We start from the raw sequence: 45,608 nt of genomic DNA on the forward strand, positions 1-45,608 counted from the left end.
GCCAGAGTGATTATTGCCAACCGCATGAAAGCAGTGCTTACCTAAATCGATACCTAAAATGTGGATAGTAGACATATGGTTCACCTCGTTCTGATAGCCTACTCTAAGCGTAGGGCTTGAGAGTGAGGCGGACCATATAATTAGCCCCGGAAAAAACCGAGGCTTGGTAATCAAACTAGTACAAGATTAACGAGGGCAAATCTCTGACTCTGGGAAGAAAAACTCGATTTCACGAGCCGCTGATTCAGGACTGTCTGAACCATGAACAGAGTTATGACGCATGCTCAGTGCGTAATCAGCACGGATTGTACCGCATGCCGCTTCTTCTGGGTTTGTTTTGCCCATTAGCTCACGATAACGAGCGATTGCATCTTCACCTTCAAGAACCTGAACCATGATAGGGCCAGATGTCATGAACTCTTTCAGTGCAGGGAAAAAAGGTTTGCCTTCATGTTCTGCGTAAAAACCGCTCGCCTGTTCTTCTGTCAGATGAACCATTTTTGCAGCAACAATACGCAGACCCGCCTTTTCGATACGGTGGTAGATTTCACCAATCAGATTGCGTTCTACAGCGTCAGGCTTAACAATTGAAAACGTTCTTTCTAGAGCCATAAGGTTTCCTTTTTGTACTTGTAATAATAGTTTTATATGAGTGACTTGCGTCTCTCTAAGTTATACCAGTACAGACAGGGGGTCTGCACTGGTAAAAGTGTTATTTTGCGGCTTGTTCGTTCAGGAAACGAGCAAGTGTGCGTACACCCATGCCTGTCGCGCCAGCAGCCCATTTATCAGACGCTGACTTACGGTACGTGCCTGCGCAATCGAAGTGCAGCCAACCTTTCTTGTAATCTTCAACGAAGTAAGACAAGAATGCCGCAGCTGTACTTGCGCCAGGTGAGTAATCACCAGAGCTGATGTTAGATAGGTCAGCAAAGTTTGATGGCAGCATGCCACGGTGGAAATCAGCAAGAGGTAGTGGCCATAGACCTTCTTTCTCTTGGTTCGCCGCCGTTAGCGCTTGATGTGAAAGCTCATCATCAAAGCTCATTAGTGCATGGTAGTCGTTACCTAGTGCATTCTTCGCTGCGCCCGTTAAGGTTGCACAGTCAATGATAAGCTCAGGTTTTTGCTCACTTGCGTAAATAAGACCATCAGCAAGAACCAAACGACCTTCTGCGTCGGTGTTCATGATCTCAACGGTCTTACCGTTTTTGTAAGTGATGATGTCGCCAAGTTTAAGTGCACGACCAGAAACCATGTTCTCCGCACAACAAAGGATCAGCTTCACGCGCTTATTAAGACCGCGAAGGATAGCCAGACCAAGGCCGCCAGTAATCGTACCTGAACCGCCCATGTCCGCTTTCATTGCCGTCATGAAGTTTGATGGTTTAAGGCTGTAACCGCCTGAATCAAAGGTAATACCTTTACCAACAAGACACGCAAATACTGGCGCGTTTTCATCACCTGTTGGGTTGTAATCAAGTTGCAGCATCGCCGATGTGCGCTCAGAGCCACGACCTACTGCGTAAATACCTTCCCAACCTTCTGAAAGCAGATCTTTATCTTTAACGATACGAGCCGTTACTGTGCCTTGTGGTGCGATTGATTTGATGAATTCAGCCGCCATGGTTGCCAATTGACGTGGTGCCACTTCTTCGGCTGTTTTGTTGATGATATCGCGAGTAAAGTCCGTAGAGGTGATACGAGCATGAAGCTCTGTTTGGTCTTGCTCAGAAAGCGCAACCCACTCTAGCGTGCCGTGTTTTTTCGGGTTGCGGTAACCCTGGTGGAATGCCCAAACGCTCTCCAAATCCCAGTTATCACCAGCAAGTAAAATTGAACGGATTCCTTGACCATCGAGTTGACGCGCTGCACGTTGAATCGCACCAAGATCGTGACCTTCACCTAGGTGAATGGTTGTGCCATTCTCAGCGAAAGAAAGCAGTGCTTTGTCGCCCCAATGTGGTGCCGCTGGTTCTTGGCTAAGAAATACAGACATCTGTGTAGACATGGTTTCTCCTTGTCTTATAACGGCGTTGCCTACGCCTCTTCTTTTTTGATAACTAACGGATGTTAGCATTATGTAGGGTGAAAATGTCAACTTGATAAAAAAACGGACCTTAAGGTCCGCTTTTTTTAGTGAGAATTGTTAACTCTGCTGCGTTTTACCGCCGAATCGAGCATTAATCCGCTTCGTCCATCCAGCATAAGATAACCGCTTCTAGAATCTTTTCGTTACAATGGTTTGGCTCATCGTCAAACTCATCTAACTCCATGATCCATTGATGAAGATCGGTAAAACGTACTGTTTTAGGATCCAAGTCGGGAAACTTGTCACAAAGCTCAATCGCGATATCGCGAGAATCTGTCCATTTCATTGCTCGTCTTCCTTTTGCTTCACCCCTTATATTGGGGAGATAGTATTAGTGATCTTCCGACGCGTGGTTTAGCGTGTATTTTGGAATCTCAACAACCAAATCTTCATCCGCTACTTTCGCTTGGCAACCAAGACGAGACTCAGGCTCAAGACCCCATGCTTTATCTAACATGTCATCTTCTAGCTCTTCACTCTCTTCTAGCGAATCAAAACCTTCACGAATGATCACGTGGCAGGTAGTACATGCACATGACTTCTCACATGCGTGTTCAATACCAATGCCATTTTTTAGCGCTACGTCTAGAACGGTGTCACCAGTGTTTGCTTCCAACACTGCACCCTCTGGGCACAAATCTTCGTGTGGTAATACAATAATCTTAGGCATAACTACTTATCTCTTATATATCATTAACTGACTGACCTGACAGTGCAGCTCGAATCGATTTATCCATACGGCGCGACGCAAAATCTTGGCTTGCTTTGTCGGTGTCTTTGATGCCTCGCTCGATAGCGTCAGCATCTTCGCCATTGCGCAGTTCAATCAGCGCTTCAATCACTTTTAATAGTTCTTGTTTCTCTTGGTCTGATAGTAGCTCATCACCATCAGCTTGCAGTGCTGCAATCAAACCTTCAATGACACGATCCGCTTCTACGCGCTGCTCTGCCAATGCACGAGCCTGCATGTCTTCTTTCGCGTAAGTCATCGAGTCACGTAGCATATTTGCTACTTCATCATCGCTTAGACCATAAGAAGGTTTCACTTGGATTTCAGCCTGAACACCCGTGCTCTTTTCCATTGCTGTAACAGACAATAGACCGTCCGCATCCACTTGGTAAGTCACGCGAATATGCGCAGCACCTGCTGCCATTGGTGGAATGCCTTTCAATGAGAAACGAGCCAATGAGCGACAGTCGTCCACCATTTCACGCTCACCTTGTACGGTGTGTACGCTCATGGCTGTTTGGCCATCTTTGAACGTCGTAAATTCTTGTGCGCGAGCCACTGGGATCGTGGTGTTACGTGGAATGATTTTCTCAACCAAGCCGCCCATGGTTTCAATACCAAGGGACAAAGGAATTACGTCCAGAAGCAGCATTTCAGAGTCAGGCTTATTACCTGCCAAGATGTCTGCTTGGATACCCGCACCGATTGCAACTACTTCATCTGGGTTAATGCTTGTCAGTGGTGTACGGCCGAAGAATTCGCCAACCATTTCACGTACAAGCAATGTGCGTGTTGAACCGCCGACCATGACCGCTTCAAGTACATCTTCCGCATCCACATCAGCATCTTTCAGCGCACGACGGCAAGACATTAGGGTTTTCTTCACTAGCGGACGAATCAGATCTTCGAACTGTTCGCGAGTCACGGAGCCTTTCCAGCCAAATACATCCACATCAACACTGTCTTGCTCAGAGAAAGCAATCTTCGTCGCCGTTGCAATGTTCAATAATGCGCGGTTTTTCTCAGCAGAAAGCGGCGCTTCTAGTCCGGCTTGCTCCATTAGGTAATCTGCTAGTAGGTGGTCAAAATCATCACCGCCTAGTGCAGAGTCGCCACCGGTTGCTAATACTTCAAATACGCCTTTCGACAAACGTAGGATAGAGATATCGAATGTACCACCACCTAGATCGTAAACCGCAATCACGCCCTCTTGGCCAGAGTCTAGCCCGTAGGCGATCGCTGCAGCTGTCGGCTCGTTAAGCAGACGCAGCACATGAAGACCTGCCAATTTCGCTGCATCTTTTGTTCCAGCACGTTGAGCGTCATCAAAGTAAGCAGGAACAGTAATAACCACGCCAGCTAACTCACCACCTAGCGTATCTTCAGCACGTTTACCTAACGCTTTAAGAATGTCGGCAGACACTTCAATCGGGTTTTTGTCACCTTGAGCGGTTTGCAGAATTGGCAGACCGTTGTCGCTTTCTTTAAATTGGTAAGGCAAAGATGGGTAGCGAGCTTGAATGTCTTTCAATGAACGGCCGATCAGACGTTTTACCGAGATGATGGTGTTTGCTGGTTCTAGCTCTGCTTTTGCTTTGGCATCGTAACCGACTGACGCTGAATCTTGCGTGTAGTTCACTACTGACGGCAAAATGCTACGGCCTTGCTCGTCTTTCAGCGTGGTCGCGTCGCCACTGCGTACAGAAGCAACCAAAGAGTTGGTGGTACCTAAGTCGATACCCGCTGCTAACTTGTGCTCATGAGGTGCCGAGCTTTGGCCCGGTTCTGCGATTTGAAGTAGTGCCATGATGGGTCCTTGTCGCGCTAACTAGCCGAGGAGCTTGTCTTCAACCAGTTCAATTTCATTTTTTAGCTTGGCAATGAATTTGAGTTTACGAACTCGGTCAGCGGCTTCAGCCCAAAGACCTTGGTCAAGTTCTTGCTCTACACTCGCCAAATGCTGTTTGTACATTTTGCTGACCTTAGAATCGAAGTCAAAAAGCGCTGATTCAGGATCAGAGCTGTCAGCAATGTCTTCCAGTTCTTCACGCAGTTCCATTTGCTCCATTAGGAACATCGGGTCTTGCATGGTTTGTTGCTCACCACGAATTTCTGTGCCGTTTTCTGCCAGAATGTATTCAGCGCGAGAGATAGGATGCTTAAGTACTTGATACGCATCGTTGATTTGCGCTGCTTTTTGGACAGCCATCAAGCGGTCGCGCTCAGAGGCGGTCGCAAAATTGTCTGGGTGGAAGCGTTTTTGTAGTTCTCGGAACTGAGAAGAAAGAAGGCTACCATCCAGCTGAAACTGACTTGGTAGCCCAAATAATTCAAAGTGATTCATTAAGATCGGGTCCTAGTAAAGCCTTCTGGACTCGTTTGCCCAGAAGGACAGTCAATTAGACGTTGAAGCTTTCACCACAACCACATTCACTTTTTGCGTTAGGGTTGTTGAATTCAAAACCTTCATTCAACCCTTCCTTAACGTAATCCAACTCAGTACCGTCTAGGTATACCAAGCTTTTCTTATCGATGATGATTTTCACTTCAGACAGTTCAAAGACTTCGTCTTCTTCGTTTAGATCATCCACAAACTCAAGAACGTAAGCCATGCCGGAACAGCCTGTCGTCTTCACTCCAAGACGCAAACCGATACCTTTGCCTCGGTTATCTAGGAATGCTTTTACGCGACTCGCCGCTGATTCTGTCATTGTGATGGCCATACTGCACCTTAGTCTGTCTAAATTACGTTTTGGAATGGGAGCGTTTAAGGGCTCCCATTATATACGGAATAATTATTCCTGGTGTTTTTTCTTGTAGTCAGCAACCGCTGCTTTGATTGCGTCTTCCGCTAGGATTGAGCAGTGTACTTTCACTGGTGGAAGCTCTAGCTCTTCTGCAATCTCAGAGTTTTTGATAGATGCCGCTTCGTCAATAGACTTGCCTTTTACCCACTCAGTTACGAGTGAGCTTGAAGCGATTGCACTACCACAACCGTATGTTTTGAATTTCGCGTCTTCAATGATGCCTTCTGGCGTCACTTTGATTTGAAGCTTCATTACGTCACCACAAGCTGGCGCGCCAACCATGCCGCTGCCTACTGATGGGTCTTCTTTATCGAACGAACCAACGTTACGTGGGTTCTCGTAGTGATCAATTACTTTTTCGCTGTATGCCATGATAAATTACCTCGAATCCTCTATTTAGTCCGTGAGATTAATGGTGAGCCCATTCAACAGTGCTCAGATCAACCCCTTCCTTGTACATATCCCATAGAGGAGACATGTCGCGTAGCTTAGTCACTGCAACGCGGATTTGTTCAATTGCGTAATCAATTTCTGCTTCAGTCGTGAAACGACCAAATGAGAAACGTACTGAGCTGTGTGCTAATTCGTCGTCTAGGCCAAGTGCACGAAGAACGTAAGATGGCTCTAGGCTCGCTGATGTACAAGCACTACCAGAAGATACTGCTAGGTCTTTTAGTGACATCAGTAGAGATTCGCCTTCTACGAATGCAAAGCTCACGTTTAGGTTGTGAGGAACACGCTGTTCTAGGTCACCGTTTACCGTTACTGCTTCAAGATCTTTAACGCCATCTAGAAGACGGTTACGAAGTGCTAGTGCGTGATCGTAATCTTTTTGCATGTCTTCTTTTGCTACACGGAACGCTTCACCCATGCCCACGATTTGGTGAGTTGGAAGTGTACCAGAGCGGAAGCCACGCTCATGACCGCCACCGTGCATTTGTGCTTCAAGACGGATACGAGGTTTACGACGAACGTAAAGTGCGCCGATACCTTTAGGGCCGTAAGCTTTGTGCGCAGACAGTGAAATAAGGTCAACTTTCATTTCTTGAACGTCGATTGGCAGTTTACCTGCAGACTGTGCAGCATCCACATGGAACACAATCTTACGTTCGCGACATAGTTCGCCGATTGCGGTGATGTCTTGGATCACACCAATCTCGTTGTTAACGTGCATGATTGAAACTAGAACAGTGTCTTCACGCATTGCTGCTTGAAGTTTGTTTAGGTCAATCAGACCGTTTGATTCTGGCTCTAGGTAAGTCACTTCAAAGCCTTCGCGCTCTAGTTGACGACATGGGTCAAGAACGGCTTTGTGCTCTGTTTTACAAGTGATTACGTGTTTACCCTTCTTAGAGTAAAAATGAGCAGCACCTTTAATTGCAAGGTTGTCAGACTCAGTCGCACCTGATGTAAATACGATTTCGCGTGGATCTGCATTTAGAAGGTCAGCAATTTGCTCACGAGCAGTATCTACAGCTTCTTCTGCCTGCCAGCCGTAACGGTGCGAACGCGAAGCTGGGTTGCCAAATGTGCCATCCATTGTCATGTACTGAACCATTTTTTCAGCAACACGTGGATCTACTGGACATGTAGCGGAATAATCAAGATAAATCGGCAGTTTCATTCTCTACTCCAATGTAAAATGCAGACCGCTAAGAGCGGACGTTTACACCGATGGGCGCGGCGGTTGTATTTTTGTTTGATAACCCATGAGTTACCGCCAGATCAATGTCCTGACGATCAGAAATTTGTAAGACTTCGTTGTCTGTCATTAGCTCACCGAGCGTAATATTATTCAAGAAGTCACTAATGCGAGAGCTTAGGTCACGCCATAGGGTGTGAGTTAGGCAACGTGTACCGCCTTGGCAATCTCCTTTACCTTGGCATTTAGTTGCATCAACTGACTCATCAACCGCTGCGATTACTGTGCCGATCGCAATACTATGCGCCTCTGCTCCTAGGCGGTAACCACCACCTGGACCACGAACGCTGGCTACAAGACCTGCTTTACGCAGTTTTGAAAAGAGCTGCTCTAAGTAAGAGAGCGAGATACCCTGACGCTCTGAAATATCAGCTAGAGGGACTGGGTTTTGTTGCGAGTGCAGTGCCACGTCCAGCATGGCTGTCACCGCATATCTTCCTTTAGATGTAAGTTTCATTCCACACCGTATCCACATGGTTTGTAATGATTAGGATTTTTCCATACCCGACTAAAACGGTCAAGTATTTATTTGACTATTTTAGTCAGGTATTCATCCTTACACCTAAAATGGTTATTATTTGTTCAGAGTTTCTTTTCGATCGCTGTCAAAACACCACGCAGAATATTCAATTCTTGCGCCTCTGGTCGTGCACGTGAGTACAAACGACGTAGTTTGTTCATCACCTGACCTGGCTGCTCTTTGTTGATAAATTGGGTATCAATCATCACCTTTTCAAGGTGCTCAAAGAACATTTCTAGCTCTTTATGGCGTGGGTACTCTTCAGATTCACTTGGCGCGTATTGGCTTTGCTCTAGGTTAAGGTGTGCAACACGAACTTCATAGCTCAGCGTTTGTACCGCCATCGCTAAGTTGAGTGAACTGTATTCAGGATTAGCTGGAATGCAAACGTGGTAATGACACTTCTGCAGTTCGTCATTAGTCAGGCCTGTTCTCTCACGGCCGAAGACTAGTGCAACAGGGTGTTTTTGGCCTTCAACAGCAAATTTCTCACCACATTCGCGTGGCTCAAGCATTGGCCATTCAAGTGTGCGTGAACGAGCACTAGAACCGACGACAAGACCACAGTCTTCAATGGCTTCCTCTAGCGTACTTACGACTGTTGCGTTTTGAGCAATATCACCAGCACCAGCGGCAAGAGCAAGAGTTTGGTCATCCACTTCACATTGCGGATCCACCAATACAAGTTGGCTTAAACCCATGACTTTCATTGCTCGTGCAGCCGAGCCAATGTTGCCTGAATGAGAAGTCCCGACGAGTACGATTTTTACTTGATCCAACATCTGTGTTTGCTACCTGAATTAAAACCGAGGGATATTATCATAATTTTCTAATACACCCTAGAGCGAAGCAGGTTTCTATTCGCATTCTCATCAATTGTTTTCCTCTCTATAGAGAGAGCTATCACACCCCCCTTTCTCTAACGAGCAAAAAATAACCACTTCCCTTTTGCTTTGACTCTGGTATACTCGCCGCCGCTTTAAATTGTTCTTTAACATCCGTTGGGAAATTCGTATGCATCCAATGCTAAACATTGCTATTCGCGCTGCGCGAAAGGCAGGCAATCACATTGCTAAATCATTAGAAAACACAGATAAAATTGAATCTACGCTAAAAGGCACTAATGACTTTGTTACTAATGTAGACAAAGAAGCAGAAGCTATCATCATCGATACTATCAAGCACTCTTACCCAGAGCACTGCATCGTTGCTGAAGAAGCTGGTCTTATCGAAGGTAAAGATAAAGACGTACAATGGATCATCGACCCAATGGATGGCACTAATAACTTTGTAAAAGGTTACCCTACTTTCGCAGTATCTATCGCGGTTCGCTTCAAAGGTAAAACTGAAGTGGCTTGTGTATACGATCCAATGCAAAACGAGCTATTCACTGCACAACGTGGTGCTGGCGCTCAGCTAAACAACGCTCGTATCCGTGTTACTCAACTTAAAGACCTACACGGTACGGTTCTAGCGACTGGTTTCCCATTCAAACAGAAGCAACACTCTGAGTCTTACATTAAGATCGTAGGTTCTCTATTCACTGAGTGTGCTGACTTCCGTCGTAGCGGTTGTTCTGCTCTTGACCTATGTTACGTGGCTGCTGGCCGTGTAGATGGTTACTTTGAGCTAGGCCTAAAACCTTGGCAAATGGCTGCTGGTGAGCTTATCGCTCGTGAAGCTGGCGCAATCCTAACTGACTTCGCTGGCGGTACTGAGTACATGAAGTCTGGTAACATTGTTGCTTCTAGCGCTCGTGGCGTGAAATCTATCCTTAAGCACGTTCGCGAAAACGGCAACAGCGCGATCCTTAAGTAAGATTCTCAAGTCATACTAAGCCCGTCACGCTGATGACTTTTGAATAGCCCCGCTCATTGAGCGGGGCTTTTTTATATCGAACAATCTGCCTGTTTATAGAAACGGTCGTAGTCAGGTAAGTGGTCTATTTTTACGTGCTTAACCTTCCATACTTGTTCTTTCATTAGAAACTGCAACGAAACCGTGACTGGCTGGTATACATCACCAAAGCCGTTTACGGAAAGACACCCAACGCCTCCATCCTGACTGTATGCTTCAAAGTAAGACAGCTCCGTAACCAAACTTGATGGGATGGCTGATAAAAATGGGAATTGATGACCAAATTTTATTGGATGAGACTGAATTTCTCGTTTTTCTTTGGCAGAAAGACTAGCTCTGCAACCACCTTCAACACCTCGGCATATTGCATCTGATACAAGTCGTTTCTAATCGTTAGGTAGGTATCATAAAGCTGCCCGGAAACAGCAGGTGCATTCATGGTAACCAAGCAGAAAGAAAACAATCCGGACTTAACCATCATTTTTACATCGAGCTTTTGGAAGCCCAACTCTCCTATTGGCCTTGAAATAAAGCAACATAGCGATTCCTATTTCATCGTTCAAAATGGGTCACCAGAGCCTCGAAACAGTTCAAAGAAAATTGAAAGGCAGAATTTTGGATACAAAAAAACCGCTGACTGCTCAGCGGTTTTTGTTTGCGGTTCTAAATCTGCCTTATGGCATCTCGTCGAACTCTGCACCTTCTTTTTCTACTTGAGGTGGCATCAAGTGCTCTTTCTGGATACCCAGTTTCAGCGCTAGTGCTGATGCTACGTAGATAGAAGAGTAAGTACCTACCGTGATACCAAGTAGAAGTGCGGTTGCGAAGCCGTGAATCATCGCACCACCTTGCATGAACAGGGCAATTACTACGAACAAGGTTGTACCCGACGTAATCAATGTACGGCTCAATGTTTGAGTGATTGACGCATCCATGATGTCTGAAGGTTCGCCCTTACGCATCTTACGGAAGTTTTCACGAATCCGGTCGAATACAACGATGGTATCGTTGAGCGAGTAACCGACTACCGTTAGTAGCGCCGCTACGATGGTAAGGTCAACTTCGATTTGTAGGAACGAGAACACACCCAGCGTGATGATGATATCGTGTGCCAGTGCCATTACCGCACCAGCCGCTAGACGCCATTCAAATCGCATCGATACGTAGATCAGGATACAGATCAGCGACACAAGGATCGCTAGACCACCCGCTTCTGTCAGCTCATCGCCAACATTTGGACCTACAAACTCGATACGACGCATTTCTACGCTTTCACCCGTACCTTCTTTGATAGCACCAATGATTTGGTTACCTAGTGTTTCACCAGACATATCGTCACGAGGGCGAAGACGAACCATTACATCGCGAGCACTACCAAAGTTTTGTACTGTCGCATCACCGAAGCCTTTTGAATCTAGCGCTGCACGAATCTCTTCAAGGTTTGCTGGTTGTTGAAAACCTACCTCGATGAGCGTACCACCAGTAAAGTCTAGACCCCAGTTCAACCATTTGGTTGATAGCGTGAAGATAGAAGCAGCGATCATAAAGATAGAGAATACGAACGCGACTTTCGACCAACGCATAAAGCCGATCGTGTTTTCTGCTTTTAGAATTTGAAACATATTAATTCCCAGCCTTAGATCGACAATTTATCAACGCGTTTGCCACCGTAAATCAGGTTCACGATACAACGTGTACCTACAATAGCGGTGAACATTGAAGTTAAGATACCGATAGATAGTGTTACTGCGAAGCCTTTCACCGCACCTGTACCCACTGCAAATAGAATGATCGCAGTGATAAGCGTTGTGATGTTCGCATCGGCAATAGTACTGAATGCGTTTGCGTAACCTTGGTGAATCGCTTGCTGAGGACTGCGTCCATCTCGAAGCTCTTCACGGATACGCTCAAATATCAATACGTTCGCATCGACCGCCATACCGACGGTTAATACGATACCGGCAATACCTGGCAGCGTCATGGTGGCACCCGGAATCATCGACATAACACCAATGATAAGAACCAAGTTTGCCATCAACGCAATGTTAGCAATCAGACCGAAGCCACGGTAGTAAAGCAGCGTAAACAGCATTACCGCAACCATACCCCAGATACATGCTTGGATACCCATATCGATGTTTTGCTGACCCATTGATGGACCAATAGTACGTTCTTCAACGATAGAGATCGGTGCGATTAGAGCACCAGCACGTAGTAGAAGTGCTAAGTTGTGTGCTTCTGCTGCAGAGTCGATACCAGTGATACGGAAGTTACGACCAAGAGCCGATTGAATCGTTGCTTGGTTGATGACTTCTTCGTGCTTATCAAGGATAACTTTGCCTTCTGGCGTACGACGACCACTGTCTTTGTATTCTGCAAACACGGTAGCCATTAGCTTACCGATGTTCTTCTTAGAGAACGCAGACATCTTGTTACCACCTTCGCTGTCTAGCGAGATGTTAACTTGTGGGCGACCGTATTCATCAACACTTGAACTTGCATCCGTAATGCTTTGACCACCAAGAATAACGCGCTTCTTAAGCACAACTGGGCGACCATCACGGTCCATCTTGATTTCGCTACCTGCTGGCGCACGGCCATTTGCCGCCGCTGATAGGTCAGCTTTATCATCAACTTCGCGGAACTCTAGTGTTGCCGTAGCACCTAGAATTTCCTTCGCACGAGCGGTGTCTTGAACACCAGGCAGCTCAACTACGATGCGGCTAGCACCTTGACGTTGAACCAGTGGCTCAGCAACACCCAGTTCGTTAACACGGTTACGAAGAATCGTGATGTTTTGTTCAACTGCGTAGTTACGTATCTCTTGTAAACGTTGCTCGGTAAAGGTGGCAATCAACGCGTAACGACCATTAGAATCAGAGTCGACAAAGTTCATGTCTGGGTGATTCTTTTCTAGCGTTGCTTTCGCTTCCGCTAGCTGCTCCTCATTACGTAGCAATACTTCCACACCTTCTGTACCAGAAGGACGGATTGCACGGTAACGAATCTTAGCTTCACGAAGTTCGCTACGGAAAGCTTCTTCTTGCTGACCAACCAGCTTCTCCATCGCCGCGTCCATGTCAACTTCCATTAGGAAGTGAACACCACCACGTAGGTCAAGACCCAGCTTAAGTGGCGACGCACCGATTGCTTCTAGCCAATCTGGCGTAGATGGAGCAAGGTTTAGTGCAACAATTTTATCTTTGCCAAGCGCTTCGCTGATGATATCGCGGGCACTGATTTGAGTGTCAGTGTCATTGAAACGAACAAGGATTGATCCATTCTCGAGAGCAATGGATTTATGAGAGAGATGCTCTTTATCAAGAGCTTTGGTGACAGCATCCAGCGTTGACATATCTACAGAGGCGCCACGCGCCCCTGTAACTTGAATAGCCGGATCTTCACCGTAGATATTTGGAAGTGCGTATAACGCAGCGGTGATGATGGCAAAAAATACCATCAAGTACTTCCATAATGGATAACGGTTTAGCACAGCGAGGATCCTTTAGCTGTTTTATAGAGACTTCAGCGTACCTTTTGGTAGCACTGCAGTTACGAAGTCTTTCTTGATTACAACTTCATTGTTTGCGTTTAGCTCAATTGAAATGAAATCGTTGTCTTCAGCAATCTTAGTGATTTTACCCACTAGGCCGCCGCTTGTTAGAACTTCATCGCCTTTGCCCATAGAAGACATTAGGTTCTTGTGTTCTTTAACACGCTTAGATTGTGGACGGTAGATCATGAAGTAGAAGATCACCGCGAACATGCCTAGCATGATTAGCATTTCAAAACCGCCGCCTGCTGGTGCGCCTTCTGCTGCTGCGTGAGCTTGAGAAATAAACATTAAAACATCCTCATTATATTTTATTGATAATCCAACAAGTTGGGCTTTCGTAATTTAGATTCAAGTTTGAGATTAAGTAATAGAGATCACCTTCTCAAAAATAACGTACGTTAGCCTACTTTATTAGCAAAAGCCTCTGGCAACATGCCAAAGGCTTTAATTCTTTTAATCTGTTAATTACTGCTCTTTTACTAGTGGTGGTACTTCACGACCACGACGCTCATAGAACTCAGTAACGAACTCATCGAAACGATCTTCATCAATCGCCTTACGAATGCTTTCCATCAGACGCTGGTAGTAGCGTAGGTTATGGATAGTGTTCAGACGAGCACCTAGGATTTCGTTACAACGCTCTAGGTGGTGAAGGTACGATTTGCTGTAGTGCTGACAAGTGTAACAGTCACAGTGCGGATCTAGCGGAGTTGTATCCGTTTTATGTTTCGCATTACGGATCTTGATCACACCACCAGTCACAAATAGGTGACCATTACGCGCGTTACGCGTTGGCATTACACAGTCAAACATGTCGATACCACGACGAACACCTTCAACCAAATCTTCCGGTTTGCCTACGCCCATTAGGTAACGAGGCTTGTCTTCTGGAAGCTGTGGACACGTGTGCTCAAGGATACGGTGCATGTCTTCTTTCGGTTCGCCTACTGCAAGACCACCAACCGCGTAACCATCAAAACCGATTTCCGTCAGGCCTTTGATAGACACATCACGCAGATCTTCGTAAACACCACCTTGAACGATACCAAATAGGTTGTTCGGGTTTTCTAGCTTATCGAAGTGGTCACGTGAGCGCTGTGCCCAACGTAGTGACATTTCCATCGATTTTTTCGCTTCGTTGTGTGTCGCTGGGTATGGCGTACACTCGTCGAAGATCATTACGATGTCAGAACCTAGGTCTTTTTGGATTTCCATCGACTTTTCAGCGTCCATGAAAATCTTGTCGCCGTTTACAGGGCTACGGAAGTGAACACCTTTCTCAGTGATCTTACGCATTTTACCTAGGCTGAATACTTGGAAGCCGCCTGAATCAGTAAGAATAGGACCGTGCCAGTTCATGAAATCGTGCAGGTCACCGTGCATTTTCATCACTTCTTGACCAGGACGTAACCATAGGTGGAAAGTGTTGCCTAGCAGGATTTCTGCACCCGTGCCTTTTACTTCTTCCGGAGTCATGCCTTTAACCGTACCGTAAGTACCTACTGGCATGAATGCTGGAGTTTGAACAGTGCCACGTTCGAAGGTCAATTGACCACGACGCGCATTGCCGTTTTTCTTTTTAAGATCGAATGATAATTTCACGATGCCTCCGAGTGTCAGAGAAACAGTCTGACTATGTATCTTGGGGTTTCCCCCACTTTAAGGAGCGGTCGCCTTCCGTGCGAGAGACAAAGCAGAGGTTCTGCTCTGTTTCCTAGCCTACTGCTAGCACTCGTAAATCGTTAGCTTTCTAACCCCTCCTAACCGACCCCGTCACAAGGAAGAGGGCTAGAGAGGGCTTAAAACATTATGCTGTCTTCTTTTTAATAAACATTGAGTCACCGTACGAGAAGAAACGGTATTTGTTTTCCACCGCGTGCTTGTAAGCATTCATGGTGTTCTCGTAACCAGCAAACGCGCTCACCAACATAATTAACGTTGATTCTGGTAAGTGGAAGTTGGTGATCAAGCAATCCACCAGCTGGTACTCGTAACCAGGGTAGATAAAGATTTCCGTATCACCAAAGAATGGAACCAATTCTGTCCCTTTCTTCAACGCGTCTTGCGCTGCACTTTCTAGTGAACGCACTGACGTAGTACCCACAGCGACGATACGGCCGCCGCGCGCTTTGGTTGCGTTAATCGCATCCACTACGTCTTGCGGAACTTCTACGTATTCTGCGTGCATATGGTGATCGTTGATGTCATCCACTTTAACTGGCTGGAACGTACCTGCACCTACGTGCAGAGTAACGTACGCAAACTCAGCGCCTTTCGCTTTGATTTTCTCAAGCAGAACATCATCAAAGTGAAGACCCGCCGTCGGTGCTGCAACCGCACCTGGCTTTTGGTTATAAACCGTTTGGTAACGCTCTTTATCCGCGTCTTCATCTGGGCGGTCGATGTATGGAGGAAGTGGCATGTGACCGATTTCTTCCAGAATCTCGAGTACCGTCTTATCAGAGTTAAATTTCAGTTCAAACAGTGCATCATGACGAGCGACCATTTGCGCTGAGTATTCATCGTTTTCACCAACCAAGATCGTTGTGCCTGGTTTTGGCGATTTAGAGCAACGAACGTGTGCCAGGATGCTTTTCTCATCGAGCATACGCTCCACCAGCACTTCTAGCTTGCCGCCTGACTCTTTGCGACCAAACAAACGCGCAGGAATAACGCGAGTATTGTTGAAAACCACTAGGTCACCGGCTTGAACTTGCTCCAGCACATCGGTAAACGTGCCATCAATAAGTTCACCAGTATTGCCGTCCATTTGCAGCAGTCGGCTAGCGGTACGCTCTGGTTGAGGGTAGCGAGCGATGAGTTCATCTGGAAGGTCGAAATGGAAATCTGATACTTGCATGTTACTTGTCTTATCTATTGGTCAAATCACGTCAAAGACGACGATAAAATTGCGACGAGTTTTTCGCAGCAGACTAGTATATGTTTACATGCTGCAATAGCAAGCAAATCCCCTTAGATTGACTGTAAAAGCTTTCACTAAGAGTGTAATAAAACGTGAAAGGTGCAGGATAAGCACACATAAAAAAAGCAGCGAAGTGCGCTGCTTTTTAAAATGTCTAATTACGTTTATCAGTTACTGAAAGTTTAACTTTTGCGTCGGCGCATCCACGCTAGTGGAGCCAGCAAACTAAATAGCCAAGCGCCTAAGCTACCACCGTCGTCTTCAGAGCCTCTGAAATCACAGTTATTGGTCGCAATGCCATCATGGCACTCTTCTTCCCCACCACCATTTCCACTATTCGCTTCTTTGATGAAGTTCGGCTCAATGATGTAACTGCTCGGTGGACCATCGGCGGTGATGTAGGACTGTACCCAATCGTAATATTGCCCCACTTTAGTGTAGAAGCTTGGGATCGTTAAAGAGCCACACGTTGGTAGAATAAGAGGCGCGCCACTTACGATACCGATCTGCTTACCCGTTGCGACATCAATGAGGGGGCCACCACTGTCACCTTTACACGCAGAGTTACCATATTGAGTATGACTATCCGGCTCCAATACGCGGTTCTTCGTTGGAAGCGTGCAAATTTTGGTTTGGTTTTCTCTTGAATCAATGATGCCCGGAAAACTGCTGCCAATTTCTAAACGCTCATAACATTTGTCGATCGGCAAAAATGTGCTGATGGTAGTTTTGAGCGTATTGGAAGGTTCAGAAGCATCGGGCTGAGTGGTCCCCCACCCAAATACTTGCACGTTTTCGACACGTTGATTAGTCAGATAATTATCGTTCCAATCCGCCGCCAAACGCGCTTCGATATTTTCCATATCAGCTTTATTTGCTAAGTCAGCAACGCGCGCGTTCGCCACTGGGCGCGTGAGGTACAACAACGCGATGTCTGAATCTAAACCAGTTTGGATAGGTTTCACGTTGCCGTTGCTATCGATCTCAGCTTTTGAAATTCGCGTATAGTCAGGGTGAACCACAACGTGAGAGACAGGATAAAAGTTATCAAGCCCTGCTGAATTGAGTTCATACACATTGGCATTCACCGACAGCTCTCCCGGCGGAGTAACATAATAGCTCGCTTCGTTGGTTCCCTGCCCCATCACCACACAGTGTGCCGCAGTTAATACCCACTGTTCCGTCAGCATGGTACCGCCACACAGCGGAAACTCTGCCATGTTACTTGCGCGTAAAGTCACACGATCAACCGGGTCGGTTTGCTCATCTCCTAACACAATCGCTTGAGCGGATTGCACACTGAATGCCGCCACTGCCAAAGCAATGAGCTTGTTGCATGTCGTTCGTTTCATTTAGGTTGTAATCTTCAATCTGGTAAGCCTGAGCGTATCTTCTTCCACAGGCTTATCTTGGAAAATCAAGCAAGTAAAAATGTGCGATTCAACTCATTAGATTACATTCTGACCACATACCTTATCAGTGAAAAATGCAAACTGACTCGCATTGAGTTTTTCAACGGCAAATAGCAATAATTAACAAACCAATCAGTAGCAATTTCTATGAACTATAGTGAAGGTGAGCATTTGCTCTTTAGACATTTATTGAGGTAAGTATGAAGATGTTAACTCTAGCGCTGAGTGCTGCCGTACTCGCGTTTTCATCTGGAGCAATCGCAAGTTCCAGCAATGATCGACTCAAAGTGTTGCAAGATGCCTGTTACCTAAAACAGGTCCCTCGCTTATGTGCCGTCAACCTGCCAGATAAAAGCTACATCGGTCGCTGTGTCGATGCGAAAGCTTATGGTCTTATCTGTGTGCATTTTAAGCAACGTTAAGAGTAACCAAAGCTAAGGTTTAAACGCCTTAGCTTTGGTTATTTATGATAGCGCTTACATCCTAGACTCACCCCGAATGAGTAGCTGGAATTATAGAAAACACCAGTCCATTTTCACCTCTGATTGATCTCCATCTAATCGTTTTATTTTATTAGTGAAAAACGAGTTAGCTCCCAGATATGCAGCAAAATATTCTCTATATTTAAGAGAAGGACAATGCCGCTGGAGGTCTCTATGATCAAGGTTGAAGACATGATGACTCGCAACCCTCATACCTTGCTGCGTGAGCACACATTACGTGACGCAAAAAGCATGATGGAAGCGCTTGATATTCGACATATTCCGGTTGTTGATGCCAATAAACACTTAAAAGGCTTGGTGACTCAACGCGATATTCTTGCTGCACAAGAATCCTGCTTGCACCCAGATGAGGCTGAACAATCTTTTACCCTCGATACTCCGCTTTACCAAATGATGCACACCAACATCATGACTGCCGAACCAAGAGCAGGTTTAAAGGAAAGCGCAATCTATATGCAAAAGCACAAAGTCGGCTGTTTACCAGTGGTCAATAAAGGTCACTTGGTCGGCATCATCACCGATACCGATTTTGTAACTATTGCAATTAACTTGCTGGAATTACAAGAAGAGACCGAGCCGGAAGAGATCGAAGCGGATTAATTCGCTACTAAGTTTCATTCTCTCAAATCGCAGGCAAAAAAAGAGCGGCTCAATTGCCGCTCAAAGATGTCATTACTAACGTAGTAATTGTGGACTCAATACTGATTAGAATTGGTCTTCTTCAGTAGAACCTGTCAGTGCTGTCACTGACGAGTTACCGCCTTGAATTGTGTTGGTCATTCTATCGAAGTAACCCGTACCAACCTCTTGTTGGTGCGCTACGAACGTATAACCTTTTTCTGCCGCTTCAAACTCAGGACGTTGAACCTTCTCAACGTAATGACGCATGCCTTCGCCTTGAGCGTAAGCGTGTGCCAGTTCGAACATGTTGAACCACATGTTGTGGATACCTGCTAGCGTGATGAACTGGTACTTGTAGCCCATGTTAGCCAGCTCTTGTTGGAACTTAGCAATAGTTTCAGCATCTAGGTTCTTCTCCCAGTTGAATGAAGGCGAGCAATTGTATGCCAACAGTTGGTCTGGGTACTCTGCATGAATTGCTTCTGCAAACTTGCGTGCTTCTTCCAGACAAGGCGTTGCTGTCTCACACCAGATTAGATCCGCATATGGCGCGTAAGCTAGGCCACGAGAGATAGCTTGGTCGATACCTGCACGTACACGGTAGAAACCTTCTTGAGTACGCTCACCTTCGATGAAGTCTTTATCATATGGGTCACAGTCAGATGTTAGTAGATCTGCTGCGTTTGCATCGGTACGTGCGATTACTAGTGTTGTCGTGCCAGCAACGTCTGCTGCTAGGCGAGCTGCTACCAGTTTTTGCACCGCTTCTTGGGTTGGAACCAGTACTTTACCGCCCATGTGACCACACTTCTTCACGGATGCCAGTTGGTCTTCAAAGTGAACACCTGCCGCACCAGCGTCGATCATCGATTTCATTAGCTCGTAAGCGTTCAATACACCACCAAAGCCTGCTTCCGCATCCGCTACAATTGGTAGGAAGTAATCAATACCGCCTTCGTCTTCTGGTGACTTACCTGCAGACCACTGAATTTGGTCTGCGCGACGGAATGAGTTGTTGATGCGTTTTACTACCGACGGTACCGAATCTACTGGGTACAGAGATTGGTCTGGGTACATCGTCGAAGCGGTGTTGTTGTCCGCCGCTACCTGCCAACCTGATAGGTAAATCGCTTCAATACCTGCTTTCGCTTGCTGTACGGCTTGACCACCCGTTAGTGCACCAAGACAGTTTACGTAGCCTTTCTTTGAACTACCGTTGACCAGTGACCAAAGTTTGTCAGCACCACGTTGTGCGATTGTGTTCGCAGGCACCATAGAACCACGCAGTTCTACCACTTCTTCTGCTGTGTAAGTACGCTTTACGTTTTTCCAGCGTGGGTTGGTTGCCCAATCTTTTTCCAGAGCTTCAATTTGTTGGCGGCGAGTTAAGTTAGTCATTGGTCTATCCCTCTTATAATGTGCACTTGTGCATGTGCGTTGAGTTTTCCGTTCTCAGGCAGTACATCCTTATCTGCCTCGAATCTTTCACGTAGTCGTTAAACAAACACGTATTAGTTAAATAAATGGAGTGTTCTAAATCTTTGGGTTAATCCAAGTAGTCGTAACCTGGAATGGTTAAAAAGTTGGTCAGTTCATCACTGGTGGTAAGTCTCGCCATCAAGTCTGCCGCTTCTTCAAATCGACCTGCTTGGTAACGCTGCTCGCCAATTTCTTGCTTCACGACTTCAATCTCTTCTTTCAGGTAGAGTTCGAACAGCTCTTTAGTGACCTTCAATCCGTTATCGAGCGACTTGCCGTGTTGAATCCATTGCCAGATAGAGGCGCGTGAGATTTCTGCCGTTGCTGCGTCTTCCATCAGTCCGTAAATCGGCACACAACCGTTGCCAGAGATCCAAGCTTCGATGTATTGCAGCGCAACGCGGATGTTATGGCGCATGCCCTCTTCTGAACGTTCACCTTCGCACGGTTCAAGCAGCTCTGCGGCGGTGATTGGTGCGTCTTCTGAGCGGCTCACATCCAATTGGTTATTGCGCTGCCCCAGTGTGGCACTGAACACTTCCATAGCAGTGTCTGCCAACCCCGGGTGAGCAACCCAAGTGCCGTCATGGCCGTTGTTAGCTTCTAGCGATTTATCGTTGTGGATCTTATCCAGCACTTTTTGGTTTTCTTGTGGGTCTTTAGCCGGAATAAAGGCTGCCATGCCGCCCATCGCAAATGCGCCACGTTTATGACAAGTTCGCACCAACAATCTTGAGTAAGCGTTGAGGAATGGCTTATCCATGGTCACCACTTGGCGATCCGGAAGTACGCGATCTGGGTGGTTTTTCAGTGTTTTGATGTAGCTAAAGATGTAATCCCAGCGACCACAGTTCAAACCAACGATGTGCTCTTTCAGAGAAAACAGAATCTCATCCATTTCGAATACGGCTGGTAAGGTTTCAATCAGTACAGTCGCTTTGATGGTGCCAGTATCCAAACCGAAATATTCTTCGGTGAAATGGAACACTTCGCTCCACCACTTCGCTTCATGATGCGATTGCAGTTTTGGAATGTAGAAGTAAGGACCGCTTCCCTTTTTCAGTAGCGCTTTGTAGTTGTTGTAGAAGTACAGAGCGAAATCGAATAGCGCACCTGGAATGATCTGACCGTGCCACGTTACGTGTTTTTCTTTTAGATGCAGTCCGCGAACACGGCAGATCAACACCGCTGGGTCTTCTGCCAGCTGATAGTGTTTACCATTGCCAGGGTTGGTGTAGCTGATGGTGCCATTAACAGCGTCGCGCAGGTTGATTTGACCATCTAGAACTTTACTCCACGCAGGGGACATCGAATCTTCGAAGTCGGCCATGAACACTTTTACATTCGCATTCAGTGCGTTAATCACCATCTTGCGATCAGTCGGTCCCGTAATCTCCACTCGGCGATCTTGCAGATCTTGCGGGATTCCAAGGATCTTCCAGCTTCCTTCACGAATGTCTTGTGTCTCTGGTAGAAAGTCTGGCAGTTCACCTGCGTCGATACGTGCTTGCTTCTCCTCTCGTGCTTCCAGCAACTGCTCAACACGTCCGGCAAATTTTTCACACAGTAGAGATAAAAAGGTTTGGGCTTCAACAGGGAAAATTGCTTGATGTTCAGGAGCAACGACTCCATTCACCTCAAGCATGCCTTGGGTTTGCTTTAGTTGTTGTGTTTTTTGTTCTGTCTGAGCAAGCATAATCATTCATCCTTAACGTGCTTTATCCATCTTGGGCAGTCAGCCTAAAGCTACATTTGTAAGTTATGAACAACAAATTACATCCTTCGATTTGGTGTTCACTTCGCTTCGTTGTGTCTATACCTTGCGCAACCTAAATTGCTTTTTCAATCTAGACATAAGTCTTACAAGCCTTTAATTAAGCTAACCCAACAAAGGTTTAAGCGAAACCCCTCAAGTAAACAAAACGTTAAATTCAAAGTTTTATTCGGTATCAAACAAGTGTTTGATTTTTGAGTTCAATTTGTAAGTTATTACGTAATTAAATTACATCAATTTTACAGGTTATTTTTGAATTCAAACAAGTGTATGAATAGTAAGGCAGGAGAAAAATCCTTGTATTCACAAGGGCTAGGAAGAGGAAATTAAACACGACTTAAACGCGTTACACAGGCAGTTGTGTAAAATTAACATTGTGAAATTTCACTATTTTATGAAAGCTTCATGAAAGTTCATCTGTAAAATTTTACAAGTCAAAGTTCACGCGCAGAATAAAATGCTAAAAAGCGCACTATTTCTAGTGCGCTTTTTGATGTTTGATCGGGAGTCGCAGGCTAATACTAATAGCTAAAGCAGTTCAGAGACGACTTCTGCCAATTGATTGAAAGTGTTTGATCGTGACGAGCTTGGACGCCAAACCAAACCAATATCGCGATACGCTTGCTGACCAGGAGGGTCGATCACCACCAAGTTCTGGTTGTGTAGCAAACCATGATCAATCGCCATTTGCGGGATAAATGTAGTACCCAAACCATTAGCAACCATCTGTACTAAGGTATGAAGACTGGTTGCGGTGAATGGGTTGATCTTCTCTTTGTCCGTCAACTTACACGCTGAAACCGCGTGCTCAGTAAGGCAGTGTTCTTTCTCTAATAAGAAGACGGATTCATCTGGCAAATCTGCATAACGGATCGGCACTGGTACGGAATCCGCTTGATTGGCACTGATCACCATGCGGAATGGGTCTTGTCCCACTACTCGGCTTTCCATTCCTTCTATCTCTACAGGCAGAGCAAGAATCAATACGTCCAATTCACCGTGGCGAAGTGCTTGCAGCAAGTTGGTCGTCGTGTCTTCTCTTAATAGAAGATTTAATTGAGGGAAGCGGTAGTTTACCTCTTGGACAAGGTCGCACAATAAGAATGGAGCAATGGTCGGAATACAACCTACTTTTAGCTGCCCTTCCATATCATCGCCTTGGCATAGACGACCAAGTTCAACAAGATCTTGCCCTTTAGCGAGCAGTTCGCGACCTTGCTGCACGACCATTTCACCCGCTTGAGTGAAAACCAATGGGCTTTTCTTATCTTTCTTTTCGTAAAGTGGACAACCAATCAACTCTTCAAGGTTTTGGATGCCTTTACTCAAGGTAGATTGACTGACAAAACAACGCTCAGCAGCATCACTAAAATGTCGAGTTTCATGCAGAGTGACCAAATAGTGTAACTGCTTCAAGCTAGGCCATTTATTCATAATTCTATTTGTATCTATTGCTGTTCCAGTGATCGAGATAATAGTTTCGTTATTATCGCTTTTTTCGATGAACTCAATCTATTTATTTCGCTTTTTTCAATACTACAATCTGTACTATAGTTTGTCTCGCACAAACAAGGACCAAACCTAAATAACTGAATGTAGGTTTGGATCAAACCAAATTTTTTAGGAGCAAAAAAATGGTACTAGTAGGTCGTCAAGCCCCTGACTTTACTGCAGCAGCTGTTCTAGGTAACGGTGAAATCGTTGAAAACTTCAACTTTGCAGAATTCACTAAAGGTAAGAAAGCAGTAGTATTCTTCTACCCACTAGATTTCACTTTCGTTTGCCCATCTGAGCTAATCGCATTCGACAACCGTCTAGCTGATTTCCAAGCTAAAGGTGTTGAAGTAATCGGTGTTTCTATCGATTCTCAGTTCTCTCACAACGCATGGCGTAACACTGCTATCGAAGATGGCGGTATCGGTCAAGTTAAATACCCTCTAGTTGCTGACGTTAAACACGAAATCTGTAAAGCGTACGATGTAGAGCACCCAGAAGCAGGCGTTGCTTTCCGTGGTTCTTTCCTAATCGACGAAGACGGTCTTGTACGTCACCAAGTAGTTAACGATCTACCACTAGGTCGTAACATCGACGAAATGCTACGCATGGTTGATGCACTAAACTTCCACCAGAAGCACGGCGAAGTATGTCCTGCACAATGGGAAGAAGGTAAAGCAGGTATGGACGCATCTCCAAAAGGTGTTGCAGCGTTCCTATCTGAGCACGCAGACGACCTAAGCAAGTAATAGACACTGCCGCCCAAGCTCAACGGGCGTGTTGGTTGGATGTATATATAAAGCAAAAAGCTATAGCGGAAAAACCGCAAACGCCAATCAGTCTAAGTAAAGTCATAAAAAAGCCCAGAGTTCGCTCTGGGCTTTCTTTTTATCTGCGCTTTGGAAAAGCAAAAGAGGCAAGCATCACGCAAAAAGTTTACCTCTATTTACCTCGGTCTCAGTACAGATTCTCCCCTTTCGTCCTGCTAGTATTTGCTGTAATTACAATAATTCAGGACAACCTCGTGAACACTCAACTTGAAGTCTGTATTGATAACATTGAATCTCTCCACAACGCGATTGCTGGCGGTGCAACCCGCATCGAACTCTGCTCTTCACTTGCTTTGGGTGGCTTAACCCCAAGTTATGGCTTTATGCAGCAAGCCGCTAAACGCTCTACTATTCCGGTTTACGCGATGATTCGCCCTCGCCAAGGCGACTTCCTCTACAGTGAGGAAGAGATCGAAATGATGCGTTGGGATATTGAAGCCTCTAAACAAGCTGGCTTGAATGGTGTCGTTCTTGGCGTGCTCACTCAAAACGGCGACATTCATATGCCGTACGCAACGGCACTGTGTGAATTTGCTCAAGCGCTTGGCTTAGGCGTGACCTTCCATCGTGCCTTTGACCAGTGTCGCGATGCTGAAAAAGCGTTAGAAGAAGTGATCAGCTTAGGTTGCGAGCGTATTTTGACTTCCGGCCTTGCACCTTCTGCACCGCAAGGTATCGATGTGCTTAGAGCTTTGGTCGAGCAAGCACAAGGACGCATTGCGATCATGGCAGGCGCCGGTGTGAATGCAGACAATGTTGGCCAGCTTGTTGAACAAGCCAAAGTCACCGAAGTGCATTTATCTGGCAAGACAACTCGCCCTAGTCACATGACCTTTATTGCCGAGCAAAGCAAAATGGGCGCTGCCGATGTGGATGATTTTTCGATTCCTGTCACCAACACCGGTGCTATCGCGAACATGGTAACAGCTCTCAATTAAGCGCTTTCAAATCCCGTCTTTAGTTATTGAGTGCTAACATATTGATAACTAAGGACGGGAGGAAACATGGCGAAACTAAAGAAAAAGGAATACGAAGAAGCACTAGAACAGCTGCAAATTGAGTTGGTTAAGCTCCAAGAGTGGGTCAAACACAAAGGGCTTAAAGTCGTGGTACTGTTTGAAGGACGCGACGCCGCTGGCAAAGGTGGCACCATCAAACGCATCACTGAAAAACTCAACCCTCGTGTCTGCCGTATCGCGGCTCTTCCTGCCCCAACAGAAAAAGAAAAAACACAATGGTACTTCCAGCGCTACGTGGCACATCTGCCTGCTGCTGGGGAAATCGTGCTGTTTGACCGCAGTTGGTACAACCGCGCTGGCGTAGAGAAAGTCATGGGCTTTTGTACCCCGGTACAATATGAGGAGTTTCTCCGCTCTTGCCCAGAGTTCGAGCGCATGCTGCAACGCTCTGGCATCATCTTAATTAAGTATTGGTTTTCAGTCTCCGATGAAGAGCAAGAAAAGCGCTTTCTGGAGCGCATCAATACCCCTATCAAACGCTGGAAGTTCAGCCTGATGGATTTAGAGTCACGTAATCGCTGGGCGGAATATTCACAAGCAAAAGACAAAATGTTTGCTTACACAGATACAAAAAACTGCCCTTGGTGGGTAGTGCCTTCTGATGATAAAAAGAAAGCACGTTTGAATTGTATCAGCCATCTGCTCAGTCAAGTCGAATACGAAGAACTTGAGCATCCAGTTATCGAATTGCCAGAGCTGAATAAGGAAGGCTACGTCCGAGCACCCATAGACGATCAAACCTTCGTTCCTGATAAATACTAGAGATGTACCATGGCGAAAGACCTGTTTCATACCCTTGACCTAAATCTGCTCAAAACCTTTATGGTTTTGATGCAAGAGAAAAACATGCGTAAAGCTTCTCAGCGCTTGTTTGTCTCTCAACCCGCCATCAGTCAAGCGCTACAAAAGCTACGTAATCACTTCGATGACGAGCTGTTTGTGAAAGTGAAAACAGGTCTTGAACCGATACCGTTCGCCGAATCTCTTGCCAATGATATTACTCCCCATCTCGATGGTTTAGCGGCTGCGGTTAATCGTTCTCATCAATTTGATCCTGCTGAAGTGGACAACAAAATCCGAATTGCACTGGCGCCAATCACAATGACTTGCTTGCCCGGTTTCCTCTTCGAACAAATGAGAGCGTTAGCCCCTAACGCTCAACTTGAATTAGTTGGTTGGTCGAACAGCACGGTTGATGAGATCTTGAAAGGTGAAACACTGATGGGAGTAAATTACGAGTTACTTCTAACCAATAAAGAGATCTACACGCCGAAGCTACTGGATTTGAAAGGGCGTATTTTTGTCCGTGAAGATCACCCAATCACCAAACCTCATGTTGAACCACATGATCTTGGCGGATACCCAATTGCTTCTTTGATTTCGCCAGGATGGAACGACAAGTTCAGTTACGCGTCTGAGCTTCTTACCGAAATGGGCGTTGAACACAGCATTGGCTTTCGCTCAGAAATGGTCTCTGCAATACTTGATGTCGTCAAACACACCGACATGTATTTACCTCACTCCAATTTACTTCCAGTTGAGCAATTCCCGGGATTACGAGCCGTTGACGTCACGATTGATGGGCAACCACAAATGAAGTCTATTCACGCTCATATGCATATTCGAAACCGAAATAACCCTCTCCTTCAGTGGTTAGTAGGGCTTATACAGCAAGGCCTAAAACAACAGACTGATAAGATTTAATTATCACCCAGATAACGATAGCTATTTAGGCATAAACACAACTTCTCAATAAGATTGTTTCTAGCAAGCTAACTGAAAGGAGTTCAGCTTACCTCGGCAAGGAAGCTTCGTAGTAGATCCCTTGAGACGTTATATGAAAAAGATCCTCCCTTTACTCACACTCTTTATACCTTTATCGATAAACGCATCCGGGTTATTTATTTCTCCAGAAGTGAAAGTTGGCTCATTTCGCGGTGCTGGTATTCAGCTTGGCACTAATGACGTCGCTGGCTTTGACGCGCTCTATTTTAATTACTCACGAGTGACCTACACCAGTGGAAACTTTGACGAAACTATCGATGCCTATCGCGTTGGTTTTCAACACATGTTTGACCACCAGCCACAAATGGGATTTCAAGCCAGCCTTGGTATAGCCAGTTATGATGGCACTTATAGAGAGGAAAGAAGAGATACAACAGGATTGAGTATCGGTGGTGCTTATGTGTATCAGGTAAATCCGATTCTCTCAGTCAGAGCAGGGGCGGATTTGGATATCTTTAAAGACGACAAAACCCACACGTTTACCGATACGGCCATCAACTTCTCTGTGGGTTTTGGTCTGCGCTTATAAGGTTACTTCAGTACGTCATCAATGCTTTGATCGCCAAGGTGGCGTACATCTTTCCCTTTCACGAAGTAGATAATGTATTCACAAATGTTCTGGCATCGATCACCTACGCGTTCAATGGCACGCGCTGACCACATCACTTGCAGAATATGTGGAATGTTTTTCGGATCTTCCATCATGTAAGTCATCAACTGACGAATCACCGCTTCATATTCCGAATCCAACTTATCATCAAGCTTGTGTACTTCTGCCGCTGCTTCTACGTCCATACGCGCAAACGCATCGAGCACTTGGTGCAGCATTTGGATCGCTTGACGACATAAAGGCTCTAATGAGACTTGGAATTGACGCTCTTGCGATGACGGGCTTTCAATCGCCACATAGGCAATACGCGTTGCAACATCACCAATGCGCTCAAGATCTGTGATGGTCTTAATGATCGCCATGATTAAGCGTAAATCTTTTGCCGTAGGCTGACGCTTAGCGATGATGCGAGTACAAGCGTCATCAATCGACACTTCCATCGCATTAACTTTGTGATCATCACGCACAACTTTACGCGCTAGTTCGATGTCTTCTTTGTGCAAGGCTTGAATAGCATACGACAACTGCTGTTCTACCAAGCCTCCCATGGTGAGTACATGGGTACGAATCGATTCTAGCTCTACGTTAAATTGTCCTGAGATGTGACGTCCAAAGTGCATGGCTTTCCTTTAATCCTTGAAAGGTCGCGGCTTAGCCGTAACGACCGGTAATGTAATCTTCGGTTTGTTTCTTCATTGGAGAGGTGAAGATCGAATCCGCATCCGAGTATTCAATCAGTTTACCCATATGAATGAATGCCGTGTGGTCACTGACGCGCGCCGCTTGTTGCATGTTATGGGTAACGATAACCACAGTATATTGAGTCTTGAGCTCGTTGATAAGCTCTTCAATAGTTAAAGTTGAGATTGGATCCAAAGCCGATGTTGGTTCATCCAATAATAGTACTTCAGGTTCAATCGCGACGGCGCGAGCAATCACCAAACGCTGCTGCTGGCCACCAGAAAGTCCAAATGCATTTTCATGTAGACGATCTTTTACTTCGTCCCATAATGCCGCAGAACGCAGTGAACGCTCGACCGCATCGTCCAACATACGACTGTTCTTCACACCTTGTAAACGCAGACCGTAAACCACGTTTTCGTAAATCGACTTAGGGAATGGGTTTGGGCGCTGAAACACCATACCTACTCGGCGGCGCAGTGTGGCAACATCCACACTTGGGTTGTACACATTCTTACCGTGCAAACGCACTTTTCCCGTCACCTTACAACCTTCGACTAAATCGTTCATGCGGTTGATACAGCGCAGCAATGTGGATTTACCACAACCTGACGGCCCGATGAATGCTGTTACGCGCCCTTTCGGAATACGCATGGAAATGTCGTGCAGCGCCTGAGCCTGACCATAGAAAAGATTAAGGTTCTCGATCGAGATAGCCGTTTGTTCATCCGTCAGGTTATGCACATCCAATGGTGGCTCATAACCCAATGTATTATCAAAGTTAAACATGCTTAATCTTGTCCTAAAGTTCGGTATTTCTCTCGCAGATTATTACGAATACTGATTGCTGTTAAGTTTAGTCCGACAATAACCGTCACGAGTAAGAAGGAAGTCGCGTAAACCAACGGACGCGCAGCTTCGATATTCGAGGTCTGGAATCCAACATCGTAAATGTGGAAGCCTAGGTGCATAAACTTTCTGTCTAAGTGCACGTAAGGGAATTGCCCATCCACCGGTAAGCTCGAAGCTAACTTCACGACCCCCACCAGCATCAAGGGTGCTACCTCACCCGCAGCGCGAGCAATTGCGAGAATCAAACCAGTGATTATCGCAGGGGTTGCCATAGGCAAAACCACTCGCCAAAGCGTTTCGAACTGCGTTGCACCCAAGGCTAGCGAACCATGACGAACAGAGCTTGGGATACGGGTTAAACCTTCTTCCGTGGTGACAATCACCACTGGTAGAGTCAAGACCGCTAGCGTCAATGCGGACCACAACAAGCCCGGCGTACCAAAGGTTGGAGCGGGTAATCGCTCGGCATAAAACAGGTTATCGATTGAGGCACCAATGGTATAAACGAAGAAGCCCAAACCAAATACGCCGTAAACAATAGAAGGAACACCTGCAAGGTTAATCACGGCAATACGGATCACCCGAGTTAGAGCATTATTCTTGGCGTATTCATGCAAATAGATCGCCGCAACCACACCTAATGGCATCACGATGATCGACATGATGATTACCAAGAAAACCGTACCGAAAATCGCGGGGAAAACACCACCTTCTGAGTTCGACTCACGAGGGTCTTCGGATAAGAACTTCCAAACCTGTTTCCCCCAATGGGCAACCTTTTCAGGCAATGACATTTGGTTTGGGTACCAGTAGTCCAAAATGTCTTCTAATGGAATCGAAACTTGAGTCCCAGTCATGTCTTCAACAATGAGAGCATAATCAGAGAAGCCTAGGCGCAACCCGTCAAGTTGCATGTCTAGCTTGGCTAACTCTGCTTCAATTTCTGCTTTGCGTTGGCTGCTATTTGCCAAAAACTCTTCAGTGATGGTGTCATTAAGCTCATGCTTGCGCTTGTCTAAGCGAAGTTGTTCTAGCTTCCAACCTAAGTCTTTTACTTGATCATCCACCAGCATATCAATTTCATGGTGCAAGGTTTCTGCATCATCGAGCTTCTGGTCCAAAAGCGCTGGAATGTTGTTTTCATAGCGCGTTTCGCCATCTTGAAAAGCAACAAACTTACCGAAGAAGTAGCCACCGCTGCTGCGTTCAATCACCGCCCATTCACCGGGTGTCGTCGGCTCATCCAACTGCATTTTCAGAACCGAGATAAAGTCAGCTGGATACAACTCACGGTTGGCAATTTTGATGTTCAAACGTGTCGCAAATTCTTCGTCATCCGCGAGTTTATTCGCCGCTTCTTCTGGTAGGTAACTTCTTGGCACAAAACTGCGCTCGTAAACCTGACCAACCAGAATCGAGTTTTCATGCAGCACTTCGCCCTGCACCGGAGTCAGCGCAGCAACATTCCATTGATAAAGTGGCGCAGGCCAGAAGTAAGTCAGCCCCTTCCAGCCAATCAATAGCAATAAACCGAGGACAGAAAGCAGACTGATGCTTACCGCTCCCCCGGTTAACCAAATCCAAGGTGCGCCAGAACGAATCCAATTTAACACGCTATTACTCGCTCTTTCGTTAACTGATTACAACGCACGATATTTATCTCTTAGTCTTTGACGAACCCATTCCGCCAAGGCGTTCACCGCAAAGGTGAAGACAAACAAAATTAATGCCGATAGGAACAACAATCGGTAGTGCGAACTGCCTACTTCCGATTCTGGCAATTCAACCGCAATGGTCGCCGACAAGCTACGCAAGCCTTCTAGTACGTTCCAATCCATTAATGGCGTATTACCCGTCGCCATTAATACAATCATGGTTTCGCCCACAGCACGCCCCAGTCCCATCATGATTGCGGAGAAGATCCCCGGACTGGCTGTTAGCAGGACCACATAAATCAGGGTTTGCCATGGCGTCGCACCCAACGCTAATGAGCCATCCGATAAGTGCTTAGGTACAGAGAAAATCGCATCTTCTGCAATGGTAAAAATTGTTGGAATAACCGCAAAGCCCATCGCCAAGCCAACCACCAGCGCGTTACGTTGGTCAAAGCCAATGCCATGGTCCGTCAGGAACAAACGCATGTCCCCACCAAAGAAAGCTTGCTCTAGCATTGGTGATACCCACACACCCAAACCGATCAGTAGCAAAATCAAAGGCATTAAGACCAAAGCATGCCACCCGTTTGGCAGGCGATTACGTATCGGTTGTGGGATCAGTGCCCATAGGCCGCCCATCACCATAGTGCTCAAAGGCAAAACAAACAGCATCACCACAACGGTAATTAGATGGTCTTCCACAATCGGAGCGAACCAGAGCCCGGCAAGGAAACCAATGATAACCGTAGGCAAAGCTTCCATTAACTCGATTGATGGCTTCACCACACGACGCATACGTGGCGACATAAAGTAGGCGGTATAAATTGCGCCTAAAACTGCCAGTGGTACCGAAAACAGCATCGCGAACATCGCCGCTTTGATGGTACCAAACGCAATTGGCACTATGCTGAACTTCGCTTCAAAATCGTCACTGGCTGAGGTGGATTGCCACACAAATTCGGGCTCTGGGTAACCTTCATACCAAACCTTCTGCCACAAGGAGGACAGAGAGACTTCTGGATATGGGTTATCAACAAATGCGACCGTCAGTTTGTCGTTTTGCCATGTAATCAGATAGCGCTCATTATTCGACATTGCAGCCATCGCTGGCGCTTGTTTATAGGCACGCTTAAACAGTACCAATTTCTCACTGGTGGTGTAGTGGCTTTGCAAAGTACCATTGGTGTAAAAGCTGTAGAAACCTTTGCGGTGTGAATCGGGAAGTAAATACTTCAGCTCAGACGCCAACTTAAAGTCGCGAATGTGAGTCAAAGTACGCTTGTCGCCCTGCAACGTATCAAACCATTGCGATACACGACCATCGTTATGCGTAACGAGCAAAGAATACGCCCCAGCCAGCAAATCCATCGTTCTCACTGAGTGCTTTTTATCACCCTGAGTCAGATCGATAACCTCGCGCACTGAGAATTTATTGTCACCTTTCACCAAGACAATCAACTCTGATCCATGTCGCAAATAAAGGTTATTACCATCTGGCGTCAGCAACATTTGGTCTGGCGCATCAAAACCTGAAGAGAAAGTGTAATCATGGGTAACAGGTGATGCATCTAATAGTTGAGGGACTTGCCAACGTGCTTTTAGTACGCCGCTTTGTGTTTGCCAAACAAGGGTTGGAGCTTGTGTGGAAGTACTAAAAACAAATGTCTTAACTGGATCAGATGCATCTGTCAGTTGCATGTCCATTGAGGTTCTAAACGGCACCACTTCTGGTGGACGAGTGTTTTCGCGCAGCGTCGCGTTAAACTCCGGCTTGAAGATGTGCGCTTTACCTTGGCCATCGACTAAACCATACCAACCTAGTCCTGGTGCAGACTGAGAAAATGCCACTGGGTTATTAGCTATCTGCTGAGTGTAAAGCGCGGGCTTGCTAGAATCATCAAGAGGTAGAAAACGCACTTCACCGGATTGGGTTAAAACCAAACCGATTTGGGAGTAATCATCAACGGAAATTGCGAGTGGCTTCCCGCTTTGGGTTGCACGAGCGGCGTAATTGGTTTCGATCTCTGCATCAGAAAACAGAGGAATGATCACCATCGCAAGGTAAACGAAGATCAACACAAGAGCAGCAAGAACGCCTACACCACCTGATGTCACTGCAAAACGAACCAAACGATCTTTGATCAATCGTTTTTTATCTTTTTCCTGCAATGAAAACTCGGCTTGTGCCATTGATCTCTCTACCCTTTTTGACTTAGTACTAGAATATGTCGTTAAGATGACAATTATATTACAGATCACATTAAACAACTGAAAAGAATACAACTCTTATGCAGGCCGTGTTATGAAATAAAACTGTAACGTAAACCTCATAGTGTTCAGGCTCATCTTTTTTATCCCACAGATGAGTGCGGATTTACTTCATTTTAGGCTAGGTAAGGTTATGAGCGCAGAAAAACTCTATATAGAAAAAGAACTTAGTTGGTTGTCTTTCAATGAAAGAGTACTGCAAGAAGCCGCCGATAAAACTGTCCCTTTAATCGAACGTATTCGCTTTCTAGGGATCTTTTCCAATAACTTAGATGAGTTCTACAAGGTACGCTTTGCAGACGTAAAGCGTCGGATCTTGATCAGCCAAGAACGAGGTGGAAGCGATAACTCTAAGCACTTGTTAACTAAGATGCAAACCAAAGCATTGAAGCTTAACGAACAATTTGACGAACTGTACGGTGATTTGATCCGCGAGATGGCACGACGCCGCATTTTCTTGGTTAACGAAAACCAGCTGGATGACACGCAGAAACGCTGGATCACCAAGTACTTTCGCAAAGAAGTCATGCCACACATCACCCCCTTGTTGATTAAAGATGACATCGATGTGTTGCAGTTTCTTAAAGACGAATACGCCTACATCACCGTTGATCTGCGCAAAGACGATCATTCCCAATACGCTTTACTCGAAATCCCAACTGACCACCTTCCTCGCTTCGTTATGGTACCGGAGCAAAAAGGCAAGCGCCGCAAGACCATCATTCTGCTCGACAACATCATCCGTTACTGTCTGGATGAGCTGTTTAAAGGCTTCTTCGATTATGACGAACTAAATGGCTACGCGATGAAGATGACCCGCGATGCCGAATACGATTTGCGCCTAGAGATCGAATACAGCTTACTCGAACAGATGTCTGAAGGGGTAAACCAACGCTTAACTGCTATGCCTGTGCGCTTTGTTTACGAGCGTGAAATGCCGCAAGAGATGCTCGATTTCTTGTGCAGCAAACTGCAAATATCCAACTACGACAGCTTGATTCCCGGTGGTCGTTACCACAACTTTAAAGACTTCATTGGATTCCCAAATGTTGGTCGTGAGTACTTAGAAAACAAGCCCATGCCACCGATGAAGTGTGCCGACTTCGAAGGCTACGCCAACAGTTTCGATGCGATCAAAGCCAAAGACATTTTGCTTTACTACCCTTATCACACCTTCGATCACATCTCTGAACTGGTTCGCCAAGCTTCCTTCGATCCTAAAGTATTGGCAGTTAAGATTAATATCTACCGCGTAGCCAAAGATTCGCGCTTGATGAACTCATTGATCGATGCGGTACACAATGGCAAAAGCGTAACTGTGGTGGTGGAACTGCAAGCCCGATTCGATGAAGAAGCCAATATCGAGTGGTCAAAGGTTCTCACCGATGCGGGCGTACACGTTATCTTTGGTGCGCCGGGTTTGAAAATTCACTCAAAACTGCTCCTGATTAGCCGCCGCGAAGAAGGTGAAATCGTACGTTACGCGCATATAGGAACAGGTAACTTCCACGAGAAAACCGCACGTATCTACACCGACTTTGCTCTGCTAACCGCAGATCAGGAAATTACCAATGAAGTCCGTAACGTCTTTGGTTATATCGAGAATCCATATCGCCCAGTCAGGTTTAATCATCTCATCGTTTCACCACGCAATTCGCGTAAACAGCTCTACCGTCTGATTGATGGGGAGATTGCCAACGCAAAAGCCGCCAAGAAAGCAGCACTGACGATCAAAGTGAATAACTTGGTCGACAAAGGCATCGTCAATAAACTCTATGGGGCGAGCAATGCCGGGGTGAAAATCAATATGATTATCCGCGGTATGTGTTCTCTCGTACCGGGTATTGAAGGCGTGAGCGAGAACATTCGTATCATCAGTATTGTTGACCGCTTCCTTGAGCACCCTCGTGTCGTGATCACCCATAATGATGGCGACCCGCAGGTTTATATCTCATCAGCGGACTGGATGACGCGAAATATCGATCATCGTATTGAAGTTGCCGCTCCGGTTCGTGATCCACGTTTGAAACAGCGAATTATTGATATAACTAACATTCACTTTACCGATACAGTAAAGGCTCGTTTGATAGATAAAGAGATGAGCAACAGCTACGTACCGCGAGGTAATCGTAAAAAAGTTCGCTCACAAGTTGCCATCTACGACTATCTTAAAAATATAGAGAAGCAAACAAGAAAACAAAAAGCAGATGCCTCAAATACTTGAACAAGATGTACGCCATATTGCAGCCATTGACCTTGGGTCGAACAGCTTCCATATGGTGGTGGCGAAAGTTGTTGGAAGTGACCTGCAATTAGTCAGCCGCCATAAGCAGCGAGTGCGCTTAGCTGCCGGACTCGATTCAGAGCTAAACCTAAGCCATGCTGCGATGGAGCGAGGTCTTGAGTGCCTCGCGATGTTCGCCGAACGCTTGCAAGGCTTTGAAGCTTCAAACGTTAGAATTGCAGCCACCCACACTTTAAGGCGAGCTAACAATGCCCACCTCTTTATCAAACGAGCCAAAGAGGTGCTGCCTTTCCCAATTGAAATCATTCCGGGCGAAGAAGAAGCTCGCCTCATCTATCTCGGCGTCGCGCACACCCAAGCAGAATCTAACTCCAAGTTGGTCGTCGATATTGGTGGCGGCAGTACCGAGATGATCATTGGTCAAGAGTTTGAGCCAGAGCTTCTCAACAGTAAGCAAATGGGCTGTGTGAGCTTTACCGAGCAGTTCTTCAATAATGGCAAACTGTCGCGCAAGAACTTCAGCAAAGCGATTCTCGCCGCAGAGCAGCGCATGGAGTCCATTGCTGCAAAATACCGCAAGAAAGGCTGGGATATTGCCCTCGGCTCTTCAGGTACGATTAAAGCGATTCGCGAAGTCTTGATTGGTTTAGGTCATGAGGACGGGCTGATCACCAATAAGCGTTTGGGCAAGCTTATCGACACGCTATGCGAGTTTGGTTCCATTGATGATATCGAGCTTGTTGGTCTTAGTGACGAGCGTAAGCCAGTCTTTGCCGCAGGTGTAGCCATTTTATCTGCCATCTTCCAATCACTAAAAATCAACCAGATGTTCTTCTCGGATGGTGCGTTGCGTGAGGGCTTGCTCTACGAGATGGAAGAGCGCTTCGCTCGTTCTGATATTCGTATGCGCACCACAGAAAACCTAGCAAAACAACATCGCGTTGATATTGAACACGCGGCACGCGTAAAAGGTCATGCAAGGGAGATGCTGAGAAATGTTCGTGCTGAACTTGGTATCAAGAAAAAGAGTGAGTTGTTTGATTTACTGGAATGGGCGGCTTTGCTGCATGAAGTTGGCTTGAGCATCAGTCTGCGCGGCTTCCATCGTCACTCATTCTACATTCTGCTGCACTCCAACTTACCGGGCTTTAACCGCGAACAGCAATTGGTATTGGCGACCTTAGCTCGCTTCCAACGTAAATCCCTTAAGCTGAGTGAGCTCCCAGAGTTCAATCTCTACAAAGAGAGTGACATCATCAACTTAATTAAGATTCTGCGTCTAGCTATTGTGGTCAACGGTCAGCGTAACGACGATCCACTGCCAGAGCTGACGCTGTCGATACAAGAAAATAAGTGGGTACTTACCTGCGCAGAGGAAGATTGGTTGGAGAATAACAAACTGCTCGATGCAGATTTGCAGGAAGAGCAGCAACGCTGGGAAAGCGCAGGATGGACATTGAACTTCTAACTACGAACTCAATGAGATAAAGAAAAAGGTCGGCTTATAAACCGACCTTTTTTAATTCCTCTGCAGCGAAATCGGCAGTAATGGGAACATAACCGTCTTTCGCAACTAGCGCTTGTCCTTGAGCTGAGAACATAAAGCGAATGAATTCAGCTTCAATTGGGCTTAACGGATAGTCCGGATGTTTATTCACGTATACATAGAGGTAGCGTGATAGTGGGTACTTACCTGAGATGATATTTTCACGCACAGGCCTAACGTAATCTGTGCCTGCTTTCGCAATTGGGACTAAACGAACACCCGCCACGCGATAGCCTACGCCTGAATAACCTACACCACTGATCGTTGATGCCACAGACTGCACCACTGACGCCGATCCCGGTTGCTCGTTCACACGAGTTTTAAAATCACCGCCACACAAGGCATTACTTTTAAAATAACCGTACGTACCTGATACTGAGTTACGACCAAACAGCTGCAAGTTACGTTTTGCCCACTCAGTTTTGATGCCTAACTCACGCCAGTTGGTGATGAACTCACTTTCGCCGCAGCGTAAAGTCGCGGAAAACATCGCATCCAACTGATGGAAATTAAGCCCTTTGATCGGGTTATCTTGGTGCACAAAAATACCAATCGCATCAATCGCAACACGAAGCGCCGTTGGTTTGTAACCATGCACCCGCTCAAATGCTTCGATCTCACGCATACGCATTGAGCGACTCATTGGACCGAATTGCGCAGTTTGTTCTGTTAACGCCGGTGGCGCAGTCGATGAGCCAGACGCTTGTACCTGAGCATTAATGTTCGGGTAGATAGATTTAAACTCTTCCACCCAAAGCGTAGTCATGCCTGCTAACGTATCTGAGCCGACAGACAATAAGTTACCGGCTATGCCAGTCGTCTTTTGATAATTCGGCAACGGTTTATCTTGTGCAATAGCCACGCTGGAAAGCACTAACGTGGCTAGAGTGATTTTCTTAATTGCTTTGGATACGACACTCATTACTTCACCACCAAACGACTTGGTAAGATGAAGGAGAACTTACTGCCGACACCAACTTCACTGTAAATTTCGAGATGAGAGTCATGATGGCTCAACGCATGCTTAACGATAGCTAAGCCTAGACCACTGCCGCCGGTATCGCGTGAGCGAGCTTTATCAACTCGATAGAAACGCTCCGTCAATCGGTGTAAGTGTTGTGGTTCAATACCATCACCACTGTCTTCAACCTCTAGACAAGCGCCTTGTGCGGTTTGATACCAACGAACGTTTATATGTGCACCAGATGGAGTGTATTTCACCGCGTTGTACACCAAGTTAGAGATCGCACTACGCAGTTGGTCATCATCGCCGAGCACGCGCAGACTAGAATCCACGTCGAACTTCAACTGATGTTGATCATCACCACTTAGGCTTACCGCTTCCTTCTCTAGCACTTCTAACATGCTAGGGACATTGACCACATCTTCCAACTCATGCATTGGTGCCGCTTCAATCTTAGACAGCGTCAGAAGCTGATTAACCAAGCTGTTCATGCGGTTGAGCTGCTCTGTCATCACCCCATGCGCTTTCGTCCACATTGGACCAACAATCATATCTGGATCTTCTGTCATCTCAAGATAGCCTTGCAGTACCGTCATCGGTGTACGAAGTTCATGAGATACGTTGGCGAAGAAGTTACGACGCATACCTTCAAGCTGTTTAAGTTGGCTCACATCACGCACCACCATCAAGTGTTCCCCTTCGGTGTAAGGCACGATACGCAGCTCTAACATACGTTCAACGTTCAATGGTGAGCGCATTTCTAGCGGCTCAGAGAAGTCTTGCTTGTTGATGTACTTAATAAAATCTGGAGTACGGATGAGGTTAGAAATAGGTTGCCCAGAATCTTCCGGCCAGTGGAAACCCAAAAGGTGCTGCGCGAGCTTGTTACACCACACAATGTTACCTTCAGCACGAAACACCACCACCGCATCCGGCAGCGATTCAGCACCATTACGGAAACGGCGAATCAAATTGGTAAGCTCTTTACGCTTACGACGCTGACGTTGTTGCAATCGGTATAAACCGTTGAATAACGATTCCCAGTTGCCACTACCTGACGGTGGCGTAAGACGCTTTTCATCCCACAGCCAAGCCGACAAGCGCACCTGATTATGCAAATGCCATACAAGCTGCAAAGCCGTGGCCGCCAAAAGCAACCACGGCATATAACCGAATATCCAACCTATTATCACCCAAGGGGTGTAAAAAAAAGCCAGCTCCCAGGCCAGCTTTTTCCAAGTCAATCTTTCAACCACTCATTACTCCAGAAATGGTATTGATAAGCTGCTAGCGATGTTATGCCTTCGTCGAGAAACGGTATCCTGCGCCACGAACAGTTTGGATGAGTTTGTCGTGACCTGCCGCCTCAAGCGCTTTACGCAAGCGACGAATGTGTACGTCAACGGTACGGTCTTCAACATACACGTTGGTCCCCCAAACGTTGTTTAGCAGTTGTTCACGACTGTAAACGCGCTCTTGGTGCGTCATAAAGAAGTGCAGCATTTTGAACTCAGTTGGTCCCATATCTACTGCTTCATCATTTGCAGTCACGCGGTGAGAAACAGGGTCCAACTTCAGACCTTGTACATCAATCACATCTTCAAGAGCAGTCGGTGTTACGCGACGAATAACGGCTTTAAGACGAGCAACCAACTCTTTTGGTGAAAAGGGTTTGGTGATGTAGTCATCCGCGCCAACTTCTAAGCCGCGCACTTTGTCTTCTTCTTCACCACGAGCGGTCAGCATCACAACGGGAATATTGCGAGTTAACTCTTCGCGCTTCATGTGTTTGATGAAGTTAATACCACTGCCACCTGGTAGCATCCAGTCTAGTAGCACTAAATCTGGGAAGGGTTCAGCCAGTTTGGTTACCGCAGAGTCGTAATCTTCTGCTTCTACTGCTTGATAACCTTTCTGTTCAAGCACGAAGCATAGCATTTCGCGAATCGGAGCTTCGTCTTCAACAACCAGAATCCTTCTAGACATAATTGAATAACCTTATGTTAGTTGAGCTAATGAATTTAAAGGACAAAGCGCCCCTCTATGCATAAGCATTATTACTACCAATTATGACACTTTTGTGACCTTTGAAAACAAATTTTCATATAACTTTCTTTTGAGATTCATCATGATCTTTTTCAATTCAATTAGGACAACGCCGGGAAAATTCCCTATGATTAGTCCCTTGTCATCAAGCCTAGAGAAGATTTATGTGGTTTAAAAACTGTCTGGTATACCGCGTTAACCGCGAGGTTAACTTCAACGCCGATCAACTGGAAACTCAACTAGCCGAGTTCCGATTCACCCCTTGTGGCAGCCAAGATAAACAAAAGTTTGGCTGGGTTAGCGCGATGGGTAGAAATGGCGACATGATGACGCACGTTTCTGAAAACCGCATTCTGATTTGCGCTAAGAAAGAAGAGAAAATGCTGCCAGCTTCAGTGATCAAAGATTCACTAAACGCGAAAGTAGAAGCAATGGAAGCACAGGAAGGTCGCCCTCTTAAAAAGAAAGAGAAAGACAACCTGAAAGATGACATCGTAATGGATCTGCTGCCTCGTGCATTTAGCCGCAGCAGCCACACTTACGTACTGATCATGCCAAAAGAAGGCTTCATCCTTGTTGATGCAAGCAGCTACAAAAAAGCAGAAGACGTATTAGCACTATTGCGTAAAACAATGGGTAGCCTACCTGTTGTACCAGCAACCCCTGAAGTTGCGATCGAAACGACCCTGACTGAATGGGTGAAAACAGGTGAAACACCACAAGGCATCACAATGATGGATGAAGCAGAGCTTAAGTCTGTACTAGAAGAAGGTGGTGTGATTCGTTGTAAGAAGCAAGAACTGACAACCGATGAAATCCGTAACCACATCGCAGCAGACAAAGTGGTGACTAAGCTAGCACTGAACTGGCAAGATCGTATCGAATTCATCATGGCAGAAGATTCTGGCATCAAACGTCTGAAGTTCTCTGATGAACTAAAAGACCAAAACGATGATATCCCACGCGAAGATCAAGCTGCTCGCTTCGACGCAGACTTCTCTCTAATGTGTGGCGAATTCAGCGCTTTCCTACCAAATCTATACGAAGCATTGGGTGGTCTGCCAACCCCTAACGCTTAATTTCGTACAAAGATTAACCATAACGCCCTCACTTTTTTTGAGGGCGTTTGTTTATCCAAACCATAATTCTCCTAGTCACAGGTCACATTTTGACGTAAAATTTGCGCCCCATTTCCATGAGGTGGAATTGGCCTGACTTGTGATCAGATATTAAGAGAATTGAGCAATGACAACAGAGAAAGCATTCGTACCAGAGCTACTATCTCCAGCAGGTAGCCTTAAAAACATGCGTTACGCATTCGCCTACGGCGCAGATGCAGTATACGCTGGTCAACCTCGCTACAGCCTTCGCGTACGTAACAACGAGTTCAACCACGAAAACCTACAAATCGGTATCAACGAAGCGCATGCCCTAGGCAAAAAGCTTTACGTGGTATGCAACATCCAACCGCACAACTCTAAGCTTAAAACTTTCATCCGTGACCTTAAACCAGTGGTAGAAATGGGTCCAGACGCACTTATCATGTCTGATCCAGGTCTCATCATGATGGTTCGCGAAGCGTTCCCAGAAATGCCAATTCACCTGTCTGTACAGGCAAACGCAGTAAACTGGGCAACTGTGAAATTCTGGGCTGCTAACGGTGTTGAGCGTGTGATCGTTTCTCGTGAGCTTTCTCTAGAAGAAATCGAAGAAATTCGCGAGCATTGTCCTGAAACTGAATTAGAAGTTTTCGTTCACGGTGCTCTATGCATGGCTTACTCTGGTCGCTGCCTACTGTCCGGTTACATCAATAAGCGTGACCCTAACCAAGGTACTTGCACTAACGCATGCCGTTGGGAATATAAAGTCGAAGAAGGTAAAGAAAACGACGCCGGTCAAATTGTTGAAGCGTTCGATCCAAACGAAGCTCAAGCAATCGAAGTCGCAGACGAACGCCCAGAAACCACTATCGGTCGCGGCAAACCAACTGACGAAGTGGTATTGCTTTCTGAAAGTCACCGTCCAGAAGAAAAAATGGCGGCGTTCGAAGACGAGCACGGTACTTACATCATGAACTCGAAAGACCTGCGTGCAATCCAACACGTAGAACGTCTAACTAAGATGGGTGTTCACTCATTGAAGATCGAGGGCCGTACCAAGTCATTCTACTACTGTGCACGTACTGCTCAGGTTTACCGCAAAGCGATTGATGACGCAGTTGCTGGTCGTCCATTCGATGAGAGCCTAATGGGTACGCTAGAAAGCCTAGCTCACCGTGGCTACACAGAAGGTTTCCTACGTCGTCACACTCACGACAGCTACCAGAACTACGATTACGGTTACTCTGTATCTGACGCACAACAATTTGTTGGTGAATTCACTGGCAAACGTCGCGGTGACATGGCAGAAGTTGAAGTGAAGAACAAGTTCATCGTTGGTGACAGCCTTGAGTTAATGACGCCAAAAGGCAACGTAATCTTCACGCTAGAAGCTATGGAAAACCGTAAGTCAGAATCAATTGAAGACGCAAAAGGTAACGGCCACTTTGTATTTATCCCGGTTCCAGAAGACATGGATCTGGAATACGGTCTGTTGATGCGTAACTTAAATGCAGGTCAGGATACCCGTAACCCAACTGGTAAGTAATCATGGCACTACTTATTACCGATAAGTGCATCAACTGCGACATGTGTGACCCTGAGTGCCCTAATGGTGCAATTACTATGGGTGACAGCATTTTCGAAATTGACCCTGCTCTATGCACAGAGTGTAAAGGTCACTACGAAAAACCAACATGTCAGTCGGTGTGTCCAATTACGAAGTGCATTATTACCGACCCAAATCATGTCGAGACTGAAGAGCAATTGCTAGAGAAGTTCGTGATTATTCAAGGGCTAGCGTAATTGAAAGAGGTTCAACTTTGCGCTCAAAGTTGAACCTTTTTTTAACCTGATTTCTCGATAGGAATAATGTTGCAGAAGAGCTCTTTCTCGAAATGATACTCTAGCCTTTCACGCCAATTTTCAGCTTGTGAGACAGGTATCAAATAGAAATTCTCTCGACTCGTATCCGTAACGAAAGCCATCCCATATTGCATTAGTTCGTAATGCACATCATTAACAAATCCCGGGTCAAGACGCTGACGTCCTGTCAGGTGATTAACATCCTCTCGAGTCAAAAAGACTCCTTTAGTATCACTGCTAAATCTGTGTCTTAACCACTCTGCAAACTCTTTTGCACAAATCATAGTCATGGTTTTATCCTTGATTAACTCTCGATGGGGAAAAGCCTCCTTACCCATCTCAATACACTTGTCTGCGTTGTCGTTTGTCCTTCACCAACCAACAGACATATTGTTAAGAAATCAGAGAATCGCGACGAAAAGATCTTTCTTAATATTGAATTGCTACCACACTTAAAAACCATGCAACTCTTTGTTTATATGAGATTTCTATAATATGTCACAAAAAACCAAAAGGTCAGTTTTTGTACTGGTATTATTCACTGTAGACAAAAGTATGATCTTTCTCCAGTTTCATAATAGAGATCCAGAGAAAGCATCTTTGGTATTTCCTTGGTAGGACTCGCCACTTATTTCTGCGTAATAAGCGGCTGGCATTGTGCTGGCAGTATCTTTTTCTTCTTCAGTTTAGGCGTTACCTTCGTTTTTTTTGTCACAGGAGGAGGTGTTGCTTTCGGCTTCCAACTTGCTAACTCAGCTCCACAGCCATCTCCTGCAGGTGGCGGCGCTTGGTTAACGCAATTAGAGCTCGACTCAGGGCAAGTTAATCTCACGTGGAAGTGGTAATGATGTCCCCACCAAGGGCGAACCTTACGTAACCAGTTTCGGTCTTTCTCACCTTCTTGCTTACATAACTGCTCTTTAATCACTGGATGAACAAAGATACGAGCAACATCCTGACTCTTCGCTGCACTTCGAAACAGTTCAAAGTGCCTATCTTCCCAACGGTGCTCTAGAATCTTGTATTTTTTAAGATCGACGACACTCATGGGTTTCGGAAGTTGAAGCTCATTGTAAGAAAGCGGTTCATCAGCCAAGCGCAGCCAAATATCAATATCTAAGCCTGTTTGATGACTAGAGTGGCCCGAAGAAAAACGTCCACCGCGAGCTAGGGATAAGTCCCCAATAAGTAACGTGGTATTCAGATCTCGATTGGCTTTTTTCGCTAACTCTTCAACAAAGCTAATCGTGTGAGGGTGCCCATAGTAACGCTTCGTTTTACTGCGTAAAACCTGATAACCAATACCATCAAGCGGGAGAGGAGAAGCACCATCTAAACAGCCATTAGCATAACTGCCGATAGAGGAGGATGTGTTATTTGTGGGACCAGAGACCTGCTCCCACGGAGTAGCATAAAGAGAAGCTGAGAATAGAAAACTTAAACAAAAAGAAAGACTCAGCTTCATCACGCTCATTCCTTAATAGTGGTCACCATTATCATAGTAGCCTTTAGGAGAGAGTGCAGAGAAAATTACCGCAACATCGATATCTTCACCGACAATACCACGAACTTGCTCAGTAATCGCTTTAGCCACTTTGTTCTGAGTCTCTTGCCCACGGTCAAACCACAACACCTCAACAAAAGGGTAAGCAGCACTTACTTCACCTTCGCTAAAAAATGTACTGTAGATGTATTCGAAAGTGAAATCTTCACGAGGACAATCCATTAATGGTTGCAGTTCATCGGTAAGAGGTTTTGATAGCGCTTGAACCGCCTGAGGCTCAACGGCTCTAAATCGAAGATGTGGCATAGACTTGCTTCCTAATTATTAGAATTCAGCGCCGATAATAACAGGAACTCGCTCTCTTATCACGCTGAGAGCTTGCAGGCATGCATAAGCCTAAAAACCTTAAAGCACGCAACTGTTGCTAGGTTACTTGAGAAAAGATGACTTATAGGCCTAAGGAGCAGCCTGCACTTCAAATACTTTAAACACCTTTTCTCAGAGAGAAATTTGAAAAGGTCGCAGAAACGACAAAGCCCTAGCATTGCTGCCGGAACGCGTAGTCTGAGGCTTAATATATGACAGAGGTGGACCTGACGTTCCAGAGGTTCGACTGAGCTGGCACCCCAGATCCCAACACGCGCTGTTTTGAGTATCAGAGAGATTCGTTGCTTTGGTCTTGAGATACAAATACGAAAAAGGCTCTAGCGTTTCTGCTGGAGCTTTAAATATGCAGGGGTGGATTGGACCGGCACTCCGGAGATTCGATATGGCTTGCTACCAAGCGGGCTGGCGGCTCAGCTCCCAACACGCACTATTTAGGCATTAGGGGAATCTGCTACTCTTCCAGCTAGACTGGTACTCTTTCCTTCATATACGAAAAAGGCTCTAGTCTTTCGACTAGAGCCTTAAATATGGCAGGGGTGGAGAGATTCGAACTCCCAACACGCGGATTTGGAATCCGCTGCTCTGCCAATTGGAGCTACACCCCTGTTGTTCGTGTTTAATGAGACGACTCTCGAATAAGTGGCGGAGCGGACGGGACTCGAACCCGCGACCCCCGGCGTGACAGGCCGGTATTCTAACCAACTGAACTACCGCTCCGCACTGGTTAGACATAAAGTCTAAATTTAAAGCCTGGCGATGTCCTACTCTCACATGGGGAAGCCC

General features: G+C 46.0%; 43 protein-coding genes and 2 tRNA genes. 13 read left to right on the forward strand and 32 right to left on the reverse strand.

The window, feature by feature from the left end; translation table 11 throughout:
- Positions 1–186: 186 nt before the first annotated feature.
- The 11 genes from ndk to trmJ form a co-directional block, all read right to left on the reverse strand.
- Positions 187–612 (reverse strand): nucleoside-diphosphate kinase, encoded by a 426-nt coding sequence (gene ndk, locus QTO06_RS20695; protein WP_005532589.1) that lies wholly within the window; start codon positions 610–612, stop codon positions 187–189.
- 100 nt (positions 613–712) lie between these two features.
- The gene (gene pepB / locus QTO06_RS20700) at positions 713–2,011 is read right to left on the reverse strand and encodes an aminopeptidase PepB (RefSeq protein ID WP_331409627.1); all 1,299 of its coding nucleotides are present in this window, start codon (positions 2,009–2,011) and stop codon (positions 713–715) included.
- A 172-nt stretch (positions 2,012–2,183) separates the two neighbouring features.
- Entirely contained in the window at positions 2,184–2,378 is a 195-nt protein-coding gene (iscX, locus tag QTO06_RS20705) for a Fe-S cluster assembly protein IscX (RefSeq protein ID WP_005424887.1), read from the reverse strand.
- Between the two features lie 45 nt (positions 2,379–2,423).
- Entirely contained in the window at positions 2,424–2,762 is a 339-nt protein-coding gene (gene fdx, locus QTO06_RS20710; protein ID WP_005424889.1) for an ISC system 2Fe-2S type ferredoxin, read from the reverse strand.
- 13 nt (positions 2,763–2,775) lie between these two features.
- Positions 2,776–4,629 (reverse strand): Fe-S protein assembly chaperone HscA, encoded by a 1,854-nt coding sequence (hscA, locus tag QTO06_RS20715; protein WP_331409630.1) that lies wholly within the window; start codon positions 4,627–4,629, stop codon positions 2,776–2,778.
- Between the two features lie 21 nt (positions 4,630–4,650).
- Positions 4,651–5,166: a co-chaperone HscB gene (gene hscB / locus QTO06_RS20720; RefSeq protein WP_005424897.1), complete on the reverse strand. Its 516-nt coding sequence runs from the start codon at positions 5,164–5,166 to the stop codon at positions 4,651–4,653.
- A gap of 55 nt (positions 5,167–5,221) precedes the next feature.
- Complete coding sequence (gene iscA / locus QTO06_RS20725) at positions 5,222–5,545, reverse strand: iron-sulfur cluster assembly protein IscA (RefSeq protein WP_005440317.1); 324 nt, start codon at positions 5,543–5,545, stop codon at positions 5,222–5,224.
- Between the two features lie 72 nt (positions 5,546–5,617).
- Positions 5,618–6,001 carry a Fe-S cluster assembly scaffold IscU gene (gene iscU / locus QTO06_RS20730; protein ID WP_005424883.1) on the reverse strand — a complete coding sequence of 128 codons (384 nt, stop codon included), beginning with the start codon at positions 5,999–6,001 and terminating at the stop codon, positions 5,618–5,620.
- Between the two features lie 37 nt (positions 6,002–6,038).
- Positions 6,039–7,253 carry an IscS subfamily cysteine desulfurase gene (locus QTO06_RS20735; protein WP_009705575.1) on the reverse strand — a complete coding sequence of 405 codons (1,215 nt, stop codon included), beginning with the start codon at positions 7,251–7,253 and terminating at the stop codon, positions 6,039–6,041.
- Between the two features lie 28 nt (positions 7,254–7,281).
- Positions 7,282–7,788 (reverse strand): Fe-S cluster assembly transcriptional regulator IscR, encoded by a 507-nt coding sequence (gene iscR, locus QTO06_RS20740; protein WP_027726597.1) that lies wholly within the window; start codon positions 7,786–7,788, stop codon positions 7,282–7,284.
- Positions 7,789–7,913: 125 nt separating this feature from the next.
- Positions 7,914–8,633: a tRNA (cytosine(32)/uridine(32)-2'-O)-methyltransferase TrmJ gene (gene trmJ / locus QTO06_RS20745; RefSeq protein WP_038890721.1), complete on the reverse strand. Its 720-nt coding sequence runs from the start codon at positions 8,631–8,633 to the stop codon at positions 7,914–7,916.
- 232 nt (positions 8,634–8,865) lie between these two features.
- Here trmJ and suhB point away from each other — a divergent pair, with 232 nt between their 5' ends.
- Positions 8,866–9,669, forward strand: coding sequence for an inositol-1-monophosphatase (gene suhB, locus QTO06_RS20750; RefSeq protein WP_005424885.1), 804 nt, complete (start codon positions 8,866–8,868; stop codon positions 9,667–9,669).
- A gap of 713 nt (positions 9,670–10,382) precedes the next feature.
- Here suhB and secF read toward each other — a convergent pair.
- The 6 genes from secF to QTO06_RS20780 all read right to left on the reverse strand — a co-directional run bounded on the left by secF (position 10,383) and on the right by QTO06_RS20780 (position 17,539).
- Complete coding sequence (gene secF / locus QTO06_RS20755) at positions 10,383–11,330, reverse strand: protein translocase subunit SecF (RefSeq protein ID WP_038890720.1); 948 nt, start codon at positions 11,328–11,330, stop codon at positions 10,383–10,385.
- A 14-nt stretch (positions 11,331–11,344) separates the two neighbouring features.
- The gene (secD, locus tag QTO06_RS20760) at positions 11,345–13,201 is read right to left on the reverse strand and encodes a protein translocase subunit SecD (protein WP_005447728.1); all 1,857 of its coding nucleotides are present in this window, start codon (positions 13,199–13,201) and stop codon (positions 11,345–11,347) included.
- Between the two features lie 21 nt (positions 13,202–13,222).
- Positions 13,223–13,552: a preprotein translocase subunit YajC gene (yajC, locus tag QTO06_RS20765; RefSeq protein ID WP_005424903.1), complete on the reverse strand. Its 330-nt coding sequence runs from the start codon at positions 13,550–13,552 to the stop codon at positions 13,223–13,225.
- 177 nt (positions 13,553–13,729) lie between these two features.
- Positions 13,730–14,866: a tRNA guanosine(34) transglycosylase Tgt gene (tgt, locus tag QTO06_RS20770; RefSeq protein ID WP_331409633.1), complete on the reverse strand. Its 1,137-nt coding sequence runs from the start codon at positions 14,864–14,866 to the stop codon at positions 13,730–13,732.
- 205 nt (positions 14,867–15,071) lie between these two features.
- Positions 15,072–16,124, reverse strand: coding sequence for a tRNA preQ1(34) S-adenosylmethionine ribosyltransferase-isomerase QueA (queA, locus tag QTO06_RS20775; protein ID WP_005424901.1), 1,053 nt, complete (start codon positions 16,122–16,124; stop codon positions 15,072–15,074).
- A gap of 245 nt (positions 16,125–16,369) precedes the next feature.
- Positions 16,370–17,539: a trypsin-like serine protease gene (locus QTO06_RS20780; protein ID WP_077201082.1), complete on the reverse strand. Its 1,170-nt coding sequence runs from the start codon at positions 17,537–17,539 to the stop codon at positions 16,370–16,372.
- 260 nt (positions 17,540–17,799) lie between these two features.
- On the opposite strand from QTO06_RS20780, the gene QTO06_RS20785 reads away from it, so the two are divergent.
- Positions 17,800–18,021, forward strand: a complete 222-nt coding sequence (locus tag QTO06_RS20785) for a hypothetical protein (protein WP_010648399.1) — start codon at positions 17,800–17,802, stop codon at positions 18,019–18,021.
- A 234-nt stretch (positions 18,022–18,255) separates the two neighbouring features.
- On the forward strand, positions 18,256–18,702 hold the full coding sequence (locus QTO06_RS20790) for a CBS domain-containing protein (RefSeq protein ID WP_005424784.1): 447 nt from the start codon (positions 18,256–18,258) through the stop codon (positions 18,700–18,702).
- A gap of 105 nt (positions 18,703–18,807) precedes the next feature.
- Here QTO06_RS20790 and aceA read toward each other — a convergent pair whose 3' ends face one another.
- The 3 genes from aceA to QTO06_RS20805 all read right to left on the reverse strand — a co-directional run bounded on the left by aceA (position 18,808) and on the right by QTO06_RS20805 (position 23,410).
- A complete protein-coding gene (gene aceA / locus QTO06_RS20795) occupies positions 18,808–20,121 on the reverse strand; it encodes an isocitrate lyase (RefSeq protein WP_005440333.1) in 1,314 nt (437 codons plus the stop codon).
- A gap of 148 nt (positions 20,122–20,269) precedes the next feature.
- Entirely contained in the window at positions 20,270–21,898 is a 1,629-nt protein-coding gene (gene aceB, locus QTO06_RS20800; protein WP_045455388.1) for a malate synthase A, read from the reverse strand.
- A gap of 606 nt (positions 21,899–22,504) precedes the next feature.
- The gene (locus tag QTO06_RS20805; protein ID WP_005424789.1) at positions 22,505–23,410 is read right to left on the reverse strand and encodes a hydrogen peroxide-inducible genes activator; all 906 of its coding nucleotides are present in this window, start codon (positions 23,408–23,410) and stop codon (positions 22,505–22,507) included.
- A 200-nt stretch (positions 23,411–23,610) separates the two neighbouring features.
- On the opposite strand from QTO06_RS20805, the gene QTO06_RS20810 reads away from it, so the two are divergent.
- From QTO06_RS20810 to QTO06_RS20830, 5 genes are all read left to right on the forward strand, one after another.
- A complete protein-coding gene (locus QTO06_RS20810; RefSeq protein WP_005424820.1) occupies positions 23,611–24,219 on the forward strand; it encodes a peroxiredoxin C in 609 nt (202 codons plus the stop codon).
- Positions 24,220–24,494: 275 nt separating this feature from the next.
- Positions 24,495–25,238 (forward strand): copper homeostasis protein CutC, encoded by a 744-nt coding sequence (locus QTO06_RS20815; protein ID WP_331409634.1) that lies wholly within the window; start codon positions 24,495–24,497, stop codon positions 25,236–25,238.
- A gap of 66 nt (positions 25,239–25,304) precedes the next feature.
- Positions 25,305–26,081 carry a polyphosphate kinase 2 gene (gene ppk2 / locus QTO06_RS20820; RefSeq protein ID WP_331409636.1) on the forward strand — a complete coding sequence of 259 codons (777 nt, stop codon included), beginning with the start codon at positions 25,305–25,307 and terminating at the stop codon, positions 26,079–26,081.
- Between the two features lie 9 nt (positions 26,082–26,090).
- Positions 26,091–27,023 carry a LysR family transcriptional regulator gene (locus QTO06_RS20825; protein WP_331409637.1) on the forward strand — a complete coding sequence of 311 codons (933 nt, stop codon included), beginning with the start codon at positions 26,091–26,093 and terminating at the stop codon, positions 27,021–27,023.
- Positions 27,024–27,156: 133 nt separating this feature from the next.
- Complete coding sequence (locus QTO06_RS20830; RefSeq protein ID WP_331409638.1) at positions 27,157–27,633, forward strand: hypothetical protein; 477 nt, start codon at positions 27,157–27,159, stop codon at positions 27,631–27,633.
- A gap of 2 nt (positions 27,634–27,635) precedes the next feature.
- On the opposite strand, the gene phoU is transcribed toward QTO06_RS20830, so the two are convergent.
- The 4 genes from phoU to QTO06_RS20850 are packed head-to-tail and all read right to left on the reverse strand — an operon-like array spanning position 27,636 to position 33,092.
- Complete coding sequence (phoU, locus tag QTO06_RS20835; protein ID WP_045370355.1) at positions 27,636–28,334, reverse strand: phosphate signaling complex protein PhoU; 699 nt, start codon at positions 28,332–28,334, stop codon at positions 27,636–27,638.
- A gap of 31 nt (positions 28,335–28,365) precedes the next feature.
- A complete protein-coding gene (gene pstB, locus QTO06_RS20840; protein WP_005424834.1) occupies positions 28,366–29,184 on the reverse strand; it encodes a phosphate ABC transporter ATP-binding protein PstB in 819 nt (272 codons plus the stop codon).
- Positions 29,185–29,186: 2 nt separating this feature from the next.
- A complete protein-coding gene (gene pstA / locus QTO06_RS20845) occupies positions 29,187–30,860 on the reverse strand; it encodes a phosphate ABC transporter permease PstA (RefSeq protein ID WP_331409639.1) in 1,674 nt (557 codons plus the stop codon).
- A gap of 27 nt (positions 30,861–30,887) precedes the next feature.
- On the reverse strand, positions 30,888–33,092 hold the full coding sequence (locus QTO06_RS20850) for an ABC transporter permease subunit (protein ID WP_331409640.1): 2,205 nt from the start codon (positions 33,090–33,092) through the stop codon (positions 30,888–30,890).
- A 211-nt stretch (positions 33,093–33,303) separates the two neighbouring features.
- Here QTO06_RS20850 and ppk1 point away from each other — a divergent pair, with 211 nt between their 5' ends.
- Both ppk1 and ppx read left to right on the forward strand, forming a co-directional pair.
- The gene (ppk1, locus tag QTO06_RS20855) at positions 33,304–35,394 is read left to right on the forward strand and encodes a polyphosphate kinase 1 (protein WP_331409641.1); all 2,091 of its coding nucleotides are present in this window, start codon (positions 33,304–33,306) and stop codon (positions 35,392–35,394) included.
- Positions 35,378–36,883, forward strand: a complete 1,506-nt coding sequence (gene ppx / locus QTO06_RS20860) for an exopolyphosphatase (RefSeq protein WP_331409642.1) — start codon at positions 35,378–35,380, stop codon at positions 36,881–36,883. The genes ppk1 and ppx overlap by 17 nt, the downstream gene beginning before the upstream one ends.
- A gap of 34 nt (positions 36,884–36,917) precedes the next feature.
- On the opposite strand, the gene QTO06_RS20865 is transcribed toward ppx, so the two are convergent.
- Genes QTO06_RS20865 through phoB form a run of 3 tightly spaced genes read right to left on the reverse strand, consistent with a single transcriptional unit; the run spans position 36,918 to position 39,911 of the window.
- Positions 36,918–37,883, reverse strand: coding sequence for a PstS family phosphate ABC transporter substrate-binding protein (locus QTO06_RS20865; protein ID WP_331409644.1), 966 nt, complete (start codon positions 37,881–37,883; stop codon positions 36,918–36,920).
- The gene (gene phoR, locus QTO06_RS20870) at positions 37,883–39,181 is read right to left on the reverse strand and encodes a phosphate regulon sensor histidine kinase PhoR (protein WP_239970122.1); all 1,299 of its coding nucleotides are present in this window, start codon (positions 39,179–39,181) and stop codon (positions 37,883–37,885) included. Before phoR ends, QTO06_RS20865 begins: the two co-directional genes overlap by 1 nt.
- A gap of 40 nt (positions 39,182–39,221) precedes the next feature.
- Complete coding sequence (phoB, locus tag QTO06_RS20875) at positions 39,222–39,911, reverse strand: phosphate regulon transcriptional regulator PhoB (RefSeq protein WP_005424836.1); 690 nt, start codon at positions 39,909–39,911, stop codon at positions 39,222–39,224.
- A 224-nt stretch (positions 39,912–40,135) separates the two neighbouring features.
- Here phoB and rdgC point away from each other — a divergent pair, with 224 nt between their 5' ends.
- From rdgC to QTO06_RS20890, 3 genes are all read left to right on the forward strand, one after another.
- Positions 40,136–41,050, forward strand: a complete 915-nt coding sequence (gene rdgC / locus QTO06_RS20880) for a recombination-associated protein RdgC (protein ID WP_331409646.1) — start codon at positions 40,136–40,138, stop codon at positions 41,048–41,050.
- A 166-nt stretch (positions 41,051–41,216) separates the two neighbouring features.
- A complete protein-coding gene (trhP, locus tag QTO06_RS20885) occupies positions 41,217–42,617 on the forward strand; it encodes a prephenate-dependent tRNA uridine(34) hydroxylase TrhP (RefSeq protein ID WP_005440369.1) in 1,401 nt (466 codons plus the stop codon).
- 2 nt (positions 42,618–42,619) lie between these two features.
- The gene (locus tag QTO06_RS20890) at positions 42,620–42,874 is read left to right on the forward strand and encodes a YfhL family 4Fe-4S dicluster ferredoxin (RefSeq protein WP_005445273.1); all 255 of its coding nucleotides are present in this window, start codon (positions 42,620–42,622) and stop codon (positions 42,872–42,874) included.
- 41 nt (positions 42,875–42,915) lie between these two features.
- On the opposite strand, the gene QTO06_RS20895 is transcribed toward QTO06_RS20890, so the two are convergent.
- From QTO06_RS20895 to QTO06_RS20915, 5 genes are all read right to left on the reverse strand, one after another.
- Complete coding sequence (locus tag QTO06_RS20895; protein ID WP_331409647.1) at positions 42,916–43,224, reverse strand: hypothetical protein; 309 nt, start codon at positions 43,222–43,224, stop codon at positions 42,916–42,918.
- A 338-nt stretch (positions 43,225–43,562) separates the two neighbouring features.
- Positions 43,563–44,399: a penicillin-insensitive murein endopeptidase gene (gene mepA, locus QTO06_RS20900; protein ID WP_331409649.1), complete on the reverse strand. Its 837-nt coding sequence runs from the start codon at positions 44,397–44,399 to the stop codon at positions 43,563–43,565.
- A gap of 12 nt (positions 44,400–44,411) precedes the next feature.
- Positions 44,412–44,744 (reverse strand): DUF1904 domain-containing protein, encoded by a 333-nt coding sequence (locus tag QTO06_RS20905; RefSeq protein ID WP_054824419.1) that lies wholly within the window; start codon positions 44,742–44,744, stop codon positions 44,412–44,414.
- A gap of 609 nt (positions 44,745–45,353) precedes the next feature.
- Positions 45,354–45,430 (reverse strand) — tRNA-Trp (locus tag QTO06_RS20910).
- A gap of 35 nt (positions 45,431–45,465) precedes the next feature.
- Positions 45,466–45,542: transfer RNA gene (locus QTO06_RS20915), tRNA-Asp, on the reverse strand.
- Positions 45,543–45,608: the final 66 nt, after the last annotated feature.

The organism is Vibrio sp. M260121 (genome assembly GCF_036533715.1).
Taxonomy (GTDB): domain Bacteria; phylum Pseudomonadota; class Gammaproteobacteria; order Enterobacterales; family Vibrionaceae; genus Vibrio.

Bases quoted from the DNA above. Each gene is read 5' to 3' on its own strand.
- aceA (WP_005440333.1), bottom strand. From the start codon at position 20,121: ATGACTAACTTAACTCGCCGCCAACAAATTGAAGCTCTGGAAAAAGAT.
- iscR (WP_027726597.1), bottom strand. From the start codon at position 7,788: ATGAAACTTACATCTAAAGGAAGATATGCGGTGACAGCCATGCTGGAC.
- hscB (WP_005424897.1), bottom strand. From the start codon at position 5,166: ATGAATCACTTTGAATTATTTGGGCTACCAAGTCAGTTTCAGCTGGAT.
- ppk1 (WP_331409641.1), top strand. From the start codon at position 33,304: ATGAGCGCAGAAAAACTCTATATAGAAAAAGAACTTAGTTGGTTGTCT.
- QTO06_RS20825 (WP_331409637.1), top strand. From the start codon at position 26,091: ATGGCGAAAGACCTGTTTCATACCCTTGACCTAAATCTGCTCAAAACC.
- QTO06_RS20830 (WP_331409638.1), top strand. From the start codon at position 27,157: ATGAAAAAGATCCTCCCTTTACTCACACTCTTTATACCTTTATCGATA.
- suhB (WP_005424885.1), top strand. From the start codon at position 8,866: ATGCATCCAATGCTAAACATTGCTATTCGCGCTGCGCGAAAGGCAGGC.
- QTO06_RS20790 (WP_005424784.1), top strand. From the start codon at position 18,256: ATGATCAAGGTTGAAGACATGATGACTCGCAACCCTCATACCTTGCTG.
- ppx (WP_331409642.1), top strand. From the start codon at position 35,378: ATGCCTCAAATACTTGAACAAGATGTACGCCATATTGCAGCCATTGAC.
- rdgC (WP_331409646.1), top strand. From the start codon at position 40,136: ATGTGGTTTAAAAACTGTCTGGTATACCGCGTTAACCGCGAGGTTAAC.
- queA (WP_005424901.1), bottom strand. From the start codon at position 16,124: ATGCAAGTATCAGATTTCCATTTCGACCTTCCAGATGAACTCATCGCT.
- iscX (WP_005424887.1), bottom strand. From the start codon at position 2,378: ATGAAATGGACAGATTCTCGCGATATCGCGATTGAGCTTTGTGACAAG.
- secF (WP_038890720.1), bottom strand. From the start codon at position 11,330: ATGTTTCAAATTCTAAAAGCAGAAAACACGATCGGCTTTATGCGTTGG.
- QTO06_RS20895 (WP_331409647.1), bottom strand. From the start codon at position 43,224: ATGACTATGATTTGTGCAAAAGAGTTTGCAGAGTGGTTAAGACACAGA.
- ppk2 (WP_331409636.1), top strand. From the start codon at position 25,305: ATGGCGAAACTAAAGAAAAAGGAATACGAAGAAGCACTAGAACAGCTG.
- mepA (WP_331409649.1), bottom strand. From the start codon at position 44,399: ATGAAGCTGAGTCTTTCTTTTTGTTTAAGTTTTCTATTCTCAGCTTCT.
- QTO06_RS20780 (WP_077201082.1), bottom strand. From the start codon at position 17,539: ATGAAACGAACGACATGCAACAAGCTCATTGCTTTGGCAGTGGCGGCA.
- iscA (WP_005440317.1), bottom strand. From the start codon at position 5,545: ATGGCCATCACAATGACAGAATCAGCGGCGAGTCGCGTAAAAGCATTC.
- phoU (WP_045370355.1), bottom strand. From the start codon at position 28,334: ATGCACTTTGGACGTCACATCTCAGGACAATTTAACGTAGAGCTAGAA.
- trmJ (WP_038890721.1), bottom strand. From the start codon at position 8,633: ATGTTGGATCAAGTAAAAATCGTACTCGTCGGGACTTCTCATTCAGGC.
- QTO06_RS20735 (WP_009705575.1), bottom strand. From the start codon at position 7,253: ATGAAACTGCCGATTTATCTTGATTATTCCGCTACATGTCCAGTAGAT.
- QTO06_RS20785 (WP_010648399.1), top strand. From the start codon at position 17,800: ATGAAGATGTTAACTCTAGCGCTGAGTGCTGCCGTACTCGCGTTTTCA.
- iscU (WP_005424883.1), bottom strand. From the start codon at position 6,001: ATGGCATACAGCGAAAAAGTAATTGATCACTACGAGAACCCACGTAAC.
- QTO06_RS20850 (WP_331409640.1), bottom strand. From the start codon at position 33,092: ATGGCACAAGCCGAGTTTTCATTGCAGGAAAAAGATAAAAAACGATTG.
- yajC (WP_005424903.1), bottom strand. From the start codon at position 13,552: ATGTTTATTTCTCAAGCTCACGCAGCAGCAGAAGGCGCACCAGCAGGC.
- QTO06_RS20865 (WP_331409644.1), bottom strand. From the start codon at position 37,883: ATGAGTGTCGTATCCAAAGCAATTAAGAAAATCACTCTAGCCACGTTA.
- trhP (WP_005440369.1), top strand. From the start codon at position 41,217: ATGACAACAGAGAAAGCATTCGTACCAGAGCTACTATCTCCAGCAGGT.
- pepB (WP_331409627.1), bottom strand. From the start codon at position 2,011: ATGTCTACACAGATGTCTGTATTTCTTAGCCAAGAACCAGCGGCACCA.
- QTO06_RS20905 (WP_054824419.1), bottom strand. From the start codon at position 44,744: ATGCCACATCTTCGATTTAGAGCCGTTGAGCCTCAGGCGGTTCAAGCG.
- pstB (WP_005424834.1), bottom strand. From the start codon at position 29,184: ATGTTTAACTTTGATAATACATTGGGTTATGAGCCACCATTGGATGTG.
- phoB (WP_005424836.1), bottom strand. From the start codon at position 39,911: ATGTCTAGAAGGATTCTGGTTGTTGAAGACGAAGCTCCGATTCGCGAA.
- fdx (WP_005424889.1), bottom strand. From the start codon at position 2,762: ATGCCTAAGATTATTGTATTACCACACGAAGATTTGTGCCCAGAGGGT.
- hscA (WP_331409630.1), bottom strand. From the start codon at position 4,629: ATGGCACTACTTCAAATCGCAGAACCGGGCCAAAGCTCGGCACCTCAT.
- ndk (WP_005532589.1), bottom strand. From the start codon at position 612: ATGGCTCTAGAAAGAACGTTTTCAATTGTTAAGCCTGACGCTGTAGAA.
- QTO06_RS20890 (WP_005445273.1), top strand. From the start codon at position 42,620: ATGGCACTACTTATTACCGATAAGTGCATCAACTGCGACATGTGTGAC.
- QTO06_RS20805 (WP_005424789.1), bottom strand. From the start codon at position 23,410: ATGAATAAATGGCCTAGCTTGAAGCAGTTACACTATTTGGTCACTCTG.
- QTO06_RS20810 (WP_005424820.1), top strand. From the start codon at position 23,611: ATGGTACTAGTAGGTCGTCAAGCCCCTGACTTTACTGCAGCAGCTGTT.
- aceB (WP_045455388.1), bottom strand. From the start codon at position 21,898: ATGCTTGCTCAGACAGAACAAAAAACACAACAACTAAAGCAAACCCAA.